40 protein-coding genes and 4 tRNA genes (2 of these 44 cut by a window edge) are annotated in these 57,671 nt (G+C 65.4%); 12 read left to right on the top strand and 32 right to left on the bottom strand.

Annotated elements, in window-relative coordinates; genetic code table 11:
- From AC56DV_RS16230 to AC56DV_RS16205, 6 genes are all read right to left on the bottom strand, one after another.
- Positions 1-2,707: the 5' portion of a response regulator gene (locus tag AC56DV_RS16230; protein ID WP_496315298.1), read on the bottom strand. It extends 860 nt beyond the left edge of the window; only the first 2,707 of its 3,567 coding nucleotides appear in the window; its start codon is at positions 2,705-2,707; its stop codon lies off the left edge, out of view.
- Positions 2,704-3,306 (bottom strand): chemotaxis protein CheB, encoded by a 603-nt coding sequence (locus tag AC56DV_RS16225; RefSeq protein ID WP_496315297.1) that lies wholly within the window; start codon positions 3,304-3,306, stop codon positions 2,704-2,706. Before AC56DV_RS16225 ends, AC56DV_RS16230 begins: the two co-directional genes overlap by 4 nt.
- On the bottom strand, positions 3,303-4,157 hold the full coding sequence (locus AC56DV_RS16220) for a CheR family methyltransferase (protein ID WP_496315296.1): 855 nt from the start codon (positions 4,155-4,157) through the stop codon (positions 3,303-3,305). Before AC56DV_RS16220 ends, AC56DV_RS16225 begins: the two co-directional genes overlap by 4 nt.
- Positions 4,154-8,296, bottom strand: a complete 4,143-nt coding sequence (locus tag AC56DV_RS16215) for a response regulator (RefSeq protein WP_496315295.1) — start codon at positions 8,294-8,296, stop codon at positions 4,154-4,156. Before AC56DV_RS16215 ends, AC56DV_RS16220 begins: the two co-directional genes overlap by 4 nt.
- A 135-nt stretch (positions 8,297-8,431) precedes the next feature.
- Complete coding sequence (locus AC56DV_RS16210) at positions 8,432-8,752, bottom strand: Mpo1-like protein (protein WP_496315294.1); 321 nt, start codon at positions 8,750-8,752, stop codon at positions 8,432-8,434.
- A gap of 1 nt (position 8,753) precedes the next feature.
- Positions 8,754-9,356 (bottom strand): ArsR family transcriptional regulator, encoded by a 603-nt coding sequence (locus AC56DV_RS16205; RefSeq protein WP_496315293.1) that lies wholly within the window; start codon positions 9,354-9,356, stop codon positions 8,754-8,756.
- Positions 9,357-9,564: 208 nt separating this feature from the next.
- Here AC56DV_RS16205 and AC56DV_RS16200 point away from each other — a divergent pair, with 208 nt between their 5' ends.
- Both AC56DV_RS16200 and AC56DV_RS16195 read left to right on the top strand, forming a co-directional pair.
- Positions 9,565-10,080 carry a GNAT family N-acetyltransferase gene (locus tag AC56DV_RS16200; protein WP_496315292.1) on the top strand — a complete coding sequence of 172 codons (516 nt, stop codon included), beginning with the start codon at positions 9,565-9,567 and terminating at the stop codon, positions 10,078-10,080.
- Between the two features lie 226 nt (positions 10,081-10,306).
- Positions 10,307-11,284, top strand: a complete 978-nt coding sequence (locus tag AC56DV_RS16195; protein WP_496315291.1) for an Rpn family recombination-promoting nuclease/putative transposase — start codon at positions 10,307-10,309, stop codon at positions 11,282-11,284.
- A gap of 51 nt (positions 11,285-11,335) precedes the next feature.
- Here the strand turns inward: AC56DV_RS16195 and rpoC are convergent, their stop codons facing one another.
- The 13 genes from rpoC to AC56DV_RS16130 form a co-directional block, all read right to left on the bottom strand.
- Complete coding sequence (gene rpoC / locus AC56DV_RS16190) at positions 11,336-15,562, bottom strand: DNA-directed RNA polymerase subunit beta' (protein WP_057155336.1); 4,227 nt, start codon at positions 15,560-15,562, stop codon at positions 11,336-11,338.
- Positions 15,563-15,631: 69 nt separating this feature from the next.
- Positions 15,632-19,741, bottom strand: a complete 4,110-nt coding sequence (gene rpoB / locus AC56DV_RS16185) for a DNA-directed RNA polymerase subunit beta (protein ID WP_496315290.1) — start codon at positions 19,739-19,741, stop codon at positions 15,632-15,634.
- A 242-nt stretch (positions 19,742-19,983) separates the two neighbouring features.
- Positions 19,984-20,358 (bottom strand): 50S ribosomal protein L7/L12, encoded by a 375-nt coding sequence (gene rplL, locus AC56DV_RS16180; protein ID WP_496315289.1) that lies wholly within the window; start codon positions 20,356-20,358, stop codon positions 19,984-19,986.
- Positions 20,359-20,422: 64 nt separating this feature from the next.
- Positions 20,423-20,947: a 50S ribosomal protein L10 gene (rplJ, locus tag AC56DV_RS16175; protein ID WP_496315288.1), complete on the bottom strand. Its 525-nt coding sequence runs from the start codon at positions 20,945-20,947 to the stop codon at positions 20,423-20,425.
- 252 nt (positions 20,948-21,199) lie between these two features.
- Complete coding sequence (gene rplA, locus AC56DV_RS16170; protein ID WP_056392619.1) at positions 21,200-21,895, bottom strand: 50S ribosomal protein L1; 696 nt, start codon at positions 21,893-21,895, stop codon at positions 21,200-21,202.
- A gap of 2 nt (positions 21,896-21,897) precedes the next feature.
- Complete coding sequence (rplK, locus tag AC56DV_RS16165; protein ID WP_056392621.1) at positions 21,898-22,329, bottom strand: 50S ribosomal protein L11; 432 nt, start codon at positions 22,327-22,329, stop codon at positions 21,898-21,900.
- Between the two features lie 123 nt (positions 22,330-22,452).
- The gene (gene nusG / locus AC56DV_RS16160; RefSeq protein WP_496315287.1) at positions 22,453-23,061 is read right to left on the bottom strand and encodes a transcription termination/antitermination protein NusG; all 609 of its coding nucleotides are present in this window, start codon (positions 23,059-23,061) and stop codon (positions 22,453-22,455) included.
- Complete coding sequence (secE, locus tag AC56DV_RS16155; protein ID WP_496315286.1) at positions 23,061-23,444, bottom strand: preprotein translocase subunit SecE; 384 nt, start codon at positions 23,442-23,444, stop codon at positions 23,061-23,063. Before secE ends, nusG begins: the two co-directional genes overlap by 1 nt.
- 35 nt (positions 23,445-23,479) lie before the next feature.
- Positions 23,480-23,555: transfer RNA gene (locus AC56DV_RS16150), tRNA-Trp, on the bottom strand.
- A 74-nt stretch (positions 23,556-23,629) separates the two neighbouring features.
- The gene (gene tuf / locus AC56DV_RS16145) at positions 23,630-24,820 is read right to left on the bottom strand and encodes an elongation factor Tu (RefSeq protein ID WP_161071440.1); all 1,191 of its coding nucleotides are present in this window, start codon (positions 24,818-24,820) and stop codon (positions 23,630-23,632) included.
- 111 nt (positions 24,821-24,931) lie between these two features.
- Positions 24,932-25,006 (bottom strand) — tRNA-Thr (locus AC56DV_RS16140).
- Between the two features lie 38 nt (positions 25,007-25,044).
- Positions 25,045-25,118 (bottom strand) — tRNA-Gly (locus AC56DV_RS16135).
- A 49-nt stretch (positions 25,119-25,167) separates the two neighbouring features.
- Positions 25,168-25,251: transfer RNA gene (locus tag AC56DV_RS16130), tRNA-Tyr, on the bottom strand.
- A gap of 225 nt (positions 25,252-25,476) precedes the next feature.
- Here AC56DV_RS16130 and AC56DV_RS16125 point away from each other — a divergent pair.
- Positions 25,477-28,818 (top strand): bifunctional diguanylate cyclase/phosphodiesterase, encoded by a 3,342-nt coding sequence (locus AC56DV_RS16125; RefSeq protein WP_496315285.1) that lies wholly within the window; start codon positions 25,477-25,479, stop codon positions 28,816-28,818.
- Here AC56DV_RS16125 and AC56DV_RS16120 read toward each other — a convergent pair.
- From AC56DV_RS16120 to AC56DV_RS16100, 5 genes are all read right to left on the bottom strand, one after another.
- Positions 28,781-30,271 carry an HDOD domain-containing protein gene (locus tag AC56DV_RS16120; RefSeq protein ID WP_496315284.1) on the bottom strand — a complete coding sequence of 497 codons (1,491 nt, stop codon included), beginning with the start codon at positions 30,269-30,271 and terminating at the stop codon, positions 28,781-28,783. The genes AC56DV_RS16125 and AC56DV_RS16120 overlap by 38 nt on opposite strands.
- Before the next feature lie 121 nt (positions 30,272-30,392).
- A complete protein-coding gene (locus tag AC56DV_RS16115; protein WP_496315283.1) occupies positions 30,393-32,039 on the bottom strand; it encodes a response regulator in 1,647 nt (548 codons plus the stop codon).
- Between the two features lie 252 nt (positions 32,040-32,291).
- Positions 32,292-33,881 (bottom strand): DUF3369 domain-containing protein, encoded by a 1,590-nt coding sequence (locus tag AC56DV_RS16110; protein WP_496315282.1) that lies wholly within the window; start codon positions 33,879-33,881, stop codon positions 32,292-32,294.
- A gap of 159 nt (positions 33,882-34,040) precedes the next feature.
- On the bottom strand, positions 34,041-35,063 hold the full coding sequence (locus AC56DV_RS16105) for a J domain-containing protein (RefSeq protein ID WP_496315281.1): 1,023 nt from the start codon (positions 35,061-35,063) through the stop codon (positions 34,041-34,043).
- Positions 35,064-35,206: 143 nt separating this feature from the next.
- On the bottom strand, positions 35,207-36,361 hold the full coding sequence (locus tag AC56DV_RS16100) for a class I SAM-dependent methyltransferase (RefSeq protein WP_496315280.1): 1,155 nt from the start codon (positions 36,359-36,361) through the stop codon (positions 35,207-35,209).
- 33 nt (positions 36,362-36,394) lie between these two features.
- Here AC56DV_RS16100 and AC56DV_RS16095 point away from each other — a divergent pair, with 33 nt between their 5' ends.
- From AC56DV_RS16095 to AC56DV_RS16070, 6 genes are all read left to right on the top strand, one after another.
- Positions 36,395-37,180, top strand: a complete 786-nt coding sequence (locus tag AC56DV_RS16095; RefSeq protein WP_496315279.1) for an SDR family oxidoreductase — start codon at positions 36,395-36,397, stop codon at positions 37,178-37,180.
- Between the two features lie 32 nt (positions 37,181-37,212).
- Positions 37,213-37,611: a dihydroneopterin aldolase gene (locus AC56DV_RS16090; RefSeq protein ID WP_107869890.1), complete on the top strand. Its 399-nt coding sequence runs from the start codon at positions 37,213-37,215 to the stop codon at positions 37,609-37,611.
- Positions 37,611-38,549, top strand: a complete 939-nt coding sequence (ttcA, locus tag AC56DV_RS16085; protein WP_496315278.1) for a tRNA 2-thiocytidine(32) synthetase TtcA — start codon at positions 37,611-37,613, stop codon at positions 38,547-38,549. The genes AC56DV_RS16090 and ttcA overlap by 1 nt, the downstream gene beginning before the upstream one ends.
- Positions 38,550-38,677: 128 nt before the next feature.
- Positions 38,678-39,004, top strand: a complete 327-nt coding sequence (locus tag AC56DV_RS16080; RefSeq protein ID WP_496315277.1) for an ArsR/SmtB family transcription factor — start codon at positions 38,678-38,680, stop codon at positions 39,002-39,004.
- Positions 39,005-39,017: 13 nt separating this feature from the next.
- Positions 39,018-39,983, top strand: a complete 966-nt coding sequence (locus AC56DV_RS16075; RefSeq protein ID WP_496315276.1) for an acyl-CoA desaturase — start codon at positions 39,018-39,020, stop codon at positions 39,981-39,983.
- Positions 39,984-39,992: 9 nt separating this feature from the next.
- Positions 39,993-40,331 (top strand): hypothetical protein, encoded by a 339-nt coding sequence (locus AC56DV_RS16070; protein WP_496315275.1) that lies wholly within the window; start codon positions 39,993-39,995, stop codon positions 40,329-40,331.
- A gap of 33 nt (positions 40,332-40,364) precedes the next feature.
- Here the strand turns inward: AC56DV_RS16070 and AC56DV_RS16065 are convergent, their stop codons facing one another.
- The 4 genes from AC56DV_RS16065 to hppD all read right to left on the bottom strand — a co-directional run bounded on the left by AC56DV_RS16065 (position 40,365) and on the right by hppD (position 48,673).
- The gene (locus AC56DV_RS16065; protein WP_496315274.1) at positions 40,365-42,143 is read right to left on the bottom strand and encodes a M14 family metallopeptidase; all 1,779 of its coding nucleotides are present in this window, start codon (positions 42,141-42,143) and stop codon (positions 40,365-40,367) included.
- Between the two features lie 56 nt (positions 42,144-42,199).
- On the bottom strand, positions 42,200-43,792 hold the full coding sequence (locus tag AC56DV_RS16060) for a S41 family peptidase (protein ID WP_496315273.1): 1,593 nt from the start codon (positions 43,790-43,792) through the stop codon (positions 42,200-42,202).
- Between the two features lie 124 nt (positions 43,793-43,916).
- Positions 43,917-47,477, bottom strand: coding sequence for an indolepyruvate ferredoxin oxidoreductase family protein (locus tag AC56DV_RS16055; protein WP_496315272.1), 3,561 nt, complete (start codon positions 47,475-47,477; stop codon positions 43,917-43,919).
- A gap of 71 nt (positions 47,478-47,548) precedes the next feature.
- On the bottom strand, positions 47,549-48,673 hold the full coding sequence (hppD, locus tag AC56DV_RS16050; protein WP_496315271.1) for a 4-hydroxyphenylpyruvate dioxygenase: 1,125 nt from the start codon (positions 48,671-48,673) through the stop codon (positions 47,549-47,551).
- Between the two features lie 127 nt (positions 48,674-48,800).
- Between hppD and AC56DV_RS16045 the strand changes: the two genes are divergently transcribed.
- From AC56DV_RS16045 to AC56DV_RS16035, 3 genes are all read left to right on the top strand, one after another.
- Positions 48,801-49,328, top strand: a complete 528-nt coding sequence (locus AC56DV_RS16045; protein WP_496315270.1) for an Lrp/AsnC family transcriptional regulator — start codon at positions 48,801-48,803, stop codon at positions 49,326-49,328.
- A gap of 192 nt (positions 49,329-49,520) precedes the next feature.
- The gene (locus AC56DV_RS16040; RefSeq protein WP_496315269.1) at positions 49,521-52,004 is read left to right on the top strand and encodes a TonB-dependent receptor; all 2,484 of its coding nucleotides are present in this window, start codon (positions 49,521-49,523) and stop codon (positions 52,002-52,004) included.
- Between the two features lie 66 nt (positions 52,005-52,070).
- On the top strand, positions 52,071-53,570 hold the full coding sequence (locus tag AC56DV_RS16035) for a CehA/McbA family metallohydrolase (RefSeq protein ID WP_496315268.1): 1,500 nt from the start codon (positions 52,071-52,073) through the stop codon (positions 53,568-53,570).
- Here AC56DV_RS16035 and AC56DV_RS16030 read toward each other — a convergent pair.
- The 4 genes in view from AC56DV_RS16030 to AC56DV_RS16015 are tightly spaced (at most 27 nt apart) and all read right to left on the bottom strand, a layout consistent with a single transcriptional unit that may run on beyond the window.
- On the bottom strand, positions 53,567-54,247 hold the full coding sequence (locus AC56DV_RS16030) for a GNAT family N-acetyltransferase (protein WP_496315267.1): 681 nt from the start codon (positions 54,245-54,247) through the stop codon (positions 53,567-53,569). The genes AC56DV_RS16035 and AC56DV_RS16030 overlap by 4 nt on opposite strands.
- On the bottom strand, positions 54,240-55,499 hold the full coding sequence (locus AC56DV_RS16025) for a multifunctional CCA addition/repair protein (protein ID WP_496315266.1): 1,260 nt from the start codon (positions 55,497-55,499) through the stop codon (positions 54,240-54,242). Before AC56DV_RS16025 ends, AC56DV_RS16030 begins: the two co-directional genes overlap by 8 nt.
- Positions 55,500-55,507: 8 nt before the next feature.
- Positions 55,508-56,224, bottom strand: a complete 717-nt coding sequence (locus tag AC56DV_RS16020; RefSeq protein ID WP_496315265.1) for a glutathione S-transferase family protein — start codon at positions 56,222-56,224, stop codon at positions 55,508-55,510.
- Positions 56,225-56,251: 27 nt separating this feature from the next.
- Positions 56,252-57,671 carry the 3' portion of a lytic transglycosylase domain-containing protein gene (locus AC56DV_RS16015; RefSeq protein WP_496315264.1) on the bottom strand. It continues 554 nt past the right edge of the window, so only the last 1,420 of its 1,974 coding nucleotides appear in the window; its start codon lies off the right edge, out of view — the gene reads right to left on this strand; it ends in the stop codon at positions 56,252-56,254.

Raw genomic sequence — 57,671 nt, 5'->3', positions numbered from 1 at the left:
GGTCGAAGATGCGCTGCAGGTCGCCCGGCGCCATGCCGATGCCGGTGTCGCTGATGACGAAGCTGATGCAGGCCTGGCCCGCCTCGCAGCCGGCGCCGTGCCCGGCATGCTGCTGCGCGCTGGCCTGCAGCAGCACCCGCCCCTGCTGCGTGAACTTGAGCGCGTTGCCGAGCAGGTTGATGAGCACCTGGCGCAGCTTGACCGCGTCCACCTTCACGGCGGCAGGCAGCCGCTCCATGGCCAGCTCCAGCTCCAGCCCGGCGTGCTGCGCGCGGATGCGCAGCATCTCGGTCACTTCCTCCAGCAGGCGCGCCAGGTCGGTGTCGGCCTCCTCCAGGCGGGTGCCGCCGGCTTCGATCTTGGACAGCGCCAGCACGTCGTTGATCAGGGTGAGCAAGTGCTGGCCGGAGCGGTGGATGATGTCCAGGTTGCGCTGCTGGTCCGGCAGCAGGGTGCCGGAGCGCGACATCAGCTGCGAGAAGCCGATCACCGCGTTGAGCGGCGTGCGCAGTTCATGGCTCATCTTGGCGAGGAATTCGGACTTGACCTGGCTGGCCGTTTCGGCCGCGTTGCGCGCGGCGATCAGGCTGGCCTCGGCCGCCTTCTGCTGCGAGATGTCGCGCAGGATGCCGATCACGCGCGGCCGTCCGCCCACGTCCACTTCGCTGATCGCCACGTGCATGGGGAAGGCGCTGCCGTCGCGCCGCTGGCCTTCCAGGTCCATGCTGCGCGAGCTGGCCGCGCCGGGTTCGCGCCGCACGGCCCACCCGGCCTGCGGTATCAGCTTGCCGACCGGGCGGCCCAGGATCTGCGCTTCGCTGTAGCCGAACATTTCCTCGGCGGCGCGGTTGAAACTGAGGATGACGCCCTGCTCGTCGACCGAGATGATGCCGTCGGCCGCGTTGTCGACGATGGCGCGCAGGCTGGCGTTGCGCTCGTCCACCAGCTCCAGCAGGTGGTCGCGGTGGCGCCGCATTTCTTCCTCGGCCTGTTTGCGCTCGGTGATGTCGTAGTGGATGCCGGTCATGCGCACCGCCTGGCCTTGCGCGTTGCGCAGCACCTGGCCGTCCGACTTCATGTAGCGGATGCCGCCGTCCGGATGGATCACGCGGAATTCGATGTCGTAGGGCTGGTCGCTGCACAGCGCGCGCTGGCGGGCGCGCTCGCACAGCCCACGGTCGTCCGGGTGGGTGGTGGCCAGCCAGGTGTGGTGCGCATCGCCCAGCTGGCCGGGCGCCACGCCGCACAGGTCGTACATGCGCTCGTCCCACACCAGCTCATTGGCGGCCAGGTTCCAGTCCCAGATGCCGAGCCGCGCTGCGCGCGTGGCCAGCGCCAGCTGGTCGACCAGGTGGGCACGGTCCTCCTCCACGCGGCGGCGCTGGTCGATGTCCTCGATCAGCACATCGCACACGGGGCTGTCGTCGGTGCCGGCCCGCACGAAGGTGGAGCGCACCCAGCGCGGCACGCCGTCGCAGCAGCGGATGCGGTGCTCGTACTGGCTGATGGCGCCGTTCTCCAGCGCGGCGGCGGCGCGCGCCGCCACCGGGCCGCGTTCCGGCTCGGTGACGATGGTGAGCCACAGCATGGGGTCGTCCTGGAACGCCCGCGGCGGATAGCCGGTGACGGCTTCGCAGCCGGAACCGTGGCCGTAGGAGCGCAGCTGCTTGCCTTCGCGGCGCAGCGAGAACAGCTGGTGCGTGACGGCGCCCAGCAGGCGGCGGTAGCGCTCGCGCGAGTCGGACAACTCGTCGGCGCTGCGGCGCAGCGCCTCGGTGCGTTCGGCCACTAGCGCTTCCAGGTGCGAGCTTTGCTGCTCGAGCGCCAGGCGCTGGCGGTACAGATCGCAGAACACGCGCACCTTGGACACCAGGATGTGCGGCTCCAGCGGCTTGATCAGGTAGTCCACCGCGCCCAGCTCGTAGCCCTTGAACTGCGCCGCGCGGTCCTTCATGCCGGCGGTGACGAAGATCACCGGCAGGGTGCTGGTGCGGGGATTGGCGCGCAGCAGCTCGGCCGTTTCGAAGCCGTCCATGCCGGGCATCTGCACGTCCAGCAGCACCGCCGCGTAGTCGGCGCGCAGCACCGCGCGCAGCGCTTCCGGGCCGGAGCTGGCGCGCACCAGCTGCACGTTGGACTGCTCGGCCAGTTCGCCCAGCAGGCCTTCCAGCGCCAGCAGGTTGGCCGGCTGGTCGTCCACCAGCAGCAGGCGCAGCTGCTGGCCGTCCGGGCCGGCGCGCCGCGCCGCCATCACGTTCTCCACCTGGCTCACGTAGCGCTCGAATTCGGCGATGGCCAGGCGCTGGCGGTACAAGGTGGCGAACACGTTGACCTTGGCGTGCAGCACCACCGTTTCGATCGGCTTGACCAGGTAGTCCACCGCGCCGCTCTGGTAGCCCCGGAACGCGAAGTCGCTGCCGCCCAGCAGCGCGGTGACGAACACGATGGGCACGTTGCGGGTTTTCGGATTGGCGCGCATCAGCGTGGCCGCTTCGTAGCCGTCCATGCCGGGCATCTGCACGTCCATCAGCACCAGGCCGAACTCGCGCCGCAGCAGATGGCGCAAGGCCTCCTCGCCGCTGCCGGCGGCCACCAGCTCGAGTCCTTCCACGCCTTCCAGCAGCGCAGCCAGCGCCACCAGGTTGTCGTCGTTGTCGTCCACCAGCAGGACCGGCACCGGGGCCAGGACGGCGGCGCGGCGGTTCATGCCGCCTCCATGCCGGCCAGGCGCTGCAGCAGCAACGGCAGCCTTGCCAGCGTGGCGATGGCGTTCGGCGTGCCGGGCGACAGGCGCGCCAGCGCGGCGCGCGGCATCAGGTCCATCACGGCGTCGGCCGGATCCTGCACCACGGTGTAGCCGCCCAGCTGCGCGATGCGCGCCAGCCCGGCGGCGCCGTCCGCGCCGGCCCCGGTCAGCACCACGCCGGCCAGCGCGCTGCCGAAACAGGCGGCGGCCGATTCGAACAGCACGTCCACCGAGGGCCGCGCGAAGCTGACCGGCGCGTCGGCCGACAGCGACAGCCTGCCGTCCCGCTCCACCAGCAGGTGGTAGCCGGCGGGCGCCAGGTAGGCCGTGCCTGGCTGCGGCAGCTCGCCCTCGTCGGCTTCCTTCACGCGCAGCGCCGCCGTGCTGTCGAGCAGGCGCGCCAGGCCGTCGCCGGAACCGGGCGAGATGTGGATGACCACCAGCAGCGGCAGCGCAAAGTCCGCCGGCAAGGCCGGCAGCACGCGCTGCAGCGCGTCCACGCCGCCCATGGACACGCCCAGCACGATGGCGCGGAAGCGCGGCTTCCTGGCGCCGCTCATGCCGCGGTCCATGCCGCCGCGCCGATGGCGTACTGCTTGCGGTAGATGCGGGCGGGCGCGGCCAGTTCGCGGTAGCGCGGCGCGATGGCGCGCTGCTCCAGTGTTTCCTTGGTGCCGAGGCACAGGAAGCCGCCCGGCGTGAGGCAGCCGTCGAACAGGGACAGCAGGCGCTCCTTGAGCGCGGGCTTGAAGTAGATCATCACATTGCGGCACAGGATCAGTTGCATCTCGCTAAAGTCGGCGTCGGTGGCCAGGTTGTGGGCGGCGAACACCACGTTGCGCAGCAGCCCGGGATCGAACAGCGCGCGGCCGTAGCGCGCCACGTAGTAGTCGGAAAAGGCGGCGCTGCCGCCGGCCTGCTGGTAGTTCTTCGTATAGCGCTGCATGTCGCGCAGCTCGAACATGCCCTGGCGCGCGCGCTCCAGCACCGCTTCGTTCAAGTCGGTGGCGTAGATGCGGCACTGCTCGCCCATGCCCTCCTCGCGCAGCAGGATGGCCAGCGACAGCACCTCCTCGCCGCCGGCGCAGCCGGCCACCCAGATCTTGGCGTGCGGGTAGGTGCGCAGGTGCGGCAGCACTTCCTCGCGCAGCGCCTTGAAGAAGGGCGGATCGCGGAACATGTCGGATACGTTGACGGTGATTTCCTCCACCAGCGCGCGGCACAGCTGGGCGTCGCGCAGCAGCGCCGAGGTGGCGGAGCCGAAGCTGCCGAAGCCGGACTTGGCCAGCCACGCCGTCAGGCGGCGCGTGAGCGAAGCGCTGGCGTAACCGCTGAAGTCGTAGCCGTGCGCCTGCTTCACGGCGCTCACCAGCAGGCCGATTTCCAGCGCCACGATGTCCGGCTCGTTCACGCCACTTCCCCGGCCTGGTACAGCCACACGCGCATCAGCGAGAACAGCTTGTCCAGGTCCACCGGCTTGGCCAGGTAGTCGCTGGCGCCGGCGTCCAGGCATTGCTTCTGGTCGCCCAGCATGGCCTTGGCGGTGAGCGCGATGATGGGCAGGCGCGCCCAGCGCGGGTCGCGGCGGATGCGGCGCATGGCTTCGAAGCCGTCCATCTCCGGCATCATGATGTCCATCAGCACGATGTCGATGTCCGGGTGCGCCTGCAGCTGCGCCAGCGCTTCGGCGCCGTTGCCCGCCTCCACGATGTGCATGCCCTTCTCGGCCAGCACCGAGGACAGCGAGAAGATGTTGCGGATGTCGTCGTCCACCAGCAGCACCTTGCGCTGCTCGAACATGGCTTCCTTGTCCAGCGCGCGGCGTATCATTTTCTGCTGGTTCTGCGGCAGCGAGCTTTCCACCAGGTGCAGGAACAGGCTCACTTCGCCCATCAGCCGCTCGGGGCTCTTGGCGCCCTTGACGATGATGCTGTCGGTGTAGCGGCGCAGGCGCGCCTCGTCCACTTCGTTCAGGTTGCGGCCCGAGTGCACGATGACCGGCATTTGCGGCGCGCAGGCGCTGTCGCGCAGGCGGTCGAGCAGCTCGAAGCCGGTCATGTCGGCCAGCCCCAGGTCCAACACCATGCAATCGTAGCGCTCTTGCGCCAGCAGGGCCAGGGCCTGGCTGCCGGAACGGGCGATGGTGATGTTCAGGCCATCGGTCTGCAGCAGCTCGGACACGCTCATGGCTTCGAGCTCGTCGTCCTCCACCACCAGCAGGCGCTTGTCGGTGCGCGCGATGGCCGCGCCGATGGAGTCCAGCACCGCGTCCAGCTGCTCGGCGGTGACCGGCTTGGTGATGAAGCCGATGGCGCCCAGGCCCATGGCTTTCTGGCGGTCCTCCAGGCAGGTGATGAAGTGCACCGGGATGTGGCGCGTGGCCGGGTTGTCCTTGATGCTGCGCATCACGCCCCAGCCATCGATATGGGGCAGCATCACGTCCAGCAGGATGGCGTTGGGGCGGTAGCGCTCGGCCAGCGCCAAGCCGTCCTCGCCGTCGCGCGCGACGATGGCCTGGAAGCCGTGCCCGCGCACCGTGTCGCGCAGGATGCGGGCGAAGGACAGGTCGTCCTCGACGATGAGGATGCAGCGGCATTCGGGCTGCACCCGCTCGCGGTCGTCCTCCATCACCATGGCCGGCGGGGGCTCGGCGGGGCCGGCCGGCGCCCCGCTCTGCTGCTGCTCCGGGTCCGCCATGGCGGCGCGGCCGTAGCGGGCCTCTGCGCTGAGCGGCGCCGAAAGCGGCGCCGCTGCCAGCGGTGTGGGGGGACGCGCCGCTGCCGGCGGTGCAGGGGCAAGCCCCGCCGCCGACGGCGCGGCCTGCACCGCGCCCGCGTCCAGCGGCAGGAACAGGGTGAAGACGCTGCCTGCGCCGGGCGCGCTGCTGAGCGCTATCTCGCCGCCCATGCGGCGCGCCAGCTGGCGCGAGATCGACAGCCCCAGCCCGGTGCCGCCGAACTTGCGGCTGGTGGAACCGTCGGCCTGCTGGAAGGCGTGGAAGATGCGTTCGTGCTGGTCGGCCGCCACGCCCACGCCGGTGTCGCTGACGGCAAACGCCAGCGCCGCCCCGCCCAGGCCATGCTCGCCGGCCGCCGCGCGGCGCACGCTCAGCCCCACCCTGCCCTCGGGCGTGAACTTGACCGCGTTGGCCAGCAGGTTTTTCAGCACCTGCTGCAGGCGCTGCCCGTCGGTATGCAGCTGCGGCGGGGTGCCGGCGGCGATCTCGATGCTGAAACCGAGCCCGTGGTGCTCGGCCAGCGGCTGGAACAGCGCGCGCATCTGCCCGGCCACCTCCGCCAGCGCCACGTCCTCCAGCTGCAGCTCCACGCGGCCCGCCTCGATCTTGGACAGGTCCAGGATATCGTTGATCAGATTGAGCAAGTCCTTGCCGGCGCTGTGGATGGTGCCCGCGTACTCCACCTGCTTGCCGCTCAGCTTGCCTTCCCTGTTCTGTTGCAGCAGGCTCGACAGGATCAGCATGCTGTTCAGCGGCGTGCGCAGCTCGTGCGACATATTGGCCAGGAACTCGGACTTGTAGGCGCTGGTGCGCTCCAGCTCGTCCGCCTTGCGGCGCAGCTCGCGGCTGGCCTGCTCGCTCTCGGCGCTCTTCTGGCGGATCACCTCGCGCTGCTGTTCCAGCAGCTGGGCGCGCTCCTCCAGCTCCTCGTTGGACTGCTGCAATTCCTCCTGCTGCACCAGCAACTCCTCGGTCTGCACCTGGGTCTGCTCGAGCAGGGCGGCCACCCGGCGCCGCGCGTGCTCGACGCCGATCGCCACCGCCACCGCCTCGGCCGCCTGGCGCAGCCAGTCCAGGCTGTGCGCCTCGAACACGCCGAAGGTGCCGATTTCCACCAGCCCCACCAGATCGCCGTTGTGCACCAGCGGCACCGCCGCCACTGCGGCCGGCGCGGCCTGGCCCAGCGCCGACGCCACGTCCAGGTAAGCGGGCGGCACCGGGGCCAGCACGCTAATGGCGCCGCCGCTGTCGCGCGCGGCGTTGCCGGACCAGCCCTCGCCCAGCGCAAAGCCGGCGCGCGGCGCCGTGCCCTTCGTGTAAGCATGGCTGGCCGCCAGCTCCAGGCGCTTGCCTTCCGGCTGGCACAGGTACAGCGCGCCCACCGCCCCGCCCACGTGGCGCGTGAGGAAGCTGACCACCGCCTGCGCCAGCTCGGCCAGTTCGCGATCGCCGCGCAGTTCGATGTTGAGGGCGTTGATGCCGGTCTTGGCCCAGTCCTGCAGCCGTTCCTCGTCGCGGTGCAGGCGCAGCGTGCGCGCCATGCGGGCGAAACCGCGCCCCAGGCTCTGCTGGGCGGCGCTCATGGCGGCGATGGCGCCGACCAGCGCGCCGATCTCGTCGCGCCGGGCCACCAGCCGGCCCATGGCCGGCGCGGACGTCTCGGGCGGCTCCGGCACTTCCCGGCTCAGGTCGCCCGCCGCGATGGCCTCCACCAGCTGGGCGCGCCCGGCGCTGTCGTCGCTCAGCGCGCGCAGCGTGTCCAGCACGGTGCGGATCTGGCCGGTGAGCGCCAGGAAGGTGCCCACCGCCAGGTAGGCGAACAGCGCGCAGGCCAGCACGCTGAGCGACACGGTCCAGGCCAGGCTGGCGCGCGCCTTGTCGATGCGCTGTTCGATATGCGCGCGCAGCGCCGGCGCCAGCACTTCGTTGCCGCCGGCGTAAATCTGGTCGATCAGGCTGGTGAACTGCGCCACGTAGGCTTCCGAGCTGGTCCCGAAGCGGGCGCCGATCACGTCCTCCTGCGCCATGCCCAGCGCGATGCCCATGGCGGCTTCGACATTCTGGTCCAGCCCGGTGAGCACGCCGCGCAAGGCGGGGTTGTAGCTGATGACTTTTTCCAGGCTGGCGGTTTGCAATTCGCGCGCGATGCGGGTGTGGCCCAGCAGGCCGGCCATTTCCAGCCGTTCAGTCTCGGCGACGGTCTTGCGCGCCAGGATGGCGGCGCCGAAAGCGCGGGTCTGGCCCAGCCGCTCGGTGAAAAAGGGCAGCTTGACGATGGTGTCCATCAGATAATAGCTGGCGATGTCCGGGTCCAGCGTCAGCGCGCTGGAGTCGGCCACGTCCGAGGCCAGCACCAGCATCTTGGCGATCAGCTGCTCGTGGCGCAGGGTGTTGGTCCGCTGCGTCCACTCCAGGCCGAACTGGCGCAGCGCGCGCCAGTCGGCGCTGATTTCGCGCCAGCGCGGCTCGCCCAGCACCTTGGCCGGCAGCGCCTCGCCCAGGCGCAGGAAAGCCGTGTCGACCTCGACCGCCTTGGCCTGCTGGGGCGCGGCGAAGGATTGATTCCCCCCCAGCAGTCCCGCCGCCAGGCCCCGGTCGTGCTGCACCAGCTGGATGGCGCGGTTCAGGCGCACCAGCGCTTCCAGGCCGCGCAATTCTGCGCGGGACGGTTCGATCACCCTGTCGAGCGCGCGGTACAAGCTCACCTGCAGCACCACGACGGCGCCCAGCGCTAGCAAGCCCAGCAGCAGGAACTTGTGCGCATAGCGCAGCCTGCCCATCAAATTGATGGCGGGGTAAAACAGGGCCTTCATTCTTCTCCCGATCAGGTGTCAGCGCGCGCACTGAGGCTAGGATCGGCGAGTGCCCAGATAGTGTCAAGGAGAAAAAATGTTTGCCATGCCGCGCTGCGGCGCAGCCGCCACACTATGCAAAACGAGGGCGAAAGCTTAGAAAGGCACGCGCCCAATCAGCATGTCGCGGTACATCACCCAATCGCCCAGCAGGCTATAAAAAGGATATTTAAAGGTGGCCGGGCGATTATGCTCGAAAAAGAAATGGCCGACCCAGGCAAAGCCATAACCGGCCAGTGGAATAAACCACAACAAGCCATAAGTTCCGCGCACCACGGCGGCGATGACAATCAGGACAATCAGGCTGGTTCCGATAAAATGCAGGCGGCGGCAAGTTGAATTGGAATGTTCCTGCAAATAGAATGGATAGAATTCCTTAAAGCTTCGAAAGCGGTCCGTTCCATTCGCCTTATCCATTTCAATTCTCCTCAACGCGGCTGGCATAACTCAGATCGGTTTCATCGCCCCAGACAAATACCTTGGGCTCCTGCAATACATGAACCAGGAATTGCTGGCGCTCGCGCAGGCGGCGGCGGAAATCGGGCAATGTATAAAGATTCGGATTGATCTTGCGGCGCAGGATGCGTTCCGCCACCGGCAAACGGGAAAGCAATTCGCCGTAACTGGTGTTATCGCCAATCAGCAGCAGTTCGATTTTGTCTTCGCTGGCTTCCTGTTCCTTGGCGGTGGCGCCATAGACGAAAGCCACATTAAGCTGGTCGCCCAGCGGCGACAGCGCCGAATTCAATACGCTGACCAGGCCGAAAGTCTTGCGCACCAGGCTGGATAATTCCGCGTACACCAGGCTGTCTTTATTCGGCCGGAAGCGGCGCACATTGCCGATGCGCTCGGACACGATCAACCCTGAATCATGCAGGCGGCGCAATTCGCGCTGGGCGGAAGCGCTGCCCAATCCCGTGAGGCGCATGATTTCGTTGAGGTGGAAACCATCATTAACGCGCACGAACATCAGGCCCAGCAGCTTCTGCTGGGCGGGAGTGAAGAGGGCTTGGGCGATCATGGGCCAAATCTTAGCACGGATAAGCCAGCATCTGGCATAGCAATCCGCGCCCGCGTGCATGGAAGCCGCATTCCACCGTCGCCGATGTGGCGCCGCCTCAACGCGCAGCCGGCGCGCGCTGCCGGGCTGGCCGCCACCCGCCCCGCCCGGCAGCGGTGTGGCAAAATGGGCGCTTCCGAAAATTCCACCGGCCAGCCAGGAAACCCAGATGCAACTGATTAAAGCCAGTAATGAAGACCTGCTGCAACTCGTCGATATCGTTAATCAAGCCTATCGCGGCACTGGCTGGACCAGCGAAGCCGAGTTAATCAGCGGTCCGCGCATTAACCTGCACACGCTGCAGGAAATAGCCGATGGCACTGCGACCACCGTATTCGCCGCAAAAAGCGCTGACTCGGCCTTACTGGGCTGCGTTTCCCTGAGCCCGGCGATTGATGGTCAATGGTATTTATCCATGCTGGCAGTCAATCCGGCCATTCAAGCCGCAGGCACCGGCAAAGCGATTATGGCCGCAGCAGAGAAATTCGCTGCGGAGCATGGCGCCACATCAATTAAGATTTCCGTCATCAATCACCGCGACAGCCTTATCGCCTGGTATGAACGGCGGGGCTACCGTAAAACCGGCGCCACTGAGCCATTTCCCTACCATGACCCAACCGTAGGCAAACCGCTGCGCGACGATCTCGAATTAATTACGCTGACGAAACTATTGCCAGCCGTTTGACCGCGCACTGTAAATCCTGCTTTACATTCGGCGCAAATGTGCCATCCTGTAGTTGTGAGGTGTTGCTGTTCCGGATGGACTCAAGTTACCGGGCGGACATATCACAGAAGTAAGGGGGCCGCTTTCGTAGTGGCCCCTTCTATTTTTATCGCATGCACTGCGCCTCATCAATACTGCCACTCCCCCGCCATGCCACCATTCCCCTTCAATGCAACCGGAGGCGGCAATGGCAGACGACTACGATACGCCCTGGAAAAACGCGATCAGCCGCTACTTTCCGGAGTTTATGGCATTCTATTTCCCGGCCGCTTACGCTGACATTGACTGGCAGCAGCCGGTGGAATTCCTGGACCAGGATATGGCCCAGCTGACGCCCGACTCCGTGATCGGGCCGCGCCGGGTGGATAAACTGGCCCGCGTCAGCCTGCTGACCGGACCGGCGCAGGCGGTGCTGCTGCATGTTGAAGTCCAGAATTGGCCCGGCCGTACCTTCGCCGAGCGCATTTTCGTTTATAACTATCGGATCTATGATCGCCACAGATGTCCTGTCACATCGCTGGCGGTCACCGCCGATAGCGGCTGCCGGCCGCCGCAGAACCGCTTTGGCTACGACGTGTTCGGCTGCAGCTGCTGGTTGGACTTTCCCGTGGTGTCTCTGACTAGCTACGCCAACGACCTGGCCCAATTGCTGGGCAACGCCAATCCCTTCGCGCTACTGACTGCCGCCCACATCCTGGCGCTACGCACGCGCAACCAGCGTCACGAGCGCTATGCAGCAAAACTGCAATTGATCGCCCGACTGTACGAACACAAATGGGACAGGCGGCGTACCATGGACTTTATGCGTGCCATTGGCTGGATGATGCGGCTGCCGGCCGGGCTGGAAGCTACGCTGATGCAAGCGGTGAGGAAATTGAGAAAGGAGGGAACCATGGACTATCTTCTGCCATTCGAGCGCGAGGCGCTGGCGCGCGGCGAGCAAGAAGGACTTGAACGGGGCATGCGAAGGGGCATACAACTGGGCATCCGGCAGGGGCAGGCACTGGCGCTGGAACGCTTGCTGGCGCACCGCTTCGGCATCCTTCCTGACTACGTACAGCAAATGCTGCAGGACGCGGACACTGCCCAGTTGACTGCCTGGACGGACCGTCTGCTCTACTCGGCCACGCTGGCGGATCTCTTCGGGTCGCAGCAGACCGCATAAAAAAACGCCACCCGAAGGTGGCGTTTTGCATGTTACTACGTGGCTTGAAGATTACGCTTCGTCGCCGCCGTGAGGAACTTCCTCGCCTGGCAGCTCGGCCACGATGGCCGCGCGTTCCGCGTCCAGCAGGGCTTTGCGTTCTTCCGCTTCCCAGACTTCCTTCTCGCGGCGCGCGCGGTGGAAGGCCAGGCCGGTACCGCCAGGAATCAGGCGGCCCACGATCACGTTTTCTTTCAGGCCGCGCAGACCGTCGCGCTTGCCCATGATCGCTGCTTCGGTCAGCACGCGGGTGGTTTCCTGGAACGATGCGGCCGAGATGAACGAATCGGTCGACAGCGATGCCTTGGTAATACCCAGCAGCACGTTTTCGTACGTTGCAGGAATCTTCTGAGCCGCGTTCATGCGGTCGTTTTCTTCCAGCAGCTCGGAACGCTCCACCTGCTCGCCGACGATGTAGTCGGTGTCGCCGGCGTTGACGATCTGTACACGGCGCAGCATCTGGCGCACGATCACTTCGATGTGCTTGTCGTTAATCTTCACGCCCTGCAGACGGTACACGTCCTGCACTTCGTCAACGATGTAACGCGCCAGCGCTTCGATACCCAGCAGGCGCAGGATGTCTTGCGGATCGGCCGGGCCGTCCACGATCATCTCGCCCTTGTTCACCACCTGGCCGTCGTGCACCAGCACTTGCTTGTCCTTGGTAATCAGGAACTCGTGCTTGTTGCCGTCCATGTCGGTGATTTCCAGACGCTGCTTGCCCTTGGTTTCTTTACCAAACGCAACCGTACCGGTGACTTCCGCCAGCATGCCCGCGTCTTTCGGCGAACGTGCTTCGAACAGCTCGGCAACGCGCGGCAGACCACCGGTAATGTCGCGGGTCTTCTGCGATTCGGTCGGGATACGCGCCAGAACCTCACCCACGGACACTTGCTGGCCATCCTTCACCATGATCAGCGCGCCGACCTGGAAGCCGATCGCCACTGCGTGTTCGGTGCCGGCGATCTTCACTTCGGCGCCGTCTTCGTTCAGCAGTTTCACCTGCGGACGCATGGTCTTGGTCAGCGAACCGCGGCGTTTCGCATCGATTACCACCAGGGTTGCCAGACCGGTCACTTCGTCCACCTGGCGGGCCACGGTCACGCCTTCTTCGACGTTCTCGAAACGCACCGTACCGGCGTACTCGGTGATGATCGGACGGGTCAGCGGATCCCAGGTCGCCAGGGCCGTGCCGGCCTTGATGACCATGCCGTCCTTGACGATCAGGGTCGCGCCGTACGGCACCTTGTGGCGCTCGCGCTCACGGCCGTGGTCATCGGTAATCAGCACTTCACCGGAACGGGAAATGACGATTTGCGCGCCCTTGCCGTTGGTGACGTAACGCATGGTCGAGGTGAAGCGGATGGTACCGTTCGACTTCGCTTCCACGCTCGAGGCCACTGCCGCACGCGATGCCGCACCACCGATGTGGAAGGTACGCATGGTCAGCTGGGTACCCGGCTCACCGATCGACTGTGCTGCAACAACGCCGACTGCTTCGCCGGAGTTCACCAGCATGCCGCGGCCCAGGTCGCGGCCGTAGCACTTGGCGCACAGGCCGTAGCGCGTGTCGCAAGTCAGCGGGGTGCGGACCTTGACTTCGTCAATGCCCATGCGCTCGACTTCTTCCACCATGTCTTCGTCCAGCAGCGTGCCGGCTTCGAACACGGTTTCCTGGGTTTCAGGATTGACGATGTCGGTGCCCGCCACGCGGCCGAGGATACGGTCGCGCAGGGCTTCGATCACTTCACCGCCTTCGACCATCGCCTTCATCAGCGTGCCGTTCGAGGTGCCGCAATCGTCTTCGATCACCACCAGATCCTGGGTCACGTCGACCAGGCGGCGGGTCAGGTAACCCGAGTTCGCGGTCTTCAGCGCCGTATCCGCCAGACCTTTACGAGCGCCGTGGGTCGAGATGAAGTACTGCAACACGTTCAGGCCTTCGCGGAAGTTCGCGGTAATCGGCGTTTCGATAATCGAACCGTCCGGTTTCGCCATCAGACCACGCATACCGGCCAGCTGGCGAATCTGCGCTGCGGAACCGCGGGCGCCCGAGTCGGCCATCATGTAAATCGCGTTGAACGATTCCTGGGTGGTGGTGGTGCCGTCGCGCTTGACGACGTCTTCCACTTTCAGCTGGTCCATCATGGCCTTGCCGACTTCGTCCGAGGTCTTGCCCCAGATGTCGACCACCTTGTTGTAACGCTCGCCGGCGGTCACCAGACCCGAAGCGTACTGCTGCTCGATCTGCTTGACTTCGGACTCTGCAGCCGAAATCAGGGTGACTTTTTGCGGCGGTACCAGCATGTCGTCCACGCAGATCGAAATACCGGCGCGGGTTGCCAGGCGGAAGCCCGACTGCATCAGCTGGTCGGCGAACACCACCGTGGCGCGCAGGCCGCACTTGCGGAACGACGTGTTGATCAGCTTCGAGATTTCCTTCTTCTTCAGCGCGCGGTTCAGCACGGAGAATGGCAGGCCCTTCGGCAGGATCTCGGACAGGATGGCGCGGCCGACCGTGGTTTCATAACGGGTCAGGGTGCGCACGAACTCGCCGGTCGCCGGATCTTTTGGATGCTCGACGATACGCACGGTGATGCGCGTGGTCAGTTCGACTTCCTTGTTGTCGTAGGCGCGGATCACTTCGGACACGTCCGGGAACAGCATGCCTTCGCCCTTGGCGTTGATCGCTTCGCGGGTCGCGTAGTACAGACCCAGCACGATATCCTGCGAAGGAACGATGGACGGCTCGCCGTTGGACGGGAACAGGATGTTGTTCGACGCCAGCATCAAGGTGCGCGCTTCCATCTGCGCTTCGATCGACAGCGGCACGTGGACAGCCATCTGGTCACCGTCGAAGTCGGCGTTGAATGCCGCGCAGACCAGTGGGTGCAGCTGGATGGCCTTGCCTTCAATCAGGACCGGCTCGAAAGCCTGGATGCCCAGACGGTGCAGCGTAGGCGCACGGTTCAGCATGATCGGGTGTTCGCGGATGACTTCTTCCAGGATGTCCCACACCACCGGCTCTTGAATCTCGACCAGCTTTTTAGCGGCCTTGATCGTGGTAGCCAGACCCATCAGTTCGAGCTTGTTGAAGATGAACGGCTTGAACAGTTCCAGGGCCATCAGCTTCGGCAGACCGCACTGGTGCAGTTTCAGCTGTGGACCCACCACGATCACCGAACGGCCCGAGTAGTCGACGCGCTTACCCAGCAAGTTCTGACGGAAGCGGCCGCCCTTGCCTTTGATCATCTCGGCCAGCGACTTCAGCGGACGCTTGTTGGCGCCGGTCATCGCTTTGCCGCGACGGCCGTTGTCCAGCAGCGAGTCCACTGCTTCCTGCAGCATGCGCTTTTCGTTGCGCGTGATGATCTCTGGAGCGCGCAGCTCCATCAGGCGTTTCAGACGGTTGTTACGGTTGATGACGCGGCGATACAGGTCGTTCAGGTCGGAGGTCGCAAAGCGGCCGCCGTCCAGCGGTACCAGCGGACGCAGTTCCGGCGGCAGCACCGGCAGCACTTCCATGATCATCCAGTCCGGCTTGATGCCGGAGCGCTGGAATGCTTCCAGCACTTTCAGGCGCTTGGCGTACTTCTTGATCTTCGCTTCGGACTTCGATTCCTTCAGTTCCACGCGCAGGGTCTCGGCATCGCGGTGGATGTCGATCGAGCGCAGCAGTTCACGGATACCTTCGGCGCCCATGAAGGCGGTGAAGTCGTCGCCGTACTCTTCGTACTTGGCGGCGTAGTCGTCTTCCGACATGATCTGGCACTTCTTCAGCGGGGTCATGCCGGGGTCGGTCACGACGTATGCTTCGAAGTACAGCACGCGTTCGATATCGCGCAGCGTCATGTCCAGCACCATGCCCAGGCGCGACGGCAGCGATTTCAGGAACCAGATGTGGGCGGTCGGCGAGGCCAGCTCGATGTGGCCCATGCGCTCGCGGCGCACCTTGGCCAGCGTGACTTCAACGCCGCACTTTTCGCAGATCACGCCGCGGTGCTTCAGGCGCTTGTACTTGCCGCACAGGCATTCGTAGTCCTTGATCGGGCCAAAGATCTTGGCGCAGAACAGGCCGTCGCGCTCAGGCTTGAAGGTGCGGTAGTTGATGGTTTCCGGCTTTTTGACTTCGCCGTAGGACCACGAACGGATTTTTTCAGGAGAGGCCAGACCGATCTTGATCGCGTCGAACGTCTCGTTTTGCTGAACTTGCTTGAATAGATCGAGCAGAGCTTTCATGTATCACTCCAGGTGATTGAATTCTTTAAACTGCCCCGCCGGCGGTGGCCGGCGGGGCGCGCGCTTGTGTTAGTTGCGTTCCAGGTCGATATCGATACCCAGGGAACGGATCTCTTTCACCAGCACGTTGAACGATTCCGGCATGCCTGCGTCGATCACGTGGTCGCCTTTGACCAGGTTTTCGTACACTTTGGTACGGCCGTTCACGTCATCCGACTTCACAGTCAGCATCTCTTGCAGCACGTAGGACGCGCCGTATGCCTCCAGTGCCCACACCTCCATCTCACCGAAGCGCTGGCCGCCGAACTGGGCTTTACCGCCCAGTGGCTGCTGCGTCACCAGCGAGTATGGACCGGTCGAACGCGCGTGCATCTTGTCGTCCACCAGGTGGTGCAGTTTCAGCATGTGCATCACGCCGACGGTGACCTTGCGCTCGAACGCTTCGCCGGTGCGGCCGTCGTACATGGTGACCTGGTTCTTCGACGGGGTCATGCCCAGTTTGTGGGCGATCTCGTCCGGGTAGGCCAGGTCCAGCATGCGGCGGATTTCCGACTCGTGCGCGCCGTCGAACACCGGGGTCGCGAACGGCACACCTTTTTTCAGGTTGTGCGCCAGCTTCATGATCTCTTCGTCGTCGAATTGATCGATGTCTTCCGGACGGCCCGACTCGTTGTACACGGTGGTCAGATACTTGCGCATCTCTTCCACTTTGATCTGCTGCGCCAGCATTTCGCCGATGCGGATGCCCAGGCCCTTGGCAGCCCAGCCCAAGTGGGTTTCCAGGATCTGACCCACGTTCATACGGGACGGAACACCCAGCGGGTTCAGCACCACGTCGGCCGGCGTGCCGTCGGCCATGTATGGCATGTCTTCCACCGGCACGATGCGGGAAACCACACCCTTGTTGCCGTGGCGGCCCGCCATCTTGTCGCCCGACTGCAGGCGGCGTTTCACGGCCAGGTAGACCTTGACCATCTTCTGCACGCCTGGCTGCAGCTCGTCGCCTTGCGTCAGCTTCTTGCGCTTCTCTTCGAAGGCCAGGTCGAACTGGTGGCGCTTCTCGTTGATGGATTCCTTGATGGCTTCCAGCGCGGTGGCGGCGGCGTCGTCCGCAGGGCGGATGTCGAACCAGTGGTACTTGTCCAGATCGGCCAGGTATTCCTTGGTGATCTTGGCGCCCTTGGCCAGCTTCTTCGGACCGCCGTTGACCACTTGGCCGATCAGCATCTTCTCCAGACGCTGGAAGGCGTCGCCCTCCACGATACGCATCTGGTCGTTCAGGTCCAGGCGGAAGCGCTTCAGTTCATCGTCGATGATCTGCTGGGCGCGCTTGTCGCGCACGATGCCTTCGCGGGTGAACACTTGCACGTCGATCACGGTGCCGACCATGCCCGAAGGCACGCGCAGCGAGGTGTCTTTCACGTCGGACGCTTTTTCGCCGAAGATGGCGCGCAGCAGCTTCTCTTCCGGGGTCAGCTGGGTTTCGCCCTTCGGCGTCACTTTACCGACCAGGGTGTCGCCGGCGGTCACTTCCGCGCCGATGTAGACGATACCGGACTCATCCAGACGAGCCAGCTGGTTCTCAGCCAGGTTCGAGATGTCGCGGGTGATTTCTTCCGCGCCCAGTTTCGTGTCGCGGGCCACCACGGACAGCTCTTCGATGTGAATCGAGGTGTAGCGGTCGTCTTTCACCACGTTTTCGGAGATCAGGATCGAATCTTCGAAGTTCAGACCATTCCATGGCATGAAGGCCACGGTCATGTTCTGGCCCAGTGCCAGCTCGCCCAGGTCGGTCGATGCGCCGTCGGCGATCACGTCGCCCTTGGCCACGCGGTCGCCCACTTGCACGATAGGACGCTGGTTGATGTTGGTGTTCTGGTTGGAACGGGTGTACTTGATCAGGTTGTAGATGTCCACACCGACTTCGCCAGCTTGCGCTTCTTCGTCGTTGACGCGGATCACCACGCGGCCTGCATCGATGTAGTCCACCACGCCGCCGCGCAGCGCCTGCACGGTGGTGCCCGAGTCGACCGCAACGGTGCGTTCGATACCGGTGCCGACCAGCGCCTTTTCAGGACGCAGGCAAGGCACAGCCTGGCGTTGCATGTTGGCGCCCATCAGCGCGCGGTTCGCGTCATCGTGTTCCAGGAACGGAATCAGCGATGCTGCCACGGACACGATCTGGCCCGGGGCCACGTCCATGTACTGGATGCGCTCCGGCGACACCAGGATGGTTTCGCCGGCTTCACGGGCCGAGACCAGCTCGTCGCTCAGCTTGCCTTCGTTGTTGATGGTCGCATTCGCCTGGGCGATGATGTAGCGGCCTTCTTCGATCGCGGACAGGTAGTCGATCTTGTCGGTGACGACGCTGTTTTCCACCTTGCGGTACGGGGTTTCCAGGAAACCGTACTCGTTCAGGCGGGCGTACAGTGCCAGCGAGTTGATCAGGCCGATGTTCGGGCCTTCAGGCGTTTCAATCGGGCAGACGCGGCCGTAGTGGGTCGGGTGCACGTCGCGCACCTCGAAGCCGGCGCGTTCGCGGGTCAGACCGCCAGGGCCCAGGGCCGAGACGCGGCGCTTGTGGGTGATTTCCGACAGCGGATTGGTCTGGTCCATGAACTGCGACAGCTGGGACGAACCGAAGAACTCGCGGATAGCGGCCGAGATCGGCTTGGAGTTGATCAGGTCGTGCGGCATCAGGTTGTCCGCTTCGGCCTGGCCCAGGCGTTCCTTGACGGCGCGCTCCACGCGCACCAGGCCGGCGCGGAACTGGTTTTCGGCCAGTTCGCCCACGCAGCGTACGCGGCGGTTGCCCAGGTGATCGATGTCGTCCACTTCGCCGCGGCCATTGCGCAGCTCGACCAGGATCTTGATCACGGCCAGCACGTCTTCGTTCGACAGCGTCATCATGCCGGTCAGTTCGTCGCGGCCGATGCGGCGGTTGAACTTCATGCGGCCGACGGCGGACAGGTCGTAGCGGTCGGCGCTGTAGAACAGGCCGTTGAACAGCGCTTCCACCGATTCTTCGGTTGGCGGCTCGCCTGGACGCATCATGCGGTAGATCGCGATGCGGGCGGCGGTCTGGTCCATCGTGTCGTCGATGCGCAGGGTCTGCGAGATGTAGGCGCCCTGGTCCAGATCGTTGGTGTACAGGGTCTGGATGTCGGCAATCGATGCTTCGCGCAGGCGTGCCAGCACGTCTTCGGTCAGTTCGTCGTTGGCGTTGGCCACCACTTCACCGGTTTCCGGATCGACGATGTTCTTGGCCAGCACGCGGCCCAGCAGGTAGTCTTCAGGAACCGAGATGTGCTTCAGGCCGGCCGCGTCGATGTCGCGCACGTGCTTGGCGTTGATGCGCTTGTCCTTCATGACCAGGGTCTTGCCGGTCTTCGGATCGACGATGTCGAAGCGCGCGACTTCGCCGCGCAGGCGTTCGGCCACGAATTCCATCTCGGCGCCTTCGGAGCGCAGGTGGAAGTTGTCGAATACGAAGAAGTTCGCCAGGATCTGCTCCGGCGTCATGCCGATGGCCTTCAGCAGGATGGTCACTGGCATCTTGCGGCGGCGGTCGACGCGGAAGAACAGGATGTCTTTCGGGTCGAACTCGAAGTCCAGCCACGAGCCGCGGTAAGGAATGATGCGGGCCGAGAACAGCAGTTTGCCGGACGAGTGGGTCTTGCCGCGGTCGTGTTCGAAGAACACGCCCGGGGAGCGGTGCAGCTGCGAAACGATAACGCGCTCAGTACCGTTGATCACGAACGAACCGGTGGTGGTCATCAGGGGCAGTTCGCCCATGTAGACTTCCTGTTCCTTCATTTCCTTGACGACCGGCTTGGTTGGCGATTCCTTGTCCAGGATCACCAGGCGCACCTTGGCGCGCAGCGGCGACGCGAACGTCAGGCCGCGCAGCTGGCATTCCTTGACGTCGAAGGCGGGGTCGCCCAGCACGTACGACAGGAACTCGAGACGCGCGAAGCCATTGTGCGAAACGATGGGGAAAATGGAGGTGAAGGCCGACTGCAGGCCGTCATTCTTGCGCGTCGACGGTGCGATGTCTTCTTGCAGGAAGTTGTGGTAGGACTCGAGCTGGGTAGCCAGCAGGAACGGAACGTTGTGGACGTTGGCGCGCTTCGCGAATGACTTGCGAATGCGTTTCTTCTCAGTAAATGAGTAGTGCATGGACACTCCGTGAGTGACAGAAAGGATAGAAAATTCAGGTTTTGCAAGGTGCGCTGCGGAACGAACGTCACACAGACGAAACCTCAAGCCTCTATCATTTCAGGTCGATATGATCAAACTGCAGCATAGTTAACGCTACAAATACGACAAAGACGACAAAGGAGCCAAAGCCGGCATTCCTCCCTTTCGGAAGGAATACCTCACTTTGGCTCAGGCGAAAACTGCTCGCCGGTACAACTGTATTACTTCAGTTCGGCCTTGGCGCCAGCTTCTTCCAGCTTCTTCTTGCCGGCTTCAGCGTCAGCTTTCGACAGAGCTTCTTTAACGACTTTTGGTGCGCCGTCAACTACGTCTTTAGCTTCTTTCAGGCCCAGACCGGTGATTTCGCGAACAACTTTGATCACGCCAACTTTGTTTGCGCCAACTTCGGCCAGAACCAGGTTGAACTCGGTCTGCTCTTCAACTGCTGCGCCAGCTGCTGCGCCGCCGGCTGCTGGAGCGGCCATAGCTGCTGCCGACACGCCGAATTTTTCTTCGAAAGCTTTAACCAGTTCGTTCAGGTCCATTACGGACATTTCGCTCACTGCGTTCAGGATATCGTCTTTGGAAATTGCCATTTGAAACTCCTAATTTATTTGTATGCTACAGAATTGTTTACTTGAGAAAAAAAGCGCGCTGCAATCAAGCAGCGGTTTCTTCCGCTGCAGGAGCAGCGGCGCCTTCGCCTTTTTTCGCTGCCAGAGCAGCCAGACCACGTGCAAAGCCCGATACCGGAGCCAGCATAACGCCCAACAGCTGGGCGATGAGGACTTCACGGCTAGGAATGCTCGCCAGCGCGGTAACAGCAGCTTTATCCAGCTGTTTACCTGCGTAGTTGCCGGCGACGATAACCAGTTTGTCGTTGGTTTTAGCGAAGTCGTTGATGACTTTCGCTGCTGCAACGGCATCATCCGAGATCGAGTAGATCAGCGGACCGGTCATGCTGTCAGCCAGGGCGGCGAACTGCGTACCTTCTACTGCACGGCGGGCCAGGGTGTTCTTCAGAACACGCAGGTATACGCCTTGGGTACGCGCTTTAGCACGAAGTTGCGTCAAGTGAGCAACCTGGATGCCACGGTACTCGGCCACGACCACGGTTTGCGCAGTTGCTACTTTTGCGGAAACTTCGGCAACGACGGCCTTTTTGTCATTCAGATTGAGACCCACGGTCAACCTCCTTAAATGATGTTTGGCAAATGCCGCACATCGGTTCGAACAACGGCGTCCGAGGTTAGGAGTCCAATGGACTGCAAAACTTGTTCGGGTACACCATCTGCGTTGGGCGCCTCGCGGCGATTAACCAGAAACCTGCCTGCTGCTTCCGGCCCAACGGTCTTTGATTGCCTGGCGGCGCAGTTTTCACTCCACCGCCAGCCCAAAGATGCGCCCGGCTTGCGCCGGGACTTGATTCTTTACAGCTTAGGCAGCCAGACCAGCGTGGTCCACACGGACGCCAGCGCCCATGGTCGACGAGATCGCTACTTTGCGCAGGTACACGCCTTTCGACGATGCCGGCTTGGCCTTGTTCAGCGCTTCGATCAGGGCAACCAGGTTGCGCTTCAGATCGGCGTCGTCGAAGGATTTGCGGCCGATGGTGGCGTGGATGATACCAGCCTTGTCGGTACGGTACTGAACCTGGCCGGCTTTCGCGTTTTTCACGGCGGTAGCGACGTCAGGGGTAACAGTGCCAACCTTCGGGTTAGGCATCAGGCCGCGCGGGCCCAGGATCTGACCCAGGGTACCAACGATACGCATGGTGTCTGGCGAAGCGATGACGATGTCGAAAGGCATGTCGCCGGCTTTGACGCGCTCGGCCAGGTCTTCCATACCAACAACGTCGGCGCCGGCTGCCTTAGCAGCTTCAGCCTTCTCGCCCGAAGCGAACACGGCCACGCGTACGGTCTTGCCGGTGCCGGCTGGCAGCACGACGGAACCACGCACAACCTGGTCGGATTTCTTAGGATCCACACCCAGTTGTACCGACACGTCGATCGATTCGTTGAACTTGGCGGTGGCCAGTTCTTTGATCAGAGCAACAGCGTTGTCGAAAGCGTACACTTTGGTACGGTCTACTTTAGCCTTGATGGCTTGAGCGCGTTTGGACAGTTTTGCCATGATTAGATGCCCTCTACCGTGATGCCCATCGAACGTGCGGAACCGGCGATGGTGCGCACTGCTGCGTCCATGTCGGCGGCGGTCAGGTCCGGGGTCTTCAGTTTTGCGATTTCTTCAGCTTGGGCGCGGGTCAGCTTGCCGACTTTGTCGGTATGTGGCTTCGGCGAACCTTTGGTGACGCCCGAGTGCTTCTTGATCAGGTACGTCGCTGGAGGGGTCTTCATCACGAAGGTGAAGGACTTGTCGGCGAATGCGGTGATCACGACAGGGATCGGCATGCCTGGTTCCATACCTTGGGTCTGCGCGTTGAACGCTTTGCAGAATTCCATGATGTTCAGACCGCGCTGACCCAGCGCTGGACCGATTGGAGGGGATGGGTTTGCCTTACCAGCTGGCACTTGCAGCTTGATAAAGCCAATGATTTTCTTTGCCATTTGGGCACTTCCTATCTTTGGGTTTGAGTAGTAGCGCCCCGCCGGTACAACTTGGCAGGGCTCCTCTTGGTGGATTCGGCCGGGGCCGCGCTCCGTGGGCGCTTGTCACACAACCGCCGTGACTTAAACTTTTTCGACCTGGCCGAACTCGAGTTCCACCGGGGTGGCGCGGCCGAATATGGTGACCGAGACGCGCACTTTGGACTTCTCGTAGTTCACTTCTTCCACGTTGCCGTTGAAGTCGGTGAACGGACCGTCCTTGATGCGGACCTGCTCGCCCACTTCGTACAGCACTTTCGGACGCGGCTTCTCGACGCCTTCCTGCATTTGCTGCATGATCTTGTCGATCTCGCGCGCAGGAATCGGAGTGGGCTTGTTCGATTTGCCGCCGATGAAGCCGGTGACCTTGCTGGTGTTTTTCACCAGGTGCCAGGTTTCGTCGGTCATTTCCATTTCCACCAGCACGTAGCCGGGGAAGAAACGGCGCTCGGTGACCGACTTCTGGCCGTTCTTGACTTCCACCACTTCTTCGGTGGGCACCAGGATCTGGCCGAACTGGTCTTGCATGCCGGCGCGCTCGACGCGCTCGGTCAGCGCACGCTGGACGCTCTTTTCCATGCCGGAATAAGCATGCACGACGTACCAGCGCTTGTTGCTCACAGGTACGCTTACGGCTGCGCCAGCGTCTTGCGCCGGAACTTCCGGCGCGTCATCTTGCACATTTTCGCTCATTATTGTTTCCAACCCAGAATCACGTCGTACAACAGGAATTCCAGCAACTTATCCGTGCCCCACAGGAACACAGCCATTACCAATACAAAGGCAAACACGATCATCGTGATTTGCGTTGCTTCTTTGCGCGTAGGCCAAACGACTTTTTTGGTTTCGCGGACGGCTTCTTTAGCGAAATTCAGGAAATCGCGGCCGGAGGTAGAGGTGTAAGCAATGCCGACGGAAATAAGCAAACCACCCACAAGCGCAGCTGCCCGCACCAGGGATGGTTGACCTGCCAGGTAGAAGAACCCGACTACGCCTGCAATCGCTGCAACCACTGCCAGCACGACTTTGATTTTGTCGCTTGACGTGCCAACGGTTTGCACGGATTGATTAGACATTCTATTTTACTTTCGGTGCCCTGCACCAGATTCGGTGGCAGGGGCGGAGGGCCTCGAACCCCCAACCTTCGGTTTTGGAGACCGACGCTCTGCCAATTGAGCTACGCCCCTACGTAAAACTTGATCAGTGAATCCGCAATTATAGCACCCGACTGCAGTCGGGCGCTAGTACTTGGCGCAGATTATTAGGCCAGGATCTTGGCTACCACGCCGGCGCCGACGGTACGGCCGCCTTCGCGGATTGCAAAACGCAGACCTTCTTCCATCGCGATCGGGTTGATCAGCTTGACGGTGATCGACACGTTGTCGCCTGGCATAACCATTTCTTTGTCCGCTGGCAGTTCGATCGAACCGGTCACGTCAGTCGTACGGAAGTAGAACTGTGGACGATAGTTGTTGAAGAACGGGGTGTGACGGCCGCCTTCGTCTTTCGACAGAACATAGATCTCGCCGGTGAAGTGGTTGTGCGGCTTGATCGAGCCTGGCTTCGCCAGAACCTGACCACGCTGTACGTCTTCACGCTTGGTGCCGCGCAGCAGCAGACCAACGTTGTCGCCTGCCTGACCCTGGTCCAGCAGCTTGCGGAACATTTCCACACCGGTGCAGGTGGTTTTCACGGTGTCGGTGATACCAACGATTTCGATCTCTTCGCCGACCTTGATGATGCCGCGCTCAACGCGACCGGTCACCACGGTGCCGCGGCCCGAGATCGAGAACACGTCTTCCACTGGCATCAGGAAGGCGCCGTCCACTGCGCGCTCTGGCGTAGGGATGTAGCTGTCCAGTGCGTCGGCCAGGGCCATGATGGCCACTTCGCCCAGAGGACCGGTGTCGCCGTCCAGTGCTTTACGTGCCGAACCCTTGATGATTGGCAGGTCGTCGCCTGGGAACTCGTATTTCGACAGCAGCTCGCGCACTTCCATCTCAACCAGTTCCAGCAGCTCTTCGTCGTCGACCAGGTCGCACTTGTTCAGGAACACAACGATGTATGGAACGCCAACCTGGCGGGCCAGCAGGATGTGCTCGCGGGTCTGTGGCATTGGGCCGTCAGCTGCGGAGCAAACCAGGATCGCGCCGTCCATCTGCGCAGCACCGGTAATCATGTTCTTGATGTAGTCGGCGTGGCCTGGGCAGTCAACGTGAGCGTAGTGACGCGATGCGGTCTCGTACTCGACGTGTGCGGTATTGATGGTGATGCCGCGTGCTTTTTCTTCTGGTGCAGCGTCGATCTGGTCGTAAGCTTTAGCTTCGCCGCCGAATTTCTTCGACAGAACGGTAGCGATTGCTGCGGTCAGGGTGGTCTTGCCATGGTCAACGTGACCGATGGTGCCAACGTTCACGTGCGGTTTAGTCCGCTCGAATTTACCTTTTGCCATTTTAGACTCCTAACAATTTGATAAGTGTGCAGGGCACGCGCCCGACTGTCTGAAGATACTGCTGAGCTTAGTATTGCCGGCTTATTACTACCAGCTTGACGCTGCGAATTCTGGTGCCCTTGACGTGGATTGAACACGTGGCCTCTCCCTTACCAAGGGAGTGCTCTACCACTGAGCTACAAGGGCTTTATTTGTTGCGATGTACCACATAGATGCAAGCTAACTGGAGCGGGTGAAGGGAATCGAACCCTCGTCGTAAGCTTGGAAGGCTTCTGCTCTACCATTGAGCTACACCCGCGAGGTTTAGATCATCTTCACTACTATCACTCAGTTTTCTTGCAAAAACTTGGTGGAGGGGGCTGGATTCGAACCAGCGTACTCGAAAGAACAGATTTACAGTCTGTCGCCTTTAACCACTCGGCCACCCCTCCGCGAGGAACCGCAGAGTATGAAGCAACTTCTTTGACTTGTCAACACTAGTTTGCAGTTCGTTTTACCGTTCTACCTGCAAGCTGCGATGTTTCGTCTGCTTCGGGGCGAGATTGTAATCACAAGAATGTGAATGTGCAAGTGTTGTTTTTAAGTTGAATGATTTCTTATAGAATCGACAGCATGCATGGGCTTTTGATGCATGTCCTGCCGACACTGGAGCAAGTTTGGAAACACGAGTCCTCCCCCGCCGCCGGCCGCCCGCGCCGCCGGCCAAGACCCCATGGGCCGGCATGCTGCTGGCCAACGCCGCCCTGCTGCTGGCCTACGTGGCCACCGGCCGCCTGGGGCTGGAAATGGCGCTGGGCGCGGCCTACGCCACGCCGCTGTTCCTGCCGGCCGGCATCGCGCTGGCCGCCGTGTTCACGCTGGGGCCGCGCCTGCTGCCGGCCGTGGCGCTGGGGGCGGTGCTGGTCAACCTGATCCCGCTGGGCGCCTCCAACGCGCTGACCTTCCCCGGCGGGCTGCCGCTGGGCGCGGCGCTGGCGTCCGGCGCCGGCGCCACCTTGCAAGCCTGGATCGCCATGCTGGTGCTGCGGCGCGCGGTGCAGCCGGCACTGGGGCGCGGACGCGATGTGCTGGGCTTTATGCTGCTGGCGCCGCTGCTCGCGCTGATCAGCAGCAGCGTGGCGATCGGCGCCAGCGGCCTGCTCGGCACGCTGGCGCCGGCGGCGCTGCCGGTCAACTGGTTCACCTGGTGGCTGGGCGACACCACCGGCATGCTGCTGGCCGCGCCGCTGACGTGGATCGCCATCGGCCAGCCGCGGCCGCTGTGGCGGCGCCGGCGCTGGCTGGTCGGCCTGCCGCTGCTGGTGTCGAGCGCGGTGTTCGTGACCATCTACTTCCAGGTCGAACACTGGGAGAACGCGCAGCAGATGCAGACCTTCCGCCTCAAGGCGCAGCAGCTGGGCGACCAGCTGCAGGCCCAGTTCAGCGAGCACGAGCGCTTCATCTACGCCATGTCGAAGGCGCTCAACGATCCGCAGCGCGTGCTGGGCGCCAACGACTTCAGCAACTTCGCCTCCGGCTATCTCGACAAGCGCCCCGAGCTGCTGTCGATGAGCTGGCTCAAGCCGCTCAGCCATGCGCAGCGCCCCGCCTTCGAACAGTGGGGCAAGCAGGTCATCGAGCCGGGCTTCGAAGTGCGCGAGGGGGACGCGGCGCGGCGCCTGAGGCGCGCCGGCGCGCGCCCGGAATACATGGTGTCGACCTTTATCGAGCCGATGAGCAGCCAGCGCTACCTCGGCATCGACTTCTTCAGCGAGCCGGTGCGCGCCGAGGCGGTGCGGCAGGCGCTGCGCAGCGGCCAGCCCAGCGTCAGCGCGCCGGTCTCGCTGTTCCGCCACGCCGAGGAGAAAGGCATGGTGCTGCTGCAGGCGGTGCACGCGGCCGGCGACGACGCCCGCACCATCGGCATGCTGCTGATCTCCATCCATGCCGATTCCTACATCGAACGCGCCGTGGCGCAGGTGAACTTCCCGGCCCTGCAGGTGCGGCTGCAGGACGTGGGCGGCGCCCAACCGCTGACCATGCACGACCGCCTGCCGCGCGCGGCGCAGCCCCCCGCGCACGCGGGCGAGGTGCAGCGCCGGCTGCGCTTCGGCGGGCGCGACTACCTGCTGACGGTGGCGCCCGCGGCCGACTACGTGGCGGCCCAGCGCGGCTGGCAGAGCTGGACCGTGCTCACCTGCGGCCTGCTGCTGACCGCGTTGCTGGGCGGCATGATGCTGCTGATCTCAGGCGAGCGCGCGCTGATCCAGGACCAGGTGAAGGACGCCACGGCCCGCCTGCGCGAGCGCGAGGCCAGGCTGCAGGCCATCCTCGACAAGGCGGCCGACGCCATCCTGACCATCGGCAGCGACGGCACGCTGGTGTCGGCCAACGGCGCGGCCGGGCGCCTGTTCGGCTACGCGCCCGAGCAGATGCCCGGCCTGCGCCTGGAACACCTGCTGCCGGTGGCCGACGGCGACACCGCCTCCGGCCTGCTGCGCAGCATCGCCAGCGGCGTGACCCACGAGCACGAGGCGACCGGCTGGCGCAGCGACGGCAGCGCCTTCCCGCTGGCGGCGTCGGTCAGCGAGGTGGAACTGCCGGACGAGCACCTGTTCGTGGCCATCCTGCACGACCTGACCGAGCAGCAGCGCGCGCAGGAGCGCATCTACCGCCTGGCCCACCACGACCCGCTCACCGGGCTGGACAACCGGCTGTCGCTGAACCTGCGGCTGGACCAGCTGCTGGCCCAGGCGCGCCGCAGCCAGGCCGCCGGCGCCGTCATGTTCATCGACCTCGACCACTTCAAGAAGATCAACGATACGCACGGCCACCAGGTGGGCGACCTGCTGCTGATCGGCGTGGCCAACCGCCTGCGCGAACTGCTGCGCGAGGTGGACACCATCGCGCGCCTGGGCGGCGACGAGTTCATCGTGCTGGCCGGCAGCACCGCCAGCGCCGCCATCACGCCCGACAGCGCCAGCCAGGTGGCGGTGCGCATCGTCGAGGCGCTGAGCGCGCCCTTTGTGCTGCAGGGCAAAACCATCCACAGCGGCGCCAGCGTGGGCGTGGCCATGTTCCCGTCCGACGGCCACGACGGCGCCACCCTGCTGCGCCACGCCGACACCGCCATGTACGCCGCCAAGAGCCAGGGCCGGGGCAACTTCCAGTTCTTCGCGCCGGCCATGAACGCCGCCACGCACGAGCGCCTGCTGCTGGAAAGCCGGCTGTGGCAGGCGCTGGAGCAGAACGAATTCGAACTCTACCTGCAAGCCCAGGTGGAGCTGGAGGGCGGCTCGGTGATCGGCGCCGAAGCGCTGCTGCGCTGGCACCATCCGGAGCTGGGCATGGTGGGGCCGGACCGCTTCATCCCGATCGCCGAGGAATCCGGCCTGATCCTGCCGCTGGGCGAGTGGGTGCTGAAGAGCGCCGTGCAGCGCCTGCGGCAGTGGCGCGACAACGGCCTGGGCCATCTGCGGCTGGCGCTCAACCTGTCGGCGCGGCAATGCCACGGCAGCGCCCTGCTGCCGCTGCTGGACCGCCTGCTGGCCGACAGCGGCATCGACCCGGCCCTGCTGGAGCTGGAGATCACCGAGTCGGCCGCCATGCAGGACCCCGAGCGCAGCCGCAAGCTGCTGCGCGAACTGCGCTCGCGCGGGCTGAAGGTGGCCATCGACGACTTCGGCACCGGCTATTCCTCGCTCAGCTACCTGAAGCTGTTCGAACTGGACCGCATCAAGATCGACCGCGGCTTCGTCAAGGACATCGAGACCGACCCCAACGACGCCGTCATCGTCGCCACCACGATCGCGCTGGCGCACTCGCTGGGGCTGCAGGTGATCGCCGAAGGGGTGGAAACGGCGGCCCAGCGCGAATTCCTGCGCAGCAAGGGATGCGAGGAGGCGCAGGGCTATCTGTTCGCCCGCCCGGTGCCGGCGGCCGAGTTCGAGGCCCATGCCCGCACTGCGCAGGCAAGGCGGCTTACGCCGGCGTCAGCGCCGCCAGAACCTGCGCCTTGAGCGCGCGGATCAGGGAGCTTTCGTCGGGCGGCACGCCCTCGGGGGCGGGCTCGCTGCGGTCGGCGTAGAACAGGCCCAGCTGCACGCCCTGCACCACCAGCGGCAGCACGATGAAGCTGCGCGCGTCCGGCAGCAGCTTGCGGTGCCAGTCCGGCATCAGGTCGCGGATCTTCGGCACGCCGGCGTCGGCAATCATCAGGTCGGCGTCGTTGCGCATGGCCAGGTGGAACAAATCGCTGCCGGGCCCCGCCGCCAGCGGAAAGGCGAAATCGGCCATGCGCGCGGCGTGCTTTTCGCCGAACGCGATGCGCGCCCGGAAGGTGCCGCTGCGCACGTCCTTCAGGCACACGGTGGCGAAGCGGAAGCCCATGCTGCGGTACAGCGTCTCCAGCACCGCCTGGATCACCTCGTTGACCTTGCAGCGCCCGGCCGCGCGCATCTGCGCCACCTCCTGCACGCCGGCCAGCAGCTGCTCGCGCGCGTTGTAGGGCTTGCCGCTGGCGTGCTGGCCTTCGGGCAGGCTGCCGCCGGCGTCCATGGTGGACAGCAGCAGCACGTTGGGCAAGCCGTCCGTGGCCTCCTCCGCCGGCGGCGGCGCCGGCTGCAGCTGCAGGCTGTCGAGCAGCTCGTCCATCTCGCTGCGGGCCGCGCCCAGCATGTCCTCCAGGCGCTGGCGCTCCAGCCCCAGCGCCGCGCCGTAGCGCTCGAACAGGGCCCGCACCACGTCCGCCGACAGGCCGCCCGGGCGCACCAGCGCGCGCGCCGCGTCCATGCTGAAGGACACCACCAGCCGCACCCAGTCCTGCCGGCTGGGCGGCGGCTTGTGCAGCGGCGCCGGCGGCAGCGTGCCGATCGAGCGCACGATCACGTCCGGGATCTTCCATTCGTTGAGGATGGCGGCCGACAGCGTGTCGTAGGTGCTGCCCAGTATCATCTGCGAGGCCTGGCTGACGGTGTGCGCGCCGCCCGCCACCAGCGCGTTGATCTCGCGGTAGCGCTCGTGCTGCTGGGAGGCGATCAGCAGCGGGCCGATGTTCTTGAACAGCGCGCCGATCGACGCTTCCTCGGCGCCCTGGTAGGCGGACAGGCGCGCCAGCTCGCGGCCGATCAGGCTGGCGCACAGCGCCGCTTCCAGCTCCGCCCGCACGCTTTGCGCGTGCTTGCCGTTGTCCAGCGTGTCCACCAGCAGCATGGCCAGCGCGGTGGTCTTGACGTTGTCGAAGCCGAGCAGGGAAATCGCGCGCGAGATGGTGGTGACGGCGATGCCGCCCACGGTGCGGTAGCGCGGCGTGTTGGCGATGCGCAGCACCTTCTGCGTCAGCGCCGCGTCCGACAGCACGTAGTAGGCCAGCTCCTGGGTGCCGCCTTCGTCCGAATCGACCAGCTGCACCACGCGCCCCACCGAGACGCCCAGCGCGAACACGCCCTCGTCGCTGCACAGTTTCTTCAGCAAGAGGCCGCGGACGGGCCGGACATCGGGGCGCGGATCGGAACCGGGAGAAGCTGCAGACGGCATGGCGCGTTGTCCTGTATAGGTGGCAAGACCATTGTAGCGCCGCCCGCCGCGCTGGGCGCTACATTGCCGCCAGCCGTCCGGCGCGGATGTTGTATTTCTTCAATATGTCGAGGTGCAGCGCGGACAGCGCGGTCAGTTTCGGGTTGACCGGGTCCAGCCGCCGCACGCTGGCGATCAGGTTCAGCGCGTCCTGCCCCAGCATCTCGTCCCAGCCGGTGTTCTCCAGGCACTTGAGCACCGCCACGGCCGCGTTGAACACCACCTGGCCGTTCTCGGGCAGCTTGGCCACCGCTTCCATCATCAGCTCCACCGCGCCGCGGAAATCGCCTTCCTTGGCGCGCGCCGCGCCCACCGCCACCATGTCCACCACCTCCTGCCGGCTCTCGGCCGCCAGCTGCTGCGCCAGCTCGCCCTGCCCGGCGTCCTCCAGCACCCGCATGGCCTTGGCCATGGCGGCGGCGCTGCCGGCGTTGCGCATCACGCCGCGCAGCACTTCGGCGGCCTGCTCCGGCTTGCCGCCTTCCAGGCAGGTGCGCGCCAGCTCCAGCCGCAGTTCGTTGGACAGGCCGGCGGCGCGGCGGCAGCCGGCCAGCGCGAAGTGGATGGACTCCGCCAGCCGCGCCTCGTTGCCGGTGTATTCGTGCAGCATGGCCGAGGAAATGGCGCTGCACACGGCGGTGTTGCGCTGCCCGGCCAGCGACTTGTCGAGGTCGCGGATCACGGCGGCGGCCTGCACCGGGTCGCCCTTGCGCACCAGCGCCGACACCAGCCGCGCATGGTCTTCGGGGTCGCGGAATTCGGAGAAGCGGGCCTTGCTGACCACCTGCTTGTAGGCCTGCTCGGCCGCGTCCAGGTCGCCCGCCTCGAGCGCCACCTCGCCCAGCCGGCGCAAGCGCCGCACCGCGTGCGGGGACAGCTCCACCGCCGCGCTCAGCACGGCCTGCGCGCGGCTCCAGTCGCTGCCCACCTCGTGGGTGCGCGCCAGCCAGTCGTAGGCGTCCAGGAAGCGCTTGTTCTGCTCCACCAGCGCTTCCAGCACGGCTTGCGATTCCTCGTGCGCGCCGCGCAGGAACATGCACTTGGCCTGGCCCAGCCGGGCCCAGTGGATGTTCCTGCTGGCGTACAGCTCAGCGTAGATGGGTTCGGCCAGTTCCGGCTCGCCCAGTTCCACGTGCAGCTCGGCGCGCAGGCGCTGGAAGTCGGCCGCGTAGCGCGGCTGCGCCTGCTCGCCGTCCACGCAGGCGGCGATGGCGCCGCGCTGGTCGCCCAGCGCCACCAGCTGGCGGATGCCGGCCAGCGCGTTGCGCTTGTCGAGCGCGCGCGCGATGCGCTCGAGCATATTGTCGGCCGTGAAAGGTTTCAGGATGTAGTCGTTCGGCTGCAGCTCGGCGGCGCTGACCACCTTGTTGAACTGGCCCTCGCCGGTGACCATGAAGAACAGCGTGGCGGGCTGGATCAGCCGGTGGTGGCGCAAGTCCTCCAGCATCTGCTGGCCGTCCTGGCCGCCGTCCAGGCTGTATTCGCACAGCACGATGTCGTAGGTCTTGCTGGACAGCATGCGCACCGCCTGGCCGGAACTGCTGGCGTCCTCGATGCGGGTGACGCCGCACAGGTTGAGCATATTGTGCAGGCTGGCGCGCATGCCCGGATGGGGCTCGATGATGAGCGCGCCAAGACCGGTGCTGAGACCCGTGAAGTGATTCATCGTTAATTTTCCGCTATCCGGCTGCGCATGGGCGGGGCGCACGTGACGGCAGCGGCGCGCAGGGATGCGGCGGCAGGCTGCCTATGGGCAAAGTATAGTACGGACGGGTGAAGATTGGAGAGATTTGGAGAGATTTGGAAGGATTCGGGGCGGATTTCGGGACAAATGCGGCGCAATCCGCGGCCGTGGCGGGGCTAAGCCGCCACAGCCGGGGGAGCGATGCGGCCCGCCCAGCTGCAGTTCAGCCGCGGCTCAGGTGGCCGATGGCGGCTGCTGGCCCAGCGCCGGGTCGCGCTCGATGACGTCCAGCAGCGCCTGCACCACTTCCGGATCGAACTGGCTGCCGCTGCGGGCCTTGATGTAAGTCATCACTTCCGAGTAAGGCCACGGCTCCTTGTACGACCGCTCGTGCAGCAGCGAATCGAACACGTCCACCACCGCCACGATGCGGGCCGAAATCGGGATAGCGCGTCCCTTCAGGCCGTTCGGATAGCCCTGGCCATCGAAATGCTCGTGGTGGCCGCCGGCGATCTCGGCGCCGAAGTGCAGGTAGCTGGGGCCGTCCACCATGTTAGCGGCGCGCTCCAGTATCGTGCGGCCCACCTCGGCGTGGGTCTGCATCTGCACCCGCTCTTCCGGCGTGTGCGCGCCCGGCTTGAGCAGGATATGGTCGGGCGTGGCCACCTTGCCCACGTCGTGCAGGATGCTGGCCAGGCCTATCATGTCCAGCAGCTGCGGGGTCAGCTCGTCCTCGTACACGCCGCGCTCCTTCATGCGCGCGGCGATGGCCGACGACAGCGCCTGCACCCGGCGCACATGGCCGCCGGTGCCGCTGTCGCGGAACTCGGCCAGGTCGGCCAGCGCCACCACGGTGGCTTCCTGCGCCTTGCGCAGCTGGCCGAACATGTACAGGTTGTCGAACGCGGCCGCGATGCGCTGGCAGAACACTTCCAGCAGGTCGCGCTGGATCTGCGCCAGCGGCCACGGCGGCGTGACGGAAATGGCCACTTCGCGTTCCTGGGTGTGGATGAACAGCACGTTGGCGGGATGTTCGAACTGGCTTTTCTTCTCGGCAAAGGCCTTGGCGATGGTCGGCCACAGCGGGTGGTCGGCCGGCATGAGCTCGTTCTGCGCCAGCGGCGCGTAGCCGCCGGTGGCGGCCACCACGGTGGCCGGGCCGGTGTCGCCCTGCATCAGGCACAGCACGCCGTCGGCGCCCACGTCGAGGATGGCGGAGACCTGGTTCAGCACGCCCGAGGCGAACTCGCGCAGCGAATGGATCTGGTACAGATTGGTGGCGCCGGCCAGGATCTTGCCCAGCCCCACGCGGCTGCGCTCGAGCATGTTCAGGCTCTCGTAGGCGCGCAGCGCCGAGATCACCGTGGTGAACAGCTTCTGCGTGGTCAGCTCGGTCTTGGCCTTGTAGTCGTTGATGTCGTACTCGATGATGACGCGCTGCTCGGGCGCCTGGCCAGGCTGGCCGGTGCGCAGCACCACGCGCACGATGGCGTTGTGCAACTCCTCGCGGATGCGGCGCGCCAGCAGCAGGCCGGCGTCGTCAGTCTCCATCACCACGTCCAGCAGCACCAGGGCGATGTCGGGGGTGTCGCGCAGGATGTCGAAGGCTTCGCGCCCGCTGTAGGCCGAGAACAGCTCCAGCTCGCGGCCCTTGAAACTGACATTGCGCAGCGCCAGCCGGGTCACCGCGTGCACGTCGACGTCGTCGTCGACGATCAGCACGCGCCACAGGCGCTGGTCCGGCGCGGGCAGACCGACAGCGGGTGCTTCCTCTTCATCCTCGTCGAGCAACCAGTTGTCGTCTGCAGCGTTTGAATCGGTCATACATTCTCCAAGGTCGCGCGATGCCGCGCGGATACGCTCTGCCGACGCTCACTCTCTGGTTCCCAGCATAATCAGATTTTAATAGCCTGACAACCCCTGCCGTCCTGCGCGCCGCATCCTGGCAACAATGGCCGCGCGATAAAAACCCGCGCCGGCCGCCTACGGCGCCGGCCGGCGGCAGCCGGCCTTGTCGGCGGCGGGATCGATATTCTGGTAACGGATTTCGTATTTGCCGCTGGCCAGCTTGTCGACCACCCAGCTGTCGCGCGCCAGCACGTAGGCGTAGCGCACGTTCGACTTGCGCTCCAGGTCGTACACCTTGATGAAAACGGCCGAGTCGTTGCCGCCGTTGTCCAGCGTCAGCTGCATGTCCTCGCCCTTGTTCTGGACCGGGAAGCCTTCCACGTAGCCGGACTGCGCCGGCCACGGCTCGCCGTTGGGCGCGGTCGACGCCGCGGCCTGGGCGTCGCTGTCGCAATCGGCCGCGGCGGTGGCGGCCGTGCCCGGCAGCACCACCTGCGACAGCGCCACCACCTTGATCAGCGGCGCGCGCAGCACGCCGCTCTCGGCGGCGTAGGGCTTGGCGACGGCCCAGCTGTCGGCCAGCGCGTCGCCCTTGGCGTCCGGCCGGGCGCCGGGCGCCGGCACGCCGGCAGCGGCGGCCGAGGAAGCGCCGGCCGGCGCGCCGCCCGCCGATGCGCTCAGTTCGCTCTTATTGCCCAGCGCGGCGGCCAGCACCGCCTGCAGGCGCGGCTGGCCGGCCGACACCACGCCGCCCACCCAGCCCACCACCAGGCTAACGCCCAGCGCCAGGCCCCATTTCCAGTTGCGGCGCCAGGCCGAGCGCACCGCGCGCGGCTCGTCCATGTGCTCGGGCCAGGCATGGTCCGGTCCCGCGTGGCGGGCCGGCTTGTGGCCGTCCTCGTGGCGCGTGCTTTCCAGCCACTCGATTTCCCACTCCTCGGCGGCGATCCACTCGTCGTGCTCCTTGCGCCGCTGCGGATCGGCCAGCGTGCCGTAGGCGCTGTTGAGGATGGCCATGATGCGCGCCGCCTTCTCGTCGCCGGGATTCTTGTCGGGGTGGTACTTTTGGCTGAGCGCCTTGTAGGCGGCACGTATGACTTCCTGCGGCGCCATGCGCGCCACTTTCAGGTTGTCATAGTGAGTGTGTATCTTTCCCATCGTTCCATTAACTTTTCGACAAGCGCGCCGCGACGGGGGACCGCGCTGAATCGACCATCATAGCTGATTCCGGGCCGCCAATCCCATCTTACAACCGATGAACAGCTGATGAAAAGCGTGGCAATTCGGGCAATGGCGGACGATTACAGCCGGTGGCTGCGGTCGGACGCCGCCAGCGCGGGCGGCAGTTCCACGTTCTTGCCTATGACCAACACTTTGAACAGCTCGCCCATCTCGGCCGGGGACAGCAGCCGCTGCAGGGCGTTCGCCTGTGGCAAATACGCCATAGCGTCGGACGGGTCGGTGCGCAGCAGCAGCTCGCCGACCCCGGCGCCGATCAGGAAGGAAGCCTGGTTCATATAGGCCAGCACGTCGGCGCCCGCGTCCTGCGCCGCCACGGCCATGGCGGTGAAGTCGACGTGGGCGGTGATGTCCTGCAGGCCGGGCAGGTAGAACGGCTCGGCGTGCGCGTGGTGGCGGTAGTGGCACATCAGGGTGCCCTTGTCGCGCTGGTCCAGGTAGTACTCGTGGCCGGGGAAGCCGTAGTCGAACAGGAAGGCGGCGCCGCTGCCCCTGGCCATCATGCGCGCCAGCGTGGCCATGAAGCCGCAGGCGGTGCCGTGCAGCTCGGTCTCGTAGCCCTCGGGCAATTCGGCTTCCTGCTCGGCGCCGATCTGGCTGGCCAGCTGCTGCCGCAGTTCCCCGCTCAGCGCGTGTTCTTCATAGGCGAAGCTGCCGTCTGCCACGGTGACGTGCAGCTCGCGCCAGCCGGCGGCGGTCTTGCGCGCCAGGTGCACCGGCATCGCGTCCAGCACCTCGTTGCCGAACACCACGCCGTCCCAGGAGTCGGGCAAGGCGTCCAGCCACACCACTTGCGGGAAGGCGCGCAGCTTTTCCTGCTGGCGCGCGCGCAGCTCGCCGGACAGCTCGACGATGGCGTACTGCTCCAGCGCCACGCCGGCGGCGGCCAGCTCGGTCAGGATGTCGAAGGCCAGCTTGCCGGTGCCGGCGCCGAACTCGAGGATGCGGGGCGCGCTTTGAGCGATAATAGCGGCTGCCACGCGGGCCAGCGCGGCGCCGAACAGCGGCGTCAGCTCGGGGGCGGTTGTAAAATCGCCATCCTTGCCCAGCTTGGCGGCGCCGCCGCTGTAGTAGCCCAGTCCGGGCGCGTACAGGGCCAGCTCCATGAAGCGGGCAAAGGGAATGGCGCCCGAGGCGCGCTCGATGTCGGCGGCGATCAGGCGCTGCAGGGCGTGGGACGCGGCCAGCGCGTCGCTAGAGGGTGCGGGTAGGGACATCCCGGCATTTTAAACAATTCGACGGAACTATTCATGACTCAGGCAGACAACACGGCAGGCGCTGCGGTAAAGGTCGCGCTGGTGACCGGCGCCGGGCGCCGCATCGGCCGCGCCATCGCGCTCGGCATGGCGCAGGCCGGCTGGGACGTGGCCGTGCACTACCGCCACTCGCTGGCCGAGGCGCAGCAGGTGGTGGCCGAGATCGCCGCCATGGGCCGGCGCGCCATCGCCCTGCCCTGCGACCTGGCCGACGAGGCCGCCGTGCGGCGCCTGCTGCCGCAGGCGGTGGCCGTGCTGGGGCCGGTGTCCTGCGTGGTCAACAACGCCTCGCTGTTCGACTACGACAGCGCGGCCGACTTCACGCTGGCGCGGCTGGAAGCGCACATGGCGGCCAACGTGGCCGCGCCCATCCTGCTGGCGCAGGCGCTGCACGCGGCCACGCCGGACGGCGCCCAGGCCGTGGTTTTGAATCTGCTGGACCAAAAACTGTACAATCTCAATCCCGACTTCCTGTCCTACACCTTGTCCAAGGCCGCGCTGCATACGGCCACGACCTTGCTGGCGCAGGAACTGGCGCCGAAAGTGCGCGTGGTCGGCATCGCGCCCGGCATCACGCTGGTGTCCGGCGAGCAGAGCGAGGCCGGCTTCGCCAAGGCGCACACGCAAACGCCGCTGGGCCGGTCCAGCACGCCGGAGGACATCGTGGCCGCCGTGCTGTACGCGGCCGGCGCGCGCGCGCTGACCGGCAGCACCCTGCTGGTGGACGGCGGCCAGCATTTGACGGCCTCGCCGCGCGACGTGATGTTCCTCGCGAAATAACTATTCATACTCTTTATACTGAAAGCTCAACCATGCTGTCCGCCCTGACCCACCCCCGGCTCCAAGACTGCCGCCGCCTGTTCCTGCGCAACTACGAAGTGCTGATCAACATCGGCGTGCACGATTTCGAGAAGAAGGGCGAGCAGCGCGTCCTGATCAATGTGGACCTGTACATTCCGCTGGCGCTGTCGACGCCGACCGCCGACGAGCTGCACGAAGTGGTGGACTACGACTTCATGCGCGACACCATCGCGCGCCGCATGGCCGAGGGCCATGTGCACCTGCAGGAAACCCTGTGCGACGACGTGGTCAAAGCCATGCTGTCGCACCCGCGCGTGCGCGCCGTGCGCGTGTCGACCATGAAGCCGGACGTCTACCCGGATTGCGAAGGCGTGGGCGTGGAAGTATTCCAGATCAAGGACAACGTGTAATGAACGCAGTAATGGAAAACCTGAACGCCGGGGCGGCCGTGCCGGCCAGCGGCAAGTCGGCCGAAAAGATCGCGCTGGAAAACAACAAGCTGCACAAGCGGCTGTGCCGCCTGGTGGGCCAGGCCATCGGCGACTTCAACATGATCGAGGACGGCGACAAGGTGATGGTGTGCCTGTCCGGCGGCAAGGACAGCTACGCGCTGCTGGACATCCTGATGACCCTGCGCGAGCGCGCGCCGATCAACTTCGAGCTCGTGGCGGTCAACCTGGACCAGAAGCAGCCCAACTTCCCGGCCCACATCCTGCCGGCCTACCTGGACAAGCTGGGCATCCCCTACCACATTGAAAACCAGGACACCTACAGCATCGTCAAGCGCCTGATCCCGGAAGGCAAGACCACCTGCTCGCTGTGCTCGCGCCTGCGGCGCGGCATCCTGTACCGCGTGGCCGACGAGCTGGGCTGCAACAAGATCGCCCTCGGCCACCACCGCGACGACATCCTGGAAACCTTCTTCCTCAACATGTTCTTCGGCGGCAAGCTCAAAGGCATGCCGGCCAAGCTGGTGTCGGACGACGGCAAGCACATGGTGATCCGCCCGATGGCCTATGTGAAGGAAGTGGACACCGAGCGCTACGCCGAAGTGAAGGGCTTCCCGATCATCCCGTGCGACCTGTGCGGCTCGCAGGAAAACCTGCAGCGCAAGCAGATCAAGGGCTTGATGCGCGAATGGGAGAAGAAGCACCCGGGCCGGGTGGACAACATCTTCTCGTCGCTGTCGACGGTGGTGCCGTCGCACCTGATGGACCGCGACCTGTTCGGCTTCCAGGACATCAAGGCCGACGGCCGGGCCAACCCGCTGGGCGACATCGCCTTCGACGAAGAGCCCTGCTCCACGCCAAGCACCCTGCCCGGCGCCATCCCGCTGCAGCCGCTGTAATCCTCCCCCGTGGCGGCCCCTTGCGCCGCCACACACTCCTCCGCCTGCTCCCGGCATTTTCTTCTTGACCCGGCGTTCGCGCAGGTTTAATGTATTAACGAATTCGTTAATCATCTAATTTAGTCATCATGTCCCTCGACAAAGTTTTTGAAGCGCTCGCCTCGGCGCCACGCCGCAAGATCCTGGCTTATCTGGCCGAAGCGGAGATGAACACGTCCGAACTGGCGGCGCGCTTCGAGATGAGCGCGCCGGCGATTTCGCGCCACCTGTCGGTGCTGGAAAACGCGGGGCTGATCAGCAGCGAACGGCGCGGCCAGTTCGTGTTCTACAAGCTCACCGCCGACAACGTCGCCAACACGCTCACCAGCTACGCGCTGGAACTGTGCCCCACCGGCAGGCCGCTCAAACGCGAGTCCGCCGCCATCGCCGCGGGGCGGCGCAACCGCAAAGACTAGACTGGAGAAAACCATGCCTCCGATGCCAGACAGCCTGAAACAGCATCGCGTCCACAGCGCGGATCCCGCAGGCGTCATGCGGGGCACGGTGCGCTACGCGCCGCGCAAGTCGCTGTGGTTCAGCGGCATGGCCGGCGCCGCGCTGATCGGCGGCATCGCCACCTTCACCTGGACCGCCTTCGCCCTCTTCCTTGCCGCCACCGCATTCGTGCTGCTGTTCGGCCACTCGCTGGGCAGCCACCGCAAGCTGATACACGACAGCTTCCAATGCCCTAAATGGCTGGAGTACGCGCTGGTGTATTGCGGCGTGCAGGTTGGCCTGGCCGGTCCGCTCGGCCTGCTGCGCCAGCATGAATTGCGCGACTACGCGCAGCGCATGCCCGGCTGCCATGACTACCTGCGCCACGGCCGCGGTTTCTGGCGCGACGGCTGGTGGCAGATCCATTGCGACCTGGCGCTGGACACGCCGCCCGCCATCCAGCTGGAAGCGGCCATCGAAAACGACCGCTTCTACCGCTTCCTGGAACGCACCTGGATGCTGCAGCAGCTGCCGCCAGCCCTGCTGCTGTATGCCGCCGGCGGCTGGGGCTTCGTGGCGTGGGGCTTGTGTGCCCGCATCACGGCGGGCATCTTCGGACACTGGCTGATCGGCTACTTCGCGCACAACCACGGCCCCATGCACGCCGAGGTGAGCGGCGCGGCGGTACAGGGCCACAACATCCGCTTCGTGTCCTTGCTGACCATGGGCGAATGCTGGCACAACAACCATCACGCCTATCCGGGATCGGCTTGCCTCGGCCTGTACGCAGGCGAATGGGACCCGGGCTGGTGGACCTTGCTGGTGCTGCGCCGCGCCGGCCTGGTGTGGGGCTTGCGCCTGCCGCACCAGCTGCCGCCCCGTCCCGAGCTGCGCAAGCTGGATGCGCTGCCGCACTCCCCTTGCATCGCCCCTCCGCTCATGAGCACTATCTCAACTTAAGGATATGCCATGAAGGTCGATAACAACACAGGCGTCGTGCAAGGCAAGCTGGAAGCCGTCAAGAAAATGTCCGGGGCCGATTTCGACGCGGCGCTGGCCGGCGCCATGGATGGCGGCAGCGCCAGGCCGAAGACGGCGGCGGATGAACTGGAAGCCTACGTGAAGATGTCGCCCGCCGAGCGCATGCGCGACGCGCTGCTGAAAAAGCTTGGCGTGACCGAAGAAGAACTGGAAGCCATGCCGCCGGAGCAGCGCAAGGCCTTCGAGGAAAAAATTTCCGAACTGGTGAAAGAGGAAATGGCGAAGACCGAGCAGAAAAAAGGCACCCGCGTGGACACGAGTGCCTGAGCGCGCGCCTGACTCGCTACCCGAGCCGCAGCGTTAACGCGCCACGGCGCTGCGCATCACCGGGTACAGCTTGAAGCGCTCGTCCCACGACGCGTGGCGGCGGGCGAAGAATTCCAGGCGCTGCGCGGAACTGGCGGCGAAGGCCGGGTCGGTGTCCAGCTTGCGCTTGAACTCGGCCGCAACCGCCGGGTCCTTCAGCTGCTCGCGCGCCACCTCCTCGGCCACGTAATCCTCCATGTATTCCTTGCGCTCGAAGGCGTTGTTGAACGCGCCCCAGGCCAGCAGCGAGTCGGCGCTCAGCGGCTCCAGCATGGCCATCACCAGGCGCGACTTGGCCTGCGCGATGGGCACGAACAGCGCGCCCCGGCCCACTTCGCGCGCTTCCTTCTGCCACGCGCCTTCCACCGCCAGCGCCTGGCGGCCTTCAAACGACTGCACGCCGAATTTGTTCTTGTCGGCGCGGAAGGTCTCCACCTCCACCGCGCCCAGGTCCGCGTTCAATACCTTGTAGCTGATGCCGTGCTGCTTCAGCTTGGCCGCCACCATGGCCGCCTGCGCGGCCGGCACCAGGTAGCCGCCGGCAGGCGCCGCCACCTGCAAATTCGGCACCACTTCCTCGCGCAGGGGCAAAGTCCACATCTGCGGCTTGCTCTCGTCGTAGCGGGTCCACAGCGCGCCGGACACGTCGGACGGCGTGCGCGTGTATTCATAGCCGGCGAACTGGATCATCTTGGTGCGGTCGGTGGTGCGGTAGCTGAGCGGCACCAGCTGGTTGCCCAGGTTGAGCGCGCGCGCGTCCGCCTCCTGCGCCAGCTTGCGCCACTCGGCGCCGTGCTCGGCCACCTGCGACAGCAGCGACACGATGGTGTTGCGCGTCACGCGCACGCGGGTCGGATAGTCTTTCCACGAATGGGTTTCCACCAGCATGGCGAAGCGGTTACGCAGCGGGAAGTAGCCGGTGGAGAAGCGCGGCGGCGACATGCTGTCCTCGAAGCCGGACTGCGGATCGTCGGTCTTGGCGAAGGAGATGTAGAAATGCTTGGGATCGGAACCCTGCTTGCGCAGGTCGTCCATCACGGCGTCGCGCAGCGCCACGCCGGCCGGCATCAGCGCCGCGTCGCCGCCGTGCACCGGCTCCACCTGGATCGACACGTCCGGCTGGAACTTGGCGCCGTTGGTCACGTGCAGGTCGATGTAGGCCAGCGGGTCCCAGGCGTTCACCAGCGCCAGCATGGCCTGCATTTCCGGCGCGTCGGCCTTCACGTAGTCGCGGTTCAGGTTGTAGTTCTGCGCCGTGGTGCGCCAGCCCATGGCGACCGGGCCGCGCTGGTTGGGACGGTTCCACTGGCCGAAGCGCTCGTGGCCGTCGACGTTAAACACCGGCACGAACAGCAGCACCTGCTTGTCCAGCGCGCCGGGCGCAGCCTTGCCTTCGAGCGCCTCGCGCAGCGCCAGGAAGCCGGCGTCCTTGCCGTCGATCTCGCCGGCATGGATGCCGCCCTGCACCAGCAGCACCGGCAGGCCGCGCTGCTTGGCCTGCTCCGCCGTCAGCGCGCCGCTGCGCGACACGGCCAGCGCCAGCATCGGCCGGCCTTCCGGCGTGCGGCCGAATTCGAAGCAGCGCACTTGCTTGGGGTAGGCCAGCTGGAAGGCCTTGCACAGCTGCTGGACTTCCTCGTAGCGGCCGGTCTGCAGGAAGCCGGAGCGCTCCGCGACGGTGACCAGCGGGGATGGCGCGGCGGCATGGGCCAGGGACCAATGGGGCAGAGGCAAAGCAGCGGACAGGGCGAGCAGCAGGGCACTACGTTTCATGTATCGGAACTCCGGCAGTTAGGGGGCATACACCAGGGGAATGCAACAGCCGGAAATTATAGACCGATAATCGAAATTTCCTTACCCATAGGCCGCACCGGCACCATCGCCGGCGCCGCAGCGCCGGAGCGGGCGCGGGCGCCCTGCGCCACGGCCGGGCAGCTGCCGCTGCTGCGGTACTGCAAGGCGGCGGCCAGCTGGCCTTCGGCGCGGTCGCCCAGCTCGTGGCCGAAGTCGTCCGGCACGCGGCAGGTCGGCGCGAAGCCATCGGCGTAGTCGCCGAAGCCCTTGGCGTTGACGCCCTGGTACTGGATGGTGAAATAGGTGACGCCGCAATTCTGCTGCGGCGTGAACGCGTAAGGTTTGCCGCAGGTCTGCTCGCCGATCAGGTTCACTTCCACGCCGATGCCGCGCAGGCCGTTAATCAGCGACTCGCTGGCCGAGCAGGTGCCGGCGCTGGTCAGCATGCTGACGCGCTTCAGGTTCAGCGCGGGCAGCGCCAAGCCCGGCTTGGCCGGATCGGGCGCTGGATAGCCAACCGCCGTGCTTCTGAACAGCAGCGGCGACTTCGGCTTCATCTTGTCGTTGCCGGTGGTGAGCTCGAAGGTCTGGCCGGCGGTCTGCGCCGGCCCGGCGATCATGTATGCCAGCTCGCTGGCGATGTTCAGCTGGCCGCCGCCGTTGTAGCGCATATCCAGCACCAGGTCGGCGATGCCGGCATCCTTGAGCTGCGCAACGGCCTTGATCAGCATATTTTCCGACGCGCCGATATGGTCGCTGAACTGCAGGTAGCCGACCTTGCCGGTGGGCGTATCGAGCACCGACACGCCGCGCACAGGCGTCTCCACCACCACGGCCGACGTCATGTTGGCTTCCACCGTCTGCGCGCCGCGCTGCACGGTCAGCGTGTGCTGTTCGCCCGCCTTGACCGGGAACAGCGCCGCGTTGAACCTGGCCACCAGTGCCGCGCCGGTGCCGTTGACGAAGTCCTCGCCGTTCACCTTCAGCAGCTGGTCGCCGCGCCGCAAGCCCGCCTTCTCGGCGGCCGATCCCGGCTCCACGGCCGCCAGGCGCCAGATGCGCGGCACGGCGCCGTTCTGCGCCCACTGGGCGCCATAGCCCAGGTTCCCGCCCTTGGACATTTCCTCCCATTTTTCGGTCGGATAGCTGAAATGAAAACGGTCCTTGGGCCGGCCGCTCGGCGTCAGCAGCGGCGTCTTCAGCACATTGAAATAGTCGACCGGGTTGCTGTAATTGCCCGGCACCAGATCGGCCGGCACTTCCTTGTACCAGAGGTAGGTCTCTTCGGTGAACAGGCGCAGGAAAGTGCGCTCGTCGTCCAGCGTGCCCTGCACATCCGGATAGCCGGCGCCGCGCGGCTTCTCGCAATGGTTCCAGATCAGCACCACCGGCGGCAAGGTGGGCGTGACCGGCGGGGTGACCGGCGGAGTCACTGGCGGTTCCGGCGTTACCGGTGGCTCGGGAGTTACCGGCGGCGTGACAGGCGGTTCGACGACAGGCGGCGTCACCGGCGGTTCCGGCGTAACAGGCGGGGGCGTTTCTGCGGGCTGATATTCGCCGCTGCCGCAGCCAGCCAGACCGGCGAGCAACAGCACGGCAAGGGCCTTGGCTGGGAATGAGGTCATCATACAATTATAGTCGCCAAGCAACCTTCCCCCTGCGGCGAAGTGCAACCAATTGCAACGAAGACAAATGGGGTCAGGGTTAATTAATTTAATAATTAACCCTGACCCCATTTTCGGGGGCGGCGGCTCAGGCCGCGTGGTGGGCGGCGGCCGGGGCGTTGAAGGCGGCTAGCAGGCCGGCTTCCTTGGCCTTGGCCGCCTTCAGGTGGCGCTCCTTGACGTGGCCGTAGCCGCGGATGTCTTCCGGGATGCTGGCAATGGCCACCGCCTGCGCCAGGTTGTCGGCGGTGAGCTTGCCAAGCAGGCCGGCCACCGTGCTGCGGTACTCGGCGATCAGCGCGCGCTCCATCTTGCGCTCGGCGGTGTAGCCGAAGATGTCCAGCGCGGTGCCGCGCAGGCCTTTGAACTTGGCCAGCACGCCGAAGGCTTTCATCATCCACGGGCCGAACTGCTGCTTGACCAGGTGGCCTTCGGCGTCGGTCTTGGCCAGCAGCGGCGGCGCCAGGTGGAACTTGATCTGGTAGTCGCCTTCGAACATGTTCGCCACCTTCTCCTTGAACGCCGGATCGGTGTACAGGCGCGCCACTTCATACTCGTCCTTGTAGGCCATCAGCTTGTAGAAGTAGCGCGCCACGGCTTCGGTCAGGCGCAGCTGCTTGTTGCCCAGCTTGCCCTCTTCGGCGCGCACGTGGTCCACGAACTCCTTGTACTTGGCAGCATACGCCGCGTCCTGGTAGGCGGTCAGCAGTTCCACGCGGCGGCTGATGATGTCGTCCAGCGTCTGGATGCGCTTGAACTCGATCACCTTGGCCGGCGTGGTCATCTTGGTCACCAGGCCCAGGTCGTGCGCAGCGGTGCGGCCCCAGTGGAAGGCGGTCTTGTTGAAGCCGACCGACACGCCGTTCAGCTCGATGGCCTTGACCAGCGACGCTTCCGTCAGCGGCACTTGCCCCTTCTGGAAGGCGTAGCCCAGCATGAACATATTGGTGGCGATGGAGTCGCCCATCAGCGCGGTGGCGATCTGGCCGGCGTCGACGAATTCCACCCGGTCCGCACCGCAGGCGCGCATGATTTCGCTTTGCGAGGTGGCGCCCGGGAATTGCCAGTCCGGGTTCTTCACGAACGCCGCCGTGGTGGCGCCGGTGGAGTTGACGGCGGCCCAGGTGCGGCCCTCGCCCATGCGCGACAGCGCGTCGCGGCTGGCGGTGACGATCTGGTCGCAGCCGATCACCAGGTTGGCCGCGCCGGTGCCGACGCGGGTCGAGTGCAGGTCGGACTGCTTGTCCGCCAGGCGCACGTGCGACATGACCGGGCCGCCCTTCTGCGCCAGGCCGCTCATGTCCAGCACCACCGCGCCCTTGCCTTCCACGTGGGCGGCCATGGCCAGGATCTGGCCCACGGTGACCACCCCGGTGCCGCCGATGCCGGTGACCAGGATGCCGTACGGTTCGGCGGTCGATTGCAGCACCGGCGACGGCAGCGACGGCATGGCCGTCTCGCCGGCGGCGGCCTTCTTCGGCTTCTTCAGCGCGCCGCCTTCCACCGTCACGAACGAAGGGCAGAAACCGGTGACGCAGGAGAAGTCCTTGTTGCAGGAGGACTGGTTGATCTGGCGCTTGCGGCCCAGTTCGGTTTCCAGCGGCTCCACCGACAGGCAGTTCGACTGCACCGAGCAGTCGCCGCAGCCCTCGCACACGGCTTCGTTGATCACGGCGCGCTTGGCCGGGTCCGGGTACTCGTTGCGTTTCCGGCGGCGGCGCTTCTCGGAGGCGCAGGTCTGGTCGTAAATCATGGCCGACACGCCCGGCATGTCGCGCAGTTCGCGCTGCACGTCCATCAGCTCGGAGCGGTGGCGCACGGTGACGCCCTCGGCCCACTTGTAATCGTCCGGGTATTTGTCCGGCTCGTCGGTCACGACGATGATCGGCGTCACGCCTTCGGCCGCGATCTGGCGCGAAATCATGCCGGGATCGAGCGGGCCGTCGAAGGCCTGGCCGCCGGTCATGGCGACGGCGTCGTTGAACAGGATCTTGTAGGTGATGTTCACTTTCGCCGCCACCGCCGCGCGGATCGCCAGGATGCCGGAGTGGAAATAGGTGCCGTCGCCCAGGTTGGTGAAGACGTGCTTCTCGTTGGTGAACGGCGCCTGGCCGACCCAGGTCACGCCTTCCGCGCCCATATGGGTGAAGGTGGACGTTTCGCGGTCCATCCACAGCACCATGTAGTGGCAGCCGATGCCGGCCAGCGCGCGCGAACCTTCCGGCACCTTGGTCGATGTGTTGTGCGGGCAGCCGGAGCAGAAGAACGGCGTGCGGTCGGTTTCCGGATTGGCTTTCACCGGCAGCGTCTTGAGCGCCAGCTCCTTCGCTTCCAGGAAGGCGATGCGCTCCTGCACCCGCTTGGCCACCGGGTGGCCGGCGCAGTAGTGCGCGATGCGCGAGGCGATGGCGCGCGCGATCTGCGCCGGGTTCAGCTCATAGGTGGCCGGCAGCAGCCAGTCGCCGTGGCCGGTCTTGCCCTTGTTGCTCCACTCGCCGGTGTCGTCGAACTTGCCCACTACGCGCGGACGCTGGCCGTCCGGCAGGTTGTACAGTTCTTCCTTCAGCGCGTATTCCAGGATCTGGCGCTTTTCCTCCACCACCAGGATCTCGTCCAGGCCCTTGGCGAAGGCATGCACGCCGTCCGCTTCCAGCGGCCAGGTCATGCCGATCTTGTACAGGCGGATGCCGATGTCGGCGGCGGCCTGCTCGTCGATGCCGAGGTCGGCCAGCGCCTGGCGCGTGTCCAGGTAGGACTTGCCGGCGGTGATGATGCCGATCTTCGGCATCGGCGAATCCCAGATGATCTTGTTCAGCTTGTTGGCGCGGCAGTAGGCCAGCGCGGCGTACCACTTGTAGCTGTTCATGCGCACTTCCATGTCCAGCACGGTGTCCGGCCAGCGGATGTTCAGGCCGCCGGCCGGCAGTTCGAAGTCGGTCGGCAGCTGGATCTGCACGCGGTCCGGGTCGAAGTCGACCACGGCGCCGGATTCGATGATGTCGGTGACGCACTTCATCGACACCCACAGGCCGGTGTAACGGCTCATGGCCCAGGCGTGCAGGCCGTAGTCGATGTATTCCTGCACCGAGGACGGGTACAGCACCGGGATGCCGCAGGCGTTCAGGATGTGGTCCGACTGGTGCGCGGTGGACGAGGATTTGGCGGCATGATCGTCGCCGGCCAGCACCAGCACGCCGCCGTGTTTGGCGGAACCGGCGTTGTTGGCGTGCTTGAAGACGTCGCCGCAGCGGTCCACGCCCGGGCCCTTGCCGTACCACATGGAGAACACGCCGTCGTACTTGGCGTCCTCGAACAGGTTGGTCTGCTGGGTGCCCCAGACGGCGGTGGCCGCCAGGTCTTCGTTCATGCCGGGGTGGAATTTGACGTGGTGCGCGTCCAGGTATTTCTTGGCCTTCATGGCCGTCATGTCGACGCTGGTGACCGGGGAACCGCGGTAGCCGGTGATGTAGCCGGCGGTGTTCAGGCCCGCTTTCAGGTCGCGCTCGCGCTGCATCATGGGCAGGCGGATCAGCGCCTGGGTGCCGGTCATGAAGGCGCGGCCGCGCTCCAGGGTCCATTTGTCGTCTAGCGAAATCTCTTGCGCTGGCTTACCGGATTCCAGATGGGAATCCTTGACTGGTGCGTTCATATATTGTCTCCACTATTTCTCGGGTGCCCGCTGCGCCGTCTTTGCGGCGCTGGCGGGCTGCGCAGGGGCGATTACACCGCTGCCTTGTCGTCTTTCAATACGCCGCGCTTGATCTGGTCCAGCTCGATGGACTCGAACAGCGCGCGGAAGTTGCCTTCGCCGAAGCCCTGGTCGCCCTTGCGCTGGATGATCTCGAAGAAGATCGGCCCGATCACGTTGGTGGTGAAGATCTGCAGCAGCAGCTCGCGCTCGCTTTCGGTGCTGTGGCCGTCGATCAGGATGCGCAGGCGGCGCAGCTCTTCCAGGTTCTCGCCGTGGTGCGGCAGGCGGCGGTTGACCAGCTCGTAATAGGTTTCGATGGTGTCCTGGAACACGATGCCGGTGTCGCGCATGGCCTGGATCGACTGGTAAATATTGTCCGTGCCCAGCGCAATGTGCTGGATGCCCTCACCATGGTAGGCGTCCAGGTATTCGGCGATTTGCGATTTGTCGTCCGACGATTCATTGATCGGGATGCGGATCTTGCCGCACGGCGAAGTCATGGCTTTCGACTTCAGGCCGGTGAGCTTGCCTTCGATGTCGAAGTAGCGGATTTCGCGGAAGTTGAACAGGTTCTCGTAGAACGAGGCCCATTCCTTCATGCGGCCGCGGTGCACATTGTGGGTCAGGTGGTCGATATAGGTCAGGCCGTTGCCCACCGGATTGGCCACCGCGCCGGGAATGGCGACGAAGTCCACGTCGTAGATGCTGATGTCGCCGATGGCGCCGGCCGGCACGCCGCTGGCGGCGTTCTTGCCGCGCCAGCGGTCCACGAAGTACAGCAGCGAATCGCCCACGCCCTTGATGGCGGGAATGTTCAGTTCCATCGGGCCGGTCTTGTTGTCGAAGCCCCAGGCGCCCAGTTCCAGCGCGCGCTGGTAGGCGTAGGCGGCGTCGTCAACCCGGATGGCGATGGCGCACACCGACGGGCCGTGCTGGCGCGCGAAGCGCTGCGCGAACGAATCCTGCTCGGCGTTGATGATGAAGTTGATCTCGCCCTGGCGGTACAGGGTGACGTCCTTGTGGCGGTGGCGGGCGATGGCGGTAAAACCCATGCTCTCGAACAGCGCGCCCAGGGCCTTGGGGTCCGGCGCCGCGTACTCGACGAACTCAAAACCGTCGGTGCCCATGGGGTTGTCCCACGATTCGAATTTCATGTGCGTCTCCTATGCTTATTTTCCGCCCAGTATAGTCCTCAGGGGGCGGCATTAAATTGCGAACAATTCCCGGGCGCCCTTGATTTGCGCAATAATATTGCTTGTAACCTGACCAAAAGAGGGATTTATGACCAAGATTGCGCTCGACAAAACCGACCGTAAGATTCTGTCAATCTTGCAAAGCGACGGCCGCCTGTCCAACCAGGACGTGGCGGAGCAAGTCAGCCTGTCGCCGTCGCCTTGCCTGCGTCGCATCAAGCGCCTGGAAGAGGAAGGCGTGATCCGCCAGTACGTGGCGCTGCTGGATCCGGACAAGATCGGCCTGGGCCTGCTGGCCTATGTGAACGTGCGGCTGGAAAAGCACAGCGACGCGGCGGCGGCCAACCACAGCACCGCGCGCGCGCTGGGCGTGAACCCCAGCGGCACCTCGCCGCGCGCCGACTTCGCGGTGGCGGTGGAACAGTGGCCGGAAGTGGTGGCCTGCTACGCCATGACGGGCGAGATGGACTACCTGCTGCGCGTGCACGTGGAAGACATGGACCACTTCTCGCGCTTCATGATGGCGACCTTGCTGCGCCACCCGGCCGTGCTGGACGTGAAGTCCAGTTTCGCGCTGCAGCGGGTGAAGGACACCACCGCCCTGCCGCTGGTTTAGCAGGCTCTGACCGCCCGACTATCAAGCCACAACCGAGGGTAATACCTTCATAATAAAATGTAATACCACTTAAATACCATTATTTGCCCATGTCATAAGCCGGCCACATTCCGCTGCTACTGTACCGCCCGTCGATGGCACGGGCCCATCGCTGACTGGTATTGCACCGGTCTTAACGAATGGAGAAAAACAGTGGCAAGCAAAATTATCGCCCGCGCCATCCGCGCGGCATACCAGGGCGGCGGCGCCGCATTGATCGTCATGACGGCACTGCCGCTGCGCGCGCAGGAGGCGGCCGGCCCCGCCGCCGCCGCCGCCGCCGATATCGTGGTGGTGACCGGCACCGCATCCAGGCAAAGCAAAGTCAAAGCCAGCTACTCGATCACCACCATCGGCGAGGACGCGCTGCGCATGCAAGCGCCCACCTCGGTCACCGAGGCCATGAAATCGGTGCCGGGCCTGTGGGTGGAGTCGTCCGGCGGCGAGGCGTCCGGCAATATCCGCGCGCGCGGCATCCCGGTCGACGGCTTCGGCTCCGTCACCCTGCTGGAGGACGGCATCCCGGTGCAGCACGACCCCTCGCTGGGCTACCTGAACGCCGACCAGGCCTTCCGCATCGACGAAACCATCGACCGCATTGAAGTGGTGCGCGGCGGCCCGTCGTCGGTGTTCTACACCAACGCCCCGGCCGGCGCGATCAACTTCCGCTCGCGCGAAATCGGCAGCGAGCCGAACGGCCTGATCAAGTACACCATCGGCAACGACGGCCTGCACCGCACCGACTTCTGGTACGCCACCCCGCTGGCCGACGGCTGGGGCGTGGGCGTGGGCGGCTTCTACCGCATCGAAGACGGCGTGCGTAGCCCCGGCTTCCGCGCCAACGACGGCGGCCAGCTGCGCCTGAAGCTGGTGAAGGAACTCGACCACGGCCGCCTGACCATCGACGCCAAGCACCTGGACGACAAGGTGGCGCTGTACCTGGCGATTCCGATGCGCACCTACGAGGACGGCAAGATCCGCTCCGTGCCCGGCTTCGACGGCAACCACGGCACCGTGGCCGGCCCGGAAACCCAGCATGTGGCGATGAAAATGGGCGACGGCAGCCTGTACAACTTCGACAACGGCGAAGGCACGCACGTGCGCCGCAACCAGTTCAGCGTGAATCTGGAAAAAGACCTGTGGAACGACTGGAAGCTGAACGAGTCGCTGCGCTATTCCAAGACCGCCACCCAGCGCAACGGCGTGTTCGCCAACCAGCTGCAAAGCATCTCGGCCTTCCTCAAGCAGTCGCAAGGCCTGCTGGCCAACGTGCCGGGCGCCAGCAAGCTGTCGCTGGAGTACGCCAAGCAGCCGGGCAAGGCCTACCCGGGCGAGAACGGCCTGATGATCGTCGGCGGCCTGCGCGGCGTTACGCTGCCGCTGGAAGAAGCCATCAACGACACGCGCCTGTCGCGCCGCTTCAGCGCCGGCAGCCAGACCCACGACGTGACCGTGGGCTACTACTACGCCCGCTTCAAGCAGGACTTCGACCGCTATTCGTCCACCGTGCTGCTGGGCGCCCAAAGCCAGGCGCCGCTGCTCAACCTGGTGGCCAGCGATGCGTCCGGCAAGGCACTGGGCAGCATCACCGACCACGGCATCTACAACTACGGCTACGAGTGGGAAAACGCCAGCGGCACCTCGACCACCAACGCGCTCTACCTGGCCGATGAATGGCAGATCACGCCGCAGCTGCGCCTCGACGGCGGCGTGCGCTGGGAGCAGGTGCAGACCGAGGGCCGCACCGAGCGCCCCACCGTTGTCAACCTGGGCAGCTTCGCCACCTCCAAGATCCGCACCGGCAGCGGCGTGTTCGACAGCTACGACCACACCTTCGACCAGACCGGCTGGACCCTGGGCGCGAACTACCAGCTGGCCAAAAACGCCGGCGTGTTCGGGCGCTGGACCAAGGCTTTCCGCCTGCCCAACCTGAGCTCCTACATCACCAGCCCGGCCGCCGTGCCCATCGTGCAGACCATGGACCTGGCCGAAGCGGGCTACAAGTACAACGGCGCCCTGTTCGAAGTGTTCCCGACGCTGTTCTACTCGAAGTACGACAACGTCAGCTACACCAACAACGTATTCAGCATCGACAACGCCAGCTCCACGCCTCAGACCGGCTACGCGTCGACTCGCACCTTCGGCGTGGAACTGGAAGGCAAAGTGCGCCCGGCCTCGTGGGGCGACCTGGGCTTCAACCTGACCTGGCAGGACCCGCAATATAAAAACCTGCGCTACGTGGACAAGGTGAACAACCTGCCGGTGCAGCGCGACTTCAGCGGCAACCAGCTGGTGCGTGTGCCGAAGATGAGCTTCCGCCTGGTGCCGGGCCTGAACCTGATGGGCGACGCGTTGCGCCTGCAGCTGTCCTACGAATACGAGGGCGCGCGCTTTGTCGATTCGGCCAACTCGGTGCGGCTGCCGTCCTACCGCGTGGTGAACTTCTCGGCGCGCTACCAGTTCACGCCGGCGCTGGCGGGCTTTGTCTACGTGGACAACGTGGCCAACTCGCAGGGCCTCACCGAAGGCAACCCGCGCGCCGGCGAGCTGCAAAGCGCCGACGCGGGCGCCAACACCTTCCTGGCCCGCCCGGTACTGGGCCGCTCGGTGCGCGCCGCCGTCAAGTACGACTTCTAACATCCCGCCCGGCCGCCGGCTGTGCGCCGGCGCCGGGCGGCACCCATTCACTTCCGATTGCCCACCATGCGACTCCTTTCCATCTTCGCCGTGCTGCTGGCTTGCGCCGGCAGCAGCGGCAACGCCCAGGCCGCGCCCGACCTGGTGCTGCGCGGCGCCCTCACCGGCGCCGACCATCAAACCTACCGCACCGTGCCCTTCACCGTGCCGCCCGGCGTGGCCCGCATCACCGTCGAATTCGACTACACCGGCAAGGAGGAGCGCAGCGTGATCGACCTGGGCCTGCTGGGGCCGGACGGCGCGCTGGCCGGCTGGAGCGGCGGCAACAAGCGCGTGTTCACCGTCAGCAGCACCGACGCCACGCCGTCCTACCATCCCATGCCCACCGCGCCCGGCCAATGGGCGCTGCTGCTCGGCATACCGAATATGCGCGCCGCCGCGCGCGCCGAGTACGTGGCGCAAGTGACCTTCTCGCGCGGCCTGGCCGCCGCCGACGAGCCGGAACTGCTGCGCGCCCCGCTGCGCAGCGGGCCGGCCTGGTATCGCGGCGACCTGCACAGCCACACCGGCCACAGCGACGGCAGCTGCGCCAGCAGCAGCGGCGCCAAGGTGCCGTGCCCGCTGTTCCTGACCGCGCAGGCGGCCAGCGCGCGCAAGCTCGACTTCATCGCCGTGACGGAACACAACGGCACCACGCACGCGCACGGCATCCGCGAGCTGCAGCCCTACTTCGACCAGCTGCTGCTGATGCCCGGCCGCGAGCTGACCAGCTTCCACGGCCACGCCAATTTCTTCGGCAGCGTGGCGCCGCTGGACTTCCGCATCGGCCCCGGCGCGCAGCGCGACTGGAACAGCGTGCTGGCCGGCGCCGCCGCGCTGGGCGGGCTGGTGTCGATCAACCATCCGGTGCGGCCATCGGGCGAGAACTGCATGGGCTGCGGCTGGGAACAGGACAGCGACATGCAGCTGGTGCAAGCCATCGAAGCGGTCAACGGCAGGGACGCGGACAGCCCCTGGTCCGGCATACCGTTCTGGGAAAAGCAGCTGGCGCGCGGCTACCGCATCACGGCCATCGGCGGCAGCGACAACCACAACGCCAGCCTGCACGGCGAGGCCGGCGTCGGCAGCCCCACCACCGTGGTGTACGCGCGCGAACTGTCGCAGCCGGCGCTGCTGGAGGCGATCCGCGCCGGCCACGTCTTCATCGACATCGAAGGCAGCACACACCGCGCGCTGGAGCTGCGCGCGCAGGCCGGCGCCGGCCAGGCCCGGGTTGAGGCGATGATGGGCGACGCGCTGGCCGCACCGGCCGGCGCGACGGTTGAATTCAGCGTGCGCGCGGCCGGCGCGCAGGGCGGCCGCATCGATATCGTGATGGATGGCGCAGCCGCGCCGCTGCTGGCGCAGCGCGGCATCGACGGCAACGAAGTGCGCAAGGCCTTCAGCTGGACCAGCGACGGCAAGCCGCACTGGCTGCGCGCCGACGTGCGCGACGCGGCGGGCAAGCTGATCTTGCTGGGGAATCCGGTTTATCTGAATGCAGAGGGGGCGGCAGCCCGGCGCTAGCTGCGGTTGTTCTTACGTCCGGGCAGCTTGTCGAACCATTTGACGGCGGCCCGGGTGTTGGCCTTGATCGCGTAATCGAGCGTGGCCACCTGCTCCTCCACCGCCTCCTGCAGCATGCTGGCCGGGTTGGCCACCTCCAGCTTCAGGTAGGCGTCCGCCTCGCCGTAGTCGCGGTGGATCTGCATGCCGGCCTTTTTGGCGATATGCATCATGGTCTGGTTGGAGGACAGGCAGTGCATGTACAGCGTGTCGACGTCGTTGTTGCGGCAGTGGATGGCGGCGCGCTCGAACAGCTTGGAGCCGATGCCCAGCCCGCGCGCCGACTTCGACACCGATACGCCGAACTCCGCCACCCGCTCCTTCTCGGTGGCCGACTTCTTGGCCTCCTTGGGCGCGAACGCAAGGTGCCCCACCGCCACCAGCTTGAACACGCGGTTGTAGACGCCGAACACCATGTCGCGCGAAAAATCGATGCCCTGCACGTACTTGGTCACCTGCTCGTCGCCCAGGTAGGAACCGAAGCGCAGCAGGCGGTCGGCCTTCTCCAGTGCGATGAAATGCTTCAGCATGCGCCGCCGGTCGCGCTCGGCCAATTCCTTGACCATCACGGTCGGCCGGTACTGGCTGCCCTTCAGCCAGCGCCGCAGCGGATTGCGGAACATGTTCAGCTTAGTCATCGTCGTCCCCGGCTTCGTCCGCTGCTGCGCCCAGGGCGGCGCGCACGGCGCCGACGCGGGCGCTGTGCACCATCTCCGGAATGCGCTGCGGATTGTCAGCGCTGCGCTGGGCGATTTCGCCGGCGTTCACGCCGCGCGCGGCGGCCAGCGCCTGCTCCAGGTGCTCCAGCTGCGGGAAGGGCTTGTCGCGGAAACTCACGCCGTTGCCTTCGCGGCCGCAGGAATCGCATTCGGTGGCCAGCAGCATCTGCGTGAAGCGGGCCGGCTTGCGGAAGGCGTCGCAGCGCTCCAGCAGTTTTACTATGGTGTTCGGGCGCAGCTGCAGCGCGCGGCCCACGTTGCCATGCTCGCGCGCCGTCATCACCGCCAGGTCGCGGCATTCGCCCGGCACTTTCATGCGCTTGCACACCTGCTCCACCAGCTTGGCGCCGTCGCCTTCGTGGCCGTGGTGCGACGGCCATTTTTCCGGCGGCGTGATGCCCTTGCCCAGGTCGTGCATCAGGCTGGCGAAACGCACCGGCAGTTCGTGGCCGCGCGCGGCGGCGTAGTCCACCACCAGCTGCATGTGGATGCCGGTGTCGATTTCGGGATGGTGCGCTTCCGGCTGCGGCACGCCCCACAGCGCATCCAGCTCCGGCACGATGCGCGCCAGCGCGCCGCAGTCGCGCAGCACTTGCAGCATGCGCGACGGTTTCTGTTCCATCAGCCCGCGCGACACTTCCTGCCACACGCGCTCGGGCACCAGCGCGTCCACCTCGCCGTGCTCCACCATCTGCCGCATCAGCGCGTTGGTTTCCGGCGCCACCGTGAACTCGGGATAGCGCGCGGCGAAGCGGGCCACGCGCAGGATGCGCACCGGGTCTTCGGCGAAGGCGTCGGACACGTGGCGGAAGATGCGCTGCTCGATGTCGCGCCGGCCGTTGAAGGGATCGGTCAGGGCGCCGTCTTCGGCCTTGGCGATGGCGTTGATGGTGAGGTCGCGCCGCACCAGGTCGTCCTCCAGCGTCACCTCGGGCGAGGTGTGGAACACGAAGCCCTTGTAGCCGGGGGCGGTCTTGCGCTCGGTGCGGGCCAGCGCGTATTCCTCCTGCGTCTTCGGATGCAGGAACACCGGGAAGTCCTTGCCGACCGGGCGGAAGCCCTGCGCCACCATGTCTTCCGGGGTGGCGCCGACCACCACGTGGTCGTGGTCCTGTACGGGCAGGCCGAGCAGCTCATCGCGCACGGCGCCGCCGACGACGTAGATCCTCATCGGCATCCTCAGTCCGGCATTTCCGCGTCGTGCAGCGGGCAGGTTTCGGTTTCGGCCAGCGCCTCGCTGATCCAGCGCGCCACGGCGGGATGGGCGCGCACGCGCTCGCAGTAGGCGTTCAGCGCGGGCGGCAGCACCACGCCGTAGGTCTTGAAGCGCATCACCACCGGCGCATAGTAGGCGTCGGCGATGGTGAAGTCGCCGAACAAGAACTCGTGGTGGCCGAAGCGGCTCAGGCACTCTTCCCAGATTTCGCTGATGCGGCCGATGTCGGCCTGGGTGCCGGGCGTGCGGCCCTTGCCGGGGTAGCTGCCCTTGATGTTCATGGACATGGAGTTGCGCAGGCTGGAGAAGCCGGAATGCATCTCGGCGCACACCGAGCGTGCCATGGCACGCGCGGCCACGTCCTGCGGCCACATGTGCTTTTCAGGGAACTGCTCGGCCAGGTATTCGCAGATGGCCAGGCTGTCCCAGATCGTCATCTCGCCCGCCAGCAGCACCGGCACGCGGCCGCAGGCCGAATACTCGGCGATCCTGGTGGCAGTGTCATTCTGGTCCAGCAGCACGCGCACTTCCTGGAACGGGATGTTGAAGGCGGTCATCGCCACCCAGGGGCGCATCGACCACGACGAATAATTCTTGTTGCCGATAACGAGGGTCAGGCCGGGCTCGCGCGCGGCGGCCAGGGTTTGCGACAGCGTAGGATCCAGTACGGTGGTTTGCATATATGTTCCCGGGTTTTGAGAGTTCTTTTAGCGGCCGCCGAAGGTGGCTTCGCTGCGTTCCTGTTCGGTGTAGCCTTTCGGCCCGACCGTGCCCAGGCGCGCCTTCAGCGACTGCGGACGGCCCTCGAACAGGGCGGCGTAATAAGTGGCGTTCGACATCACGTTTTTCACGTAGACGCGGGTTTCGAAGAATGGAATCGATTCGATGAAGACCGCGCTTTCCATCGGCTTGTCCAGGGTGGAGCGCCACGAGCGCAGGCGGCCCGGCCCGGCGTTGTAGGCGGCGGTGGCCAGCACTTGCGAACCGTCCATGCTGCCCAGCACCATGTTCATGTAGTTGGTGCCCAGCATGATGTTGGTCTTGACGTCGGTGATGGCTTCCTGCACGAAATCGGTGACGCCGATTTTCTTGGCCACCCAGCGCGCGGTGGACGGCATCACCTGCATCAGGCCGGAGGCGCCGGCATGCGATTGCGCGTCCATGATGAAGCGCGATTCCTGGCGGATGATGCCGTACACCCAGGCCTTGTCCAGGCCCAGCGTCTGCGTGGCCGGATGCATGATGTCGTCGTGCGGCGAGGGGAAGCGCTGCGTGTAGTCGACCTGCACCCGGGTGCGGTCGGAGGTGTTGACCATGCGGTCCAGGATGTGGTGCTGGCGCGCGAATTCGGCGGCGGCCAGGTGGCCGCGCTCGTCCAGGCTACGCAGCTCCCAGTTCCATTCGCGCGTGCCTTCGAAGCGCAGCCGCATGCCGAAGAACTTCAGCGCGCGCTGGAAGCCGGGGCGCTCGCCGATGGCGGCCACTTCGGCCGGCGTCAGCGGCGCGCCCGGCGGCGGGATGGAAATCAGGTTGCCCAGCTCCTCCTGCGCCAGCAGGCCATAGAAGTTGGACTGGTCGGCAATGCCGCGCAGCAGCTGGGCCGCTTCCGGCGTCGGGTGCACAGCGCCCGCCTCGGCCATCAGCGCGCGGGCGCGCCAGTAGATCCAGGCGGCGTCGTTGCGCAACGCGTCGGGCATGGCGGCGATGTTCTTCCGGACCTGCTTCCAGTCGCCGTCACGCAGCGCGATGCGGGTCTTCCACTGGTGCTGGTCGATCGACAGCGGCGCCCCTTCGGAGCGGCGCCAGTAGGTGCTGGTGTCGGGCGACAGCGTATAGGACGACTGCAGCGCGATGGCGGCCCAGCCGATGGCCTGCTCCTGCGCGGTCAGTTTGGGCGCGGCCTTTTCCAGCGCCAGCACGGCCAGCTTCATGCTGGTCTTGGCGGCGCGGCCGACGGCCACCAGGAAGGTTTCATGTTCCACCCGGCCGTTGCCCGGCCCCTTGGCGATGGCCACCAGCGGCAGGTCCACCGCCTGGGTGATCTTCTTGTCCACGCCGCCCAGCAGCAGGATGGCGCGGCGCGCCTGGCCGGTGGCGTTGAATTCGCCCGACAGGCGCACTTGCGCC

Source organism: Massilia sp. BGA-UO-ETr-WB1, assembly GCF_059567845.1.
This window is presented reverse-complemented; position numbering and strand designations above follow the sequence as displayed.

What these genes read in the sequence shown, in the direction of transcription:
- AC56DV_RS16045 (WP_496315270.1), top strand. Translation starts at nt 48,801, where the DNA reads ATGACCAAGATTGCGCTCGACAAAACCGACCGTAAGATTCTGTCAATC.
- AC56DV_RS16025 (WP_496315266.1), bottom strand. Translation starts at nt 55,499, where the DNA reads ATGAGGATCTACGTCGTCGGCGGCGCCGTGCGCGATGAGCTGCTCGGC.
- hppD (WP_496315271.1), bottom strand. Translation starts at nt 48,673, where the DNA reads ATGAAATTCGAATCGTGGGACAACCCCATGGGCACCGACGGTTTTGAG.
- AC56DV_RS16205 (WP_496315293.1), bottom strand. Translation starts at nt 9,356, where the DNA reads ATGATCGCCCAAGCCCTCTTCACTCCCGCCCAGCAGAAGCTGCTGGGC.
- AC56DV_RS16225 (WP_496315297.1), bottom strand. Translation starts at nt 3,306, where the DNA reads ATGAGCGGCGCCAGGAAGCCGCGCTTCCGCGCCATCGTGCTGGGCGTG.
- AC56DV_RS16075 (WP_496315276.1), top strand. Translation starts at nt 39,018, where the DNA reads ATGCCTCCGATGCCAGACAGCCTGAAACAGCATCGCGTCCACAGCGCG.
- rplK (WP_056392621.1), bottom strand. Translation starts at nt 22,329, where the DNA reads ATGGCAAAGAAAATCATTGGCTTTATCAAGCTGCAAGTGCCAGCTGGT.
- AC56DV_RS16095 (WP_496315279.1), top strand. Translation starts at nt 36,395, where the DNA reads ATGACTCAGGCAGACAACACGGCAGGCGCTGCGGTAAAGGTCGCGCTG.
- tuf (WP_161071440.1), bottom strand. Translation starts at nt 24,820, where the DNA reads ATGGCAAAAGGTAAATTCGAGCGGACTAAACCGCACGTGAACGTTGGC.
- AC56DV_RS16055 (WP_496315272.1), bottom strand. Translation starts at nt 47,477, where the DNA reads ATGAACGCACCAGTCAAGGATTCCCATCTGGAATCCGGTAAGCCAGCG.
- AC56DV_RS16115 (WP_496315283.1), bottom strand. Translation starts at nt 32,039, where the DNA reads ATGAATCACTTCACGGGTCTCAGCACCGGTCTTGGCGCGCTCATCATC.
- AC56DV_RS16035 (WP_496315268.1), top strand. Translation starts at nt 52,071, where the DNA reads ATGCGACTCCTTTCCATCTTCGCCGTGCTGCTGGCTTGCGCCGGCAGC.
- AC56DV_RS16110 (WP_496315282.1), bottom strand. Translation starts at nt 33,881, where the DNA reads ATGACCGATTCAAACGCTGCAGACGACAACTGGTTGCTCGACGAGGAT.
- AC56DV_RS16215 (WP_496315295.1), bottom strand. Translation starts at nt 8,296, where the DNA reads ATGAAGGCCCTGTTTTACCCCGCCATCAATTTGATGGGCAGGCTGCGC.
- rplL (WP_496315289.1), bottom strand. Translation starts at nt 20,358, where the DNA reads ATGGCAATTTCCAAAGACGATATCCTGAACGCAGTGAGCGAAATGTCC.
- AC56DV_RS16210 (WP_496315294.1), bottom strand. Translation starts at nt 8,752, where the DNA reads ATGGATAAGGCGAATGGAACGGACCGCTTTCGAAGCTTTAAGGAATTC.
- AC56DV_RS16065 (WP_496315274.1), bottom strand. Translation starts at nt 42,143, where the DNA reads ATGAAACGTAGTGCCCTGCTGCTCGCCCTGTCCGCTGCTTTGCCTCTG.
- AC56DV_RS16195 (WP_496315291.1), top strand. Translation starts at nt 10,307, where the DNA reads ATGGCAGACGACTACGATACGCCCTGGAAAAACGCGATCAGCCGCTAC.
- rpoB (WP_496315290.1), bottom strand. Translation starts at nt 19,741, where the DNA reads ATGCACTACTCATTTACTGAGAAGAAACGCATTCGCAAGTCATTCGCG.
- AC56DV_RS16090 (WP_107869890.1), top strand. Translation starts at nt 37,213, where the DNA reads ATGCTGTCCGCCCTGACCCACCCCCGGCTCCAAGACTGCCGCCGCCTG.
- nusG (WP_496315287.1), bottom strand. Translation starts at nt 23,061, where the DNA reads ATGAGCGAAAATGTGCAAGATGACGCGCCGGAAGTTCCGGCGCAAGAC.
- secE (WP_496315286.1), bottom strand. Translation starts at nt 23,444, where the DNA reads ATGTCTAATCAATCCGTGCAAACCGTTGGCACGTCAAGCGACAAAATC.
- ttcA (WP_496315278.1), top strand. Translation starts at nt 37,611, where the DNA reads ATGAACGCAGTAATGGAAAACCTGAACGCCGGGGCGGCCGTGCCGGCC.
- AC56DV_RS16200 (WP_496315292.1), top strand. Translation starts at nt 9,565, where the DNA reads ATGCAACTGATTAAAGCCAGTAATGAAGACCTGCTGCAACTCGTCGAT.
- AC56DV_RS16100 (WP_496315280.1), bottom strand. Translation starts at nt 36,361, where the DNA reads ATGTCCCTACCCGCACCCTCTAGCGACGCGCTGGCCGCGTCCCACGCC.
- AC56DV_RS16020 (WP_496315265.1), bottom strand. Translation starts at nt 56,224, where the DNA reads ATGCAAACCACCGTACTGGATCCTACGCTGTCGCAAACCCTGGCCGCC.
- rpoC (WP_057155336.1), bottom strand. Translation starts at nt 15,562, where the DNA reads ATGAAAGCTCTGCTCGATCTATTCAAGCAAGTTCAGCAAAACGAGACG.
- rplA (WP_056392619.1), bottom strand. Translation starts at nt 21,895, where the DNA reads ATGGCAAAACTGTCCAAACGCGCTCAAGCCATCAAGGCTAAAGTAGAC.
- AC56DV_RS16080 (WP_496315277.1), top strand. Translation starts at nt 38,678, where the DNA reads ATGTCCCTCGACAAAGTTTTTGAAGCGCTCGCCTCGGCGCCACGCCGC.
- AC56DV_RS16105 (WP_496315281.1), bottom strand. Translation starts at nt 35,063, where the DNA reads ATGGGAAAGATACACACTCACTATGACAACCTGAAAGTGGCGCGCATG.
- AC56DV_RS16070 (WP_496315275.1), top strand. Translation starts at nt 39,993, where the DNA reads ATGAAGGTCGATAACAACACAGGCGTCGTGCAAGGCAAGCTGGAAGCC.
- AC56DV_RS16030 (WP_496315267.1), bottom strand. Translation starts at nt 54,247, where the DNA reads ATGACTAAGCTGAACATGTTCCGCAATCCGCTGCGGCGCTGGCTGAAG.
- AC56DV_RS16060 (WP_496315273.1), bottom strand. Translation starts at nt 43,792, where the DNA reads ATGATGACCTCATTCCCAGCCAAGGCCCTTGCCGTGCTGTTGCTCGCC.